This is a genomic window from Loktanella sp. F6476L (assembly GCF_023015725.1).
Lineage (GTDB): Bacteria > Pseudomonadota > Alphaproteobacteria > Rhodobacterales > Rhodobacteraceae > Yoonia.
Map to the genome: position 1 here is coordinate 43,072 of NZ_JALKAR010000002.1, position 56,584 is coordinate 99,655.

Sequence of the window (56,584 nt, forward strand, 5' to 3'; positions counted from 1 at the left end):
CGCCACTGGAGGGGGCCAGCCCCCTCCAGACCTCCCCCGGGATTTGGAATACGTCAAAGAAACAGGGCGTGGCGCTAGTGTGCCTCTGCCCAATTGGCCCCTTTGCCTGCGTCAACGGCAAGTTTGACGTCAAGTTTGACCGCAGGATCGCTGGCATTTTCCATGATGTCGCGCGCCACGCCGATCAGATCGTCCGCCGCATTTTCATCAACCTCGAAGATCAATTCATCGTGGACCTGCAGCAGCATTTTCGCAGGCATGTCCTTGATCGCATCGGGCATGCGCACCATTGCACGGCGGATCACGTCTGCTGCCGTACCTTGGATGGGCGCATTGATCGCGCCCCGTTTGGCAAAACCCGCGCCCGGGCCTTTTGCGTTGATTTCCGGTGTGTGGATTTTGCGGCCAAACAGGGTTTGCACGTATTGATGATCTTTTGCGAATTGGACGGTTTCGTCCATATAGGTCCGAATGCCCGGGAACCGCTCGAAGTAGCGGTCGATGAACCCCTGCGCTTCGCCGCGCGGTATCCGCAGGTTACGCGCAAGCCCGAAACCTGAAATCCCGTAAATCACACCGAAGTTGATCGCTTTTGCCTGACGCCGGATATCCGGTGTCATTTCGTCCATCGGCACGTCGAACATTTCGGACGCTGTCATCGCGTGGATGTCTTGCCCGTCTTTGAAGGCTTGTTTCAACGCATCGATGCCCGCGATATGCGCCAAGATGCGCAATTCGATCTGGGAATAATCGAGCGCCACCAGCACCTTGCCTTCATCCGCGACAAATGCTTCGCGAATGCGCCGCCCTTCTTCAGACCGGATAGGAATGTTCTGAAGGTTCGGATCAGTGGACGCCAGACGACCCGTATTTGCACCGGCGATAGAGTAGGACGTATGCACCCGGCCCGTGTCCGCATTGATATGGTCCTGCAACGCGTCGGTGTAGGTCGATTTCAGTTTCGACAACTGACGCCAATCCAAAATCAGGCGCGGCACATCATGCTCGGTCGCAAGGTCTTCGAGCACTTCCACACCCGTTGAATAAGCTCCCGTCTTGCCTTTCTTGGGCGCTTTGCCCCCCGGCATTTCCAACTTCAGCTCGTCAAACAGGACTTCGCCCAATTGCTTCGGCGAGCCGACATTGAAACTGCGACCAGCCTTTTCTTGGATTTCGTCCTCAAGCCCAGCCATCTTCTGCGCGAAGCCATTGGACATCCGACTAAGCGTATCTTGATCCACCTTCACACCATGCCGTTCCATCTGCGCGAGCACAGGAACCAGTGGACGTTCCAACGTCTCGTACACCGTCGTCACACCAACCGTATGCAGTTTCGGCTTGAACATCTGCCACAGGCGCAGCGTCACATCCGCGTCTTCAGCCGCATAAGGCACCGCATCGGCGACAGGCACGCGGTCAAAGGTGATCGCGGATTTTCCGCTACCAAGCAAAGGCTTAATCGGGATCGGCGTGTGTCCGAGGTATTTCTCTGACAGCAGATCCATACCGTGATTATGCATCCCGCCATGCATCGCGTAGGACATCAGCATCGTGTCGTCGATGGGGGCAACCATGATCCCGAGGTTCGCGAAAATCTTGCTGTCGTATTTCATGTTCTGACCGATTTTCACAATCGATGGGTCGGTCAACATTGGCGTCAAAGCTTTCAGGCATTCCCCGAACCCCATCTGCCCTTCGGCCAGATCATCGTTCCCGAAAAGGTCGTCCGCCTTGCCGCCCTTATGCGTCAACGGGATGTAACACGCCTGCCCCGCTTCGACGCACAGCGATATGCCTACCAACTGCGCGCGCATTTCGTTCAGAGACGTGGTTTCCGTATCAATTGCCACATAGCCGCGCGCGTAAATGCGGTCGATCCAGACCTGCAACGCGGCAAGATCGGACACACATTCGTATTTCGTCGCATCAAACGGCACGGCTTCGGGGGCTGCGGCCTCGACTGGTGCTGCGTCAGCGACGACGGGCGCTTCGACGCCCATTTTGTCAGCGATCCGTTTCAGAACGGTCCGGAATTCCATTTCCTGAAGGAACCCCATCAGCGTATCCGCATCGGGGTCCTTGATCTCGAGCGAATCCAGATCAAACGGCAGGTCCATTTCGCAGTCCAACTGGACAAGACGTTTCGACAGTTCGATCTGCGCCCGATGGTCGATCAACGTCTGGCGGCGTTTGGGTTGTTTGATTTCCTCGGCACGGTCGAGCAGGCTTTCCAGATCCCCATATTCGTTGATCAGCAAGGCGGCGGTCTTAATCCCAATCCCCGGCGCCCCCGGCACGTTATCAACGCTATCGCCGGCAAGCGCCTGAACATCGACCACACGGTTCGGACCAACACCGAATTTCTCGTGCACGCCTTCATCATCGATCCGCTTGTTTTTCATCGGGTCGAGCATTTCAACGCCGCCACCAACAAGCTGCATCAAGTCCTTATCAGACGACACAATCGTCACCCGACCACCGGCATCACGGGCCTGATGGGACAGGGTCGCGATGATATCGTCAGCCTCGAACCCTTCGATTTCTTCGCATGCAATGTTGAACGCACGCGTCGCATCGCGTGTTAGCGGCATCTGCGGGCGTAAATCTTCGGGCATCGCATCGCGGTTCGCTTTGTACTGGTCGTACATCTCGTTCCGGAACGTATGGCTGCCTTTATCGAAAATCACGGCAACATGGGTCGCGGCATCAGGGCCTGAATTGCCTTCGATATACCGTTGCAGCATGTTCACAAAACCGGACACCGCCCCAATCGGCAACCCGTCCGATTTGCGCGTCAGCGGCGGCAGCGCGTGATAGGCGCGGAAGATGAACGCCGATCCGTCAATCAGATGCAAATGACAGCCTTTGCCGAACTGCTGGCTCATGTGAAATCTCCCGATGTGCTTTGGATCGGTTTTGCCATGTTACGGGCCGATGGGCCAGCGTGTTTGCGGCCTAACCGAACCACCAACGTGACAGAGTCACGGCGTAAGGTGTTGGGGTCCAGATTCCCAACTTGACGCCCGCACCGCGCAAAACCTGTCCAATCCAGACATTGCAGGTCCGCAGGATCGAAAAATGCCCCTCGGCTTCTAGAAATACGTCCGTCGCCGTGAAACCCTCAGTCGCCACAGGGACAGGCCCGCCCAGATCATCGCGGGTCAAGCCTTGTAAAATCTGGCCACGCAATAGCGCCATTTGTTCATGGCTCAACGGAATCGCGGGCCCCAGCCCTGACAAATCGCCATAAGCTGCATCAAATCGCATCACTGAACTGTCACCGGTCACGGCCTGCAGCACAGACCCAATCGACAAATCCTGATAGGTCCCCGTCGCAGTGTAAAATGCGCGACTTCCCCACCCGACAACGATCCAATCAGCACCCTCCACAGGCACGCCAAAATCGGTCAGGAAACCAAATGCCTGACGCGTATCTGGATCAGCGGGAATCAACAGATCGTAATGGATCGGACCAGCGGCCAGCACGACAGATGTCTGCGCACCTTGCGCAACCTTGGCCGTTGGTCCGGGTATCAATGCCCCGACAACTGCCGCGAACAGATACAGTCCGATCGCAGTCAGCAGCCCAGCAAAAAGCCGGGCTAACCGCTTCACTTTACAGTATCTTTGAAATCTTCGTGGATGATTTTCGCATCGCAATACCCGCATTCGACAAAGCCGGTATCATGCGGAATGGACAACCACACACGTGGGTGACCCAACGCGCCATCGCCACCATCACATGACACGCGCCATTCAGATACAATACGGGTCTCGGGGGCGGGTGTGGTCATGTCAAAGGCCTGCTTGATTGCTGGTGGGTTGCGACTATCTGATCGTGTTGATAGCCCAGCACTACGCCTATGGCCAGAGCCCACAAACACATTGGAAGACGGACATGACCCAGAACGCCATCGAAATTGCAGGGCTGACGAAGACCTATGCCGCCACGGGCAAAACCGAAGCCAAAGATGCGCTTAAGGGCATTGATCTGAACATTCCACGCGGGTCTGTTTTCGGGCTGTTGGGTCCAAACGGTGCAGGCAAATCAACGCTGATCAATATTCTTGCGGGGCTGGTGACCAAAACCACCGGAACCGTGAAAATCTGGGGCTTTGACCAAGACACGAACCCGCGCCAATCGCGCGCATCTATCGGGATCATGCCGCAGGAACCGCATCTTGATGCGTTCTTCACGCCGCGCGGGTCCCTTGATGTGCAAGCGGGGCTTTACGGTGTGCCAAAATCGAAACGTAAAACCGATGAAATCCTTGATTTCATTGGCCTGACGGACAAAGCCGACGCCTATGCGCGGTCCCTGTCTGGCGGAATGCGGCGCAGGTTGTTGATGGGAAAGGCCCTTGTGCATACCCCCCATATTCTTGTGCTGGATGAACCAACCGCGGGCGTCGATATTGAACTACGCAACATGCTTTGGGCCAACGTGCGCAAGCTGAACGAACAAGGCACGACTATCATTCTGACCACGCATTATCTCGAAGAAGCGCAGGAAATGTGTGATGAAATCGCGATTATTAATCACGGCGACATGATTGTGCGCGACACGACGGAAAACCTGCTCGGACGGCTCGATAGCAAAACGCTCGTCGTGCGTCCGGCAACCGACGCGTCCCTGCCTGCCTTACCGGACACAATTACCGGGCAAACGCGGCCCGACGGAACGTTGGCGTTCAGCTACCATACGGCCCAAACCAGTGCCGACCAAATCCTCGACATTCTGCGCACTGCAGGTATCCAGATTGCCGATATCAGCACAGAACAATCCGACCTCGAAGACGTGTTCCTTGCGCTGACATCAAGCCGCTAGGCTCCGTCCTCAGGTCCAAAAGCAGCCTATCACCGCACAAAAACGCAAAAGGGGCACGTTACCGTGCCCCCTGCTCAAATCAGAAATGTGCGGTCGCACTCATTTTGGCAACATCCGCCCCAAGGGCTTACCGCCGATGATGTGCATATGGAAATGCGGCACCTCTTGTACGCCGTCATCACGGGAATTCGCAATCGCACGGAAACCGGCATCGACACCGGTGATCTGACAAACTTCGGACACAGCCGCCATAAATCCGACCTGTTCTTCCGCCGACGCATCGCGGGCAAAATGATCAAGGCTCATATACGGCCCTTTAGGGATCACGAGCACATGCACCGGAGCCTGCGGATATAGATCGTTGAACGCCAGCGCATGATCGTTCTCGTAGACGGTGTTGTTCGGGATTTCGCCACGCAAAATCTTCGCAAAGATGTTCTGGTCGTCATAGTTAAAGTCCATCGGACACCTCTAATCTACAAATAAGTAAGGGGTTTCAGCCAAGGCCTGCGCCGTTTCGGCATCCACATTCAAGAACCGCGAAAGCACGTCGGTCTGTTCTGCAAGATCGGCCGTTTCGCGCAAGCGGTCGAAATGTGCAAAGTCTGCATCGCGCAGTCTTTCACTTTCGAAGTTCACATCGTTGCGGATCGTCGGGATCAGGCGCGCAATCGTATCGGCAGGGCTATGTTCTGTCGCCAATCGCACCCGTTTGGCGTGGCCTTCCAGATAGGCGTCGGTAAATTCGCAATTGATCTCTAACAGACGCACCTTGGCTTTATCGCTGACGAAATCCTCGATCAGGTCAAAGTTTCCGGGATCGAGACAGATGACCATCCGGTTCTTCCCGTGATGATCAAACAACATCCGGATCAAGGCACGCCTGTGACGCGCCCGTTTTTCGACCGAATTCTCTAGCCCGCCTAGATCAGGCATGTCGCTGCCGTCTTCGTTGAACAGAAACTCCATCGCAGGAATATCGGTCTTTTCCTTGATCGCAGCGACCAAGCGTTTGGCGACATGCCATTTTTTACAAGCGATGATCATCAGCTCATGATCACGCCCCAACGTCGCCTCGCGTTCCCAGAACCGCATACCAAAACGGCGCCCAACGCGGCCACGCCCTGTTAGAAATCCAAAAAGGTTGCGCCCTTCGTCAGAAATGTCGAAATCCGTTCGGCCCGAAACAAACAATTCGCCTAACCGTTCTTTCAGCTCATATGCCTCTGGGCTGATCTTACGCGCGAAAAGCGCGTCCTGCCCCAACAAAAGATCGTAGTGGTCGTTATAAAACGTCACCGGCATCCCGTAATCGGTAAACATCAAGAACGTCAGTGTGCGCGACTTGATCTGCGTCCCGGGCACCAGATGACGCACAAGCGTTTGGAAAAACGTCTCGTCCGGAATCCAAGTCGTCTTGAAAAACCGCATCACATCGCGTCGTTTGGCCACAAAATCGAGCAACGCTTCGATTGTCCGCCTCCGCAGACACCACCACTGGCTGCCGATCATCATCTGAATATCCGAAGGAACATCGCGGGTGATGTTAAAACGACGTTGCAGATTAAAACTTGTGTAGAACAGCCATTTCTGGGTCCGTTCGTTGAACCAATGGCGATAGATCAGGCGTTCTTCGCGGAAACCCGTCTTGATCCAATCGCTTTCAAAGTAGTCAAAACTTTCGACGTAATCGACATCGTCGTGATCCAGAAAATCATGCAGATGGTCCGCCGATTTCACTGGCATGCAATCGCCCGAGACCATGTAAAAATGGGATGCATGCGGGAATGCATCAACGGCGGCTTCCACCGCGTTCAATGTCGCCTGCACCAGGGACCATTCCCCCCAGCCACATTTGATGCGTTTTTTAGCAAAGGTCACCGACGGATTTGATGCCAATGCGTCCCGCATCTTGTCATATGCCGCCTGTGGCGCACGCGCATCAAAATGGATCGCAAGGCAATCACCCGCCGCAGTCAACTGCGTCGCTTGCCGAATTATGGCATCCGGGTCTTTGTGACATAACAATATGAACGCAATTTTTGCCATTTGGTGATCTTATATCGCCACAGTAAAGTGTTTGTTGCCAAGACATACATGCAATGGACATTGAAATTACAGACCTTCTTTGCTTTTTAGCATGCACAGATTAAGCAGTTGACGAAGTCGCGGCATTTTCGCCGCATTGTGGAGTGATACTTTATGGGATTTCCTGGCGTCTGGATGACCGAAAGCGAAAGCGTTGTGTATCGGGTTGTGCCCAAATGCGCCTGTTCGACTATTGGCCAGATCATGTATTACTCCGACCAAGGCAAATTCTTTGACGGCGATATCCATGATGCCAAAGACGGCATGCACAAATGGGCGCTAGATCACAGCCATCAGCCGATTACCGACAACGTGCAAGCGCACAAAAGCTACGCCTTCACGTGCGTGCGCAATCCTTACACTCGCATCCTGTCGTCCTTCTTTGATAAAATCTGCGGTATCCAGCGGAACGGCAAATACTACCGCGGCAACCTTGTCCCCCTTCTGGTGCAGAAATACGGGATCGAAGTCGGCAGCCCCGACGACGGTTTCCAGTTCGACCAAATCCAATCGTTCCGCCGTTTTCTTTTGTTTGCGCGCGACACCATCCGTTGGCGTCGCCCGATGGAACCTGACATTCATTGGTCAGCAATGTCCGGTCACGTGTCTACCTTCATCGTGAATGGCGGCCGCTACGACAAAATCATCTGGACCGAAAAATTCAACGACGGCATGCAAGAAGTACTGGATCACATCGACACCCCGACCCCTGTCGACATCAACGCGATCCCACGCTTCAACGAAAGCGAAGGACACGGGCCGAAACGCGCCCACCCAGTCGAAGACTACTTCGACGACCTCTCGATGCATCTGGTCTATGAAATCTACAAAAAAGATTTCGAACTCTTCAAATACGATTTCCACGATCCGTCGAACAAAATGCCGATCGGCGAAATCGACCTGCACGAAGTACACGCCAAACTCGGCGATTAAACCCCGCGACGTTCCGTCGATCTCCACCGGCTGAATTTCGCACGGCGTCCGCGCTTCTTTGACGTTCTCTATATCCCCGCCGGAGGCTCCAAAGCCTTCCGCGCGCGCTGGACTGTGTGTTCACGTGGCCTAAGTTGGCAAAGACAAAGGGGTAATTCATGAACACAGTTCTTATTCTCGGTAGCGGGCCAAACGTTATAACAGCCCGCGACTGGCCCAAGCAGCATTTCGACCTGATCCTCACGATCAATAATGCATGGGCGATCCGCCCCGATTGGGATCTACTGATCCACCCAGACGACTTTCCGCCCGAACGACGCCCCGTGGACATGCACGACGGCCAGCGCATCGTAACGTCCGCCGATTACGTTCCGGTCCAAAACACCTTTGGTGGATTTGTGTATGCAGGTGGGACGATGGCCTTTACGGCGGCCTACTGGGCGCTTGGTGCCCTGAAGCCATCTGTCATCGCAATGATGGGCTGCGACATGACGTATAATGCCGCCACAACGCATTTCTACGGAACAGGTACCGCTGATCCTTTGCGTGCCGACATCAGCCTCCGCAGTCTCGAAGCGAAATCCGCCCGCTTACAGGTCCTCGCGGCGCAATCGGACTGCGCGATGGTGAACCTGTCATCTGAACCTAGCCGTCTAACGTTTCCACGCACGCCCCCTGAATTAGCCGCCGCAAGCCTGCCGGTGCCACACAGTACAACAGCCGCAGCGGCGGCCCTCGCAGAGGAAGACCGCCTTGGCTATGTCGTGCCATCCGGCAAATATTGGAAAGAAGAAAGCCGCTTTGATACCGCAGCCATCGACGCACTTGATCAGATGTGGCTCAAAGCAGCCCGGCTTGTTTCAGCATAGCACCGATATTCGCCTTCGGGCGTGGCCCCACGTGTCCAATCACTTCGCTGGCGGCCATCACGCCCATCGCGCCGCACACATCCAACGGACGTCCAGACGCCATGCCAAACAAGAAACCAGCAGCGAATTGATCGCCCGCGCCCGTCGCATCAACCGGCGTAACAGGTGTGACAGGTATCTCGAAACACTTCGCCCCTTCGCGCACGACAACCGGATCACCGGACCGCGTACAGACAACGATGTCACACACCGCCGCTGCTTGATCGAGAGCCGCATCAAGGTCTTCAGTCTCATAAAGCGTCAGCCATTCCGCGTCGTTGCCAATCGCAAAATCCATGCTCTCGGTGATCAATCGTTTGAAATCATCCCGGTGACGGTCCGCACAGAACGGATCAGACAATGTAATCCCTGTACGCCCGCCCGCAGCTTTCATCTGTGCTGCCGCTTCGGCGAAAGCTGTTTTGCCTTCGTCTTTGTCGAACAGGTATCCCTCAAGAAAAAGGATTTTACCGCCATCGAACACGGCTGCATCCACGTCTGCGCTACCGATATCTGCGCCCGCGCCCAGATAGGTATTCATCGACCGTTCCCCATCTGGAGAGACAAAGATCATCGACCGCGACGTTGGCGCATCTGCACCCGCGACCGGATCGTTCGGAAACGCTGTCCCTGCATCAGCCATACCTTTGGCGTAGAACTGGCCAAGCGCGTCATCTTTCACTTTACCGATAAATGCGGTCGACAGGCCTAACGCCCCGATACCCGCAATCGTGTTTGCGACCGATCCGCCCGGCGTTTGCGTGCGTTCTGACATCGCGGCATACAGCACCTCTGCACGATCTTTTTCGATCAGCTGCATGATGCCCTTCTCGATGCCCATGTGATCCAGAAAGGTATCTTCAGCCGGAGCAATGACGTCAACAATCGCATTGCCGATCCCGATCACATCGTAAGAACTCATAGGTTTTTATCCTCAAACATACATAGATCGCGGATCAGACATGCCGCGCATTTTGGTTTTCTCGCGACGCATGTATAGCGCCCGTGCAAAATTAGCCAGTGGTGCGCATGCAGTTGGAAATCGGCCGGAATATGGTCCTCGATAGCACGTTCCACCGCGTCAACATCTTTGCCCGGAGCAATACCAGACCGGTTGCCGACGCGGAAAATATGGGTGTCCACTGCCTGTGCAGGTTGTCCCCACCACATGTTCAAAACCACATTCGCCGTCTTTCGCCCAACACCGGGAAGCGATTGAAGCGCCGCACGTGAATTTGGCACCTCTCCGTCAAATTCATCGACCAACATCTGGCTCATCTTGATGACGTTCTTGGCCTTGTTCCGGTAAAGTCCAATCGTCTTGATGTGTTCTGTGACGCCTTCTAGTCCCAGATCGAGCATCTTTTGCGGCGTATCCGCGATTGCGAACAGTTTGCGCGTCGCTTTGTTCACGCCCGCGTCCGTCGCCTGCGCTGACAGTGCGACCGCGACCACAAGCGTATAAACATTCACATGTTCCAGCTCACCCTTCGGTTCTGCCTCGGCCTCGTGAAATCGCGTGAAAATCTCGCGGATGGTTTTGTAATCAAGTTGCTTTGCCATGCAAACCGTATGCCGCCCCGCCGCACAAACCGCAACAATCGGGTCGCAATGGGGCGGTGAAAACCGCTACGTTCCGCACATGACACAGAACTCTTATCATTACGGCGTCATGGCCCGCGCAATCGACGTGATTGATACGGCTGATGCGCCGCTTTCATTAGACGCGCTCGCGGGCCAAATGGACATGTCGCCTGCCCATTTCCAACGCCTGTTTTCGCAATGGGTCGGCGTGTCCCCCAAACGCTACCAGCAATATCTGGCGCTTGGGCATGCAAAGACGCTGCTGCGGGATCGTTTCACAACCTTGGCCACCGCTGACGCTGTCGGCCTGTCCGGCTCTGGCCGCCTGCACGATATGTTCCTGACGTGGGAGGCCATGAGCCCCGGCGATTTCGCCAAAGGCGGCGCAGGTCTGACGATCTACTCAGGCTGGTTCGACAGCCCCTTTGGCCCCACCTTGGTCATGGGGACGGACAAAGGCATCTGCGGCGCGGCCTTCGCCGAAACCATGGGCGACGCGACAGCCGTGCAAGACTTGCAGTCGCGCTGGCCCAACGCAACCTTCATCGAAAATCCGGCACACCTGACCCCATGGGTAAAAACCGCCTTCGCGCTGAGCGATAACGCCACCCCGCTCCACCTGATCGGGGCACCGTTCCAAATCAAAGTCTGGGAAGCGTTGCTGCAAGTTCCCACCGGCACAGTCACCACCTATTCCGAAATCGCGACGGCCATCGGATCACCAAAGGCCGTTCGCGCCGTAGGCACCGCCGTCGGACGCAATCCGGTGTCTTGGTTGATTCCCTGCCATCGCGCTTTGCGGAAATCAGGTGAATTGGGCGGCTACCATTGGGGCTTAAACCGCAAACGTGCGATGTTGGCGTGGGAAACCGCCCGACGCGATGCTGCAACAGCGCCTTAGAAAACAGGCGGACATCCGCTATCATACGCTTCGTTATTGGATAACGCGCAGGGTTCCGGCATAGATTGTGCAGCAATAGCACTACGGTGCGCTTTTAACTGGACTGAACACATGACCTTTACAAAACTCCCAATGATTTTCGCGGCCACTTCCCTGATCGCTGTCACAGCATGTTCCGGCACAGGCGGGCCAAACGACAACATCCAAACCCGTAACGGTGCAGCGATCGGCGCGATCGGTGGTGCAATCTTGGGTGCGGCCACTGCTGATAACCGCAGCGAACGCGGCCAGCGCGCCGTTGTCGGCGCACTGCTCGGCGGCACAGCAGGCGGCGGTATCGGTTCTGTTCTGGACCGTCAGGAAGAAGAACTGCGCCAGTCGCTTGGCAACAACGTCGGTATCGTGAACAACGGTAACAACCTGACAGTGACCCTGCCGAACAACATCCTGTTCGCAACAGACAGCGCGTCGGTATCCGGCACAGCGCAGAATGACCTGTTCGCAGTGGCGCGGTCCTTGAACAACAACCCGTCTTCCACAATCAACGTCATCGGTCACACAGACAACGTCGGCGACGCGTCCTACAACTTTGATCTGTCCCAGCGTCGCGCACAGGCGGTGTCATCGGTCCTGATCAATGCGGGCGTTTCCCCAACACGTCTGCGGTCCGTGGGTCGCGGTGAGGATGCACCAGTTGCATCAAACCTGAATGCCAACGGTCGCGCGCAGAACCGCCGCGTTGAAATCGTGATCACACCAAACTAAGCACATCTGCTAACCATCTCAGAAAAAGGGCCATCCACACGGGTGGCCCTTTTTTGTTTGTGATCATACTCCGCTGGTCATATAATTTGACCAATATCGGGGGACATAATGCCGTTTGAGCCTATTCAGCAGGAAAAACTATCCAAGGGCGTTGTGCGCCAAGTCGAAGGTCTGATCCTGCGCGGTATCTTACGCCCGGGCGAACGATTGCCGTCAGAGCGTGAGTTATCCGAACGCATGAACGTGTCCCGGCCGTCCTTGCGCGAAGCCTTTGCAGAGCTGCAGGAACAAGGGCTGCTGGTGTCCAAAGCGGGCGCAGGGGTCTTTGTCGCCGACGTGCTCGGGTCCGCCTTTGCCCCTGCCCTTGTGACGCTCTTCGCGACACATGACGAGGCGGTGTTCGACTACATTAGCTTCCGGCGCGATATGGAAGGCCTTGCCGCCGAACGCGCTGCCCACCTTGGATCGGACACTGATCTGGCCGTGATCGACAGTATCTTCAAAAAGATGGAAGTGGCGCACCAAAAGCGAAATCCATCGGATGAAGCGCAGCTAGACGCTGATTTCCACCTCGCGATCATCGAGGCGAGCCATAACATCGTCATGCTCCACATGATGCGGTCGATGTATGAATTGCTGCGCGAAGGCGTGTTCTACAACCGCTCCGTCATGTTCAAACAGCGCATGACACGCGATCACCTGCTGGGACAACATCGGGCGATCAACGTGGCCCTACAAGCGCGGGATCGGGACGGTGCAAGAACAGCCGTCGCAGCACACCTCGATTACGTCGAAGGGGCGCTGAAGGACCAACAAAAGGCGGATCGAAACGAAGCGTTCGCGAAAAAACGATTTGAGCATGAGGCGGGGCGGTAGGGCAAAGACTGCAACCGGGACAAACCACCCTTTCGCTGCGGCTGCGCCAATGACCGGTTTCGGAAATTGACGCTGTAACAATCGACGATAAACATAAATTCTACGGAGCTTCTTTCGCCCCCGTCATAAACGCCACAGCATCTGACATCGTATAGTCCTTAGGATCAATCACACACAGTCGTTTGCCAAGTCGGTGGACGTGGATTCGGTCTGCGACCTCGAAGACATGGGGCATGTTGTGGCTGATCAGAATGATCGGAATCCCGCGTGACCGTACATCAAGGATCAGCTCCAGAACCTTGCGCGATTCCTTGACCCCCAGGGCCGCTGTCGGTTCATCAAGGATAATGACTTTCGACCCAAACGCAGCCGCGCGGGCTACCGCGACACCTTGGCGCTGACCACCCGAAAGCGTTTCCACCGCTTGGTTGATGTTCTGGATGGTCATCAGCCCAAGCTCGGATAGCTTATCGCGGGCAAATTCTTCCATCTTTTTCTTATCCAGTTGGTGCAGAACCTTGCCCATGAATCCTGACTTGCGAATTTCGCGGCCCATGAACATGTTGTCGGCAATCGACAAGGCGGGCGACATGGCAAGGGTCTGGTAGACCGTTTCAATGCCTGCATGACGTGCGTCTATGGGGGATTTGAAGTTGACCTTCTGACCCTCCAGATAGACCTCACCGGCATCGGGGACCACGGCCCCAGACAGGGCCTTGATCAGCGATGACTTGCCTGCGCCGTTGTCGCCGATTACGGCCATGATCTCGCCGGGATACAGCTCGAAGTCGCAGTGATCGAGGGCCGTGACCTTGCCGTAGCGTTTCACAAGGTTTTTGCCGGACAGGATGGGTTGTTGCTGTGTCATGACGATACCTTTCTGATCCACTGGTCAAGCGCCACAGCGCCAATGATCAACATGCCGATCAACAGGAAGGTCCATTGCGGATCAGCCCCTGCCATACGCAGGCCCATTTCGAACACGCCCACGATGAGGGCACCGAAGAATGCGCCGAAAATCGATCCGCGGCCGCCGAACAGAGAGATACCGCCAATCACCACCGCCGTGATCGACTGGATGTTCCCGATCACCCCGGTTGATGCCGATGGCGACACCGAACTGAACCGCCCGATCATAACCCATGCGGCCACCGCGCAGATCAGACCAGCCATGATATAAACCGACATCAGGGTCTTGTGGACGTTCACACCGGCCAGTTGCGCGGCCTCTGGGTCATCGCCCACGGCATAGACATGTCGCCCCCATGCCGTCGCTCGCAACGCATAGGCAAGGGCGATAAAGATCAGGATCATCAAGATCACACCAAAGGTGAAATTCGCCCCGCCGATCTGGATCTTGTTGCCCAAGAACAAAAGCGCAGGCGCATCGGCGCGCAGATCACTGCTGCGCAGGGTTTCGTTGCGGGAAAACAGATAGGTGGATGCCAGAACAATCTGCCACATGCCCAAGGTCACGATGAACGGAGGGATTTTGACGCGGCTCACAAGGAACCCGCTGATCGCGCCGATAGCGCCCCCAAAGGCGAGCCCGATCATCAGGCTCAGCTCTGCCGGAAGCCCATAGCGGAATGTAAATTGCCCCATGATCACCGTACACAGTACCGCAATCGCACCGACAGACAGATCAATCCCCGCCGTCAGAATAACAAGGGTCTGCGCGGCAGCAAGAACCCCGACAATTTGCACCTGTTGCAGGATCAAGGTCAGCGTGCCGGCGGAAAAGAACCGCTGGCCAAGGATCATTCCGAACAGCGCAATCGCTGTGACCAGAATGATCAGGGGAACAAGGGCCGGATTGACATGAAGCGCGTGCTGGACCTTGCCGATCAATCCTCTTTGTTCGTCGTCGAACTGTGCGAATTGCGTTTCGGTTTTGTCCTTAACCACGTCTTCGTAGCTTTGACTATCGGTCATCTGCGTCCCCCCAATGTCGTATTTTACGAACGGCCGTTGATGGGCCAAGTTGGAAACGGGCAGCCGCTTGCCGCCCGTCTCGTTGGTTCTTTCAGGATGTTATCACACCTGGACCGCAGGGCTTAGCCCCAGCAGCGATCCGTGCCTTCAGCGACGTCGATAGAGTCGACACCATCCGCAGGCTGATCGGTGACAAGGGACACGCCCGTATCTAGGAAATTCTTACCCGCAGTGTTTTCTGGCAGTGTGCCATCAGCCGCGTACTGGACAATCGCTTCGATACCCAAAGACGCCATCAACAGAGGATACTGCTGGCTTGTCGCACCGATCACGCCGTCAGCCACGTTCTGAATGCCCGGGCAACCGCCGTCCACAGACACGATCAACACGTCTTTTTCACGACCGATGGCAGCCAGAGCTTCATATGCACCCGCAGCGGCAGGCTCGTTGATGGTGTAGACCACGTTGATCTCAGGATCGACGGCAAGGCAGTTTTCCATCGCTGTACGACCGCCTTCTTCGTTACCGGCGGTCACTTCGTTACAGATGATACGCTCGTCTATTTCGTCGCCCCACTTGTTCACATCAACTGTGTCGATGCCAAAACCTGTCAGGAAACCTTGGTCGCGCAGAACACCAACGGTTGGCTGGCTGATCGCAAGGTCAAGCATGGCGATTTTCGCGTTTGCCGCGTCATCACCCAGTGTTGCTGCAGCCCACCGCCCGATCAACTCACCGGCAAGGAAGTTGTCGGTTGCAAACGTAGCGTCAGCTGCATCAATCGGGTCCAGCGGTGTGTCGAGCGCGATGACGAGAAGGCCAGCTTCGCGAGCCTGTTCAATCGATGGCACGATAGCCGCGGTGTCGGATGCAGTGATCAGGATACCGGATGCACCATTAGCGATGCAGGTTTCAATCGCAGCAACCTGTGCTTCGTTGTCACCATCTACCTGACCCGCGTAGGAGTTCAGCGTGATGCCAGCCGCTTCAGCAGCTGCGGTCGCCCCTTCGCGCATCTTGACGAAGAACGGGTTGGTGTCGGTTTTGGTGATCAGGCATGCAGAAGTGGCGTGGCCGTCAGCCATCGCGGAACCAGCGGATGTAATGGCGGCAAGAGCGGTGCCGATAAGCAACTTTTTCATGATGTCCTCCCAGACGGTTGATTGGTCAGGGCCTCTACCCCAACGAATTTGCGACCGGCACTCACCCATCGCTTAACCCTAGGAGACGCGATTCTCAGGCACCTGTCAATTAGTTAGTTAACTTTTCTTATTAATCTATTTACCTGCATTGTATGGCTGTTATGGTGGTGAAATGGAAGACGGGCTTATCAGATCAATCAGCACGGGCTTAAGCCAGAAGGGTGTTCGGGATCATAACGAACGGCTTTTGCTGTCGCTTCTGCAACGAAATGGGCCGATGCCAGGAAGCGACCTTTCACGATTGGCCGAGCTTTCCCCGCCCACTGTTTCAAGCATCCTTCGACGCCTTAAAGGAGAGGGGATTTTGGAAACGGGAGATCCGGTTAGGGGCAAGGTTGGGAAGCCTTCTATTCCAATGAAATTGGCGTCAGATGGCGCATTTTCGTTCGGTCTCAAGATTGGGCGAAGGTCCACAGATCTGGTGCTCCTCGATTTGAATGGCAACCTGCGCGAAGAGCGGCAATTGACCTACCCTGTCCCGGTTCCTGATGACATCTTCGATTTTCTGGAAGTTAGCGTTCGCGACATCATAGATGATATGGAAACAGCGCACGCCGAGCGGATTTGTGGCCTTGGGATCGCGGCCCCGTTTGAGTTATGGAACTGGCCAGACCGGTCATTGGACATGTCTGCGGCCTTGTCGCCGTGGGAAGGCATCGACCTGAAAGAGGAAGCCCAATCACGTGTCAGCTTGCCCGTATTACTTTTAAACGACGCCACTGCCGCGTGTCAGGCCGAGCACACCTACGGTCGCGGCAAAGAGTTTCGGGACTATGCATATTTCTTCATTGGAGCGTTCATCGGTGGCGGAGTTGTGCTGAACAATTCGGTCTTTGAGGGACGTCAGGGAAATGCAGGCGCGTTGGGATCACTTCGAAGTATTGGCCCCAACGGAGAAAGCATGCAGTTGGTCGATATGGCCTCGATCCACCAGTTGGAATTGCGCCTTCGTGAGGTGGATTTGGACCCCCAGCAACTCTGGTCGGACCCAGACAGCTGGCATACCCTTTCACGCTATGTTGACCCTTGGTTGGGTCAAACAGCACAAGAACTTGCCAAGGCCGCGCTGTCGACCTGCTCGGTCATAGATTTTGAAGCGATCCTAATTGACGGAGCATTTCCGACCAGTGTGCGCGATGATCTCGTGAACCGAGTTCGCCGCTACGTCGTAACACAAGATACACGTGGACTGATCCAACCTAGGATCGAAAGCGGCAGCATTGGCGGCAAGGCCCGCGCGATTGGTGCCGCAACCCGGCCGATTGGAGCGCAATTTATGATGCAAGCGAGCGTAGGGATGACGGTTTGATCGGCGCGTTTCAACAAAGCAGCCGTTCATACTCTTTGCAGCATCGGTGAGATTGGGCTCTTCGCGGCCATTAGATCGAACGCAGCATATCGCGACCACGGCAGAACCGCCCCAGCGAGGACGGCCCATAAGAGACATTCACCACCCAACGCCGATGCTGCGGTCGCAGCCCGCATTGCCGCCATTCGCTACGACTGCGAAATCTTGGCACACTCGAACTCACGGTCTGCGGGGAAAGCGCCATTTCGTCAAGGCGACGGCAAAGTCCGCTTTTGGAGATCTACTTAAGACGAGACATTGTTGCCGTTGATTGTTGATGAGTTTGACATCGACGGTATTCTGGATTGAGCATCCGTGAAAAGGTCACCGCACTTGTCTAAAGTCCGCATCGCATCAGCACAATCGCCTGAGTTCCACAACGATGTTCCAAGTGCATTGAAGTTTCTCAATGTAATGTCTGAACGCGCCAACGCACAAAATGTCCATTTGCTGGCTTTTCCAGAAGGGTTCTTACAGGGCTATATTGTTGATGAGCGGCAGGCCCGCGAGGTGGCAATTGACATCAGTTCCCAACGATTTTTCACATTACTAGAGAAATTCCCAGCATCAGGGCCCATATTGGTGCTTGGTATGATCGAGATAGCTGACGGAAAATTATACAATACCGCGATAGTTGTTAAAGATCAGGGGCTTGTTGGGCGTTATCGAAAGCGTCACCTATTGCCGAGCGAGGCTGCCTTTACTGCTGGACAGGAGCTACCGATATTTGAAGCCGTAGGCCTTAAATTTTGCATAAACATCTGTTTCGACACGAACTTTCCTGTGCTCGAAAGACAAACGACTTTGGCAAACGTCAAGCTAATGGTTTGCTGTGCGAACAACATGTTGCCACACGACACAGCGAAAAAGTACAAATCGTTACACAATTCGGTGCGCGGGCAACGCTGCAAAGAGACTGGACTGTGGCTCATGTCGTCTGACGTTACTGGCCAGCGCGAAGATCACTTAGCTCTAGGACCTACGGCAATCTTGAACCCTAAAGGTGATGTCGAAGAACAATTGCCGTTAGGGCAAATCGACCTGTTGGTTTTCGATCTGCCCTGCGCCAAGTAGTCTGCGAACGAACCGAGCATTGGAAATGTAGGTTGTGCAAAGCGGTCGTACATACGAGGCGCCGCACCCGTCGATTTGGGCTCACTGCGGACATTAGCTGCGCGATGCACCGAGGTCTGCTTCGCGGGACATTGTTGCCGTTCAACGCCATTGTTCGAATAGCCGCTTTGTTGAGGTGAAGGCAAAGTTGCGATCAACGCCTCAGCTCGCCATACTAGCAAAATGGATGATTGGCCGCCTTGGAAAACCAGACCGAAGAATTCACACTCTGGGCGAATTTTAGCGCTCGCGCATTGCATCTTCAGCATGCACTATCACGCTGAACATCACGTTTCTGAGGGACCTATTAGGACCTTCGACAACAAGTGTGCAGGTGATCTGGAAAGATCTGCCCGTATTCTCGCTCAATCCGAGTTTACCCGCTTCATAGATGACATTGGCAGGCGAAGCGTCTTCATGTGTTCACCAACCGATTTTGAAAAGATTGCCCAAAGTGAAGATGCGCGTCGCGTGGCTGTTGAGGAGGTCTGTGAGGCTGTCCAGTGGTTGGCGGAAGGCCACTTCAGGTCGAGCGAAGAAATCGACCATCTAGCAGAGTTAATCAAACAAAGTTAGCCGACATTCATCCAAAGCGCAGCATTCGTGACTTTGGGCTCAATGCAGACATCCCTGACCTCTATGAACCCAACAAAAAACCCGACCGCTCTTCAGCAATCGGGTTTTTCAAATTCAACTAAATCGCAGCTTAGTGCAGTTTCGCACCGACCTGGGCAATTGCGTCGTCGATCAAGGCCGCTGTGCTTTTCGCATCAGCTTGCTTTGCGATGATGTCTTGCGCAGCACCAACGGCAACTGTCACAGCTTGGTTGCGGATGTCTTTCACAGCCGCAGCTTGCGCCGCTTCGATTTGCTCTTCGGCGCTTGCCAGACGACGGGCAACGGATGCCACGATGTCGTCTTTCGCAGTTGCCGCAGCTTTCGCAGCTTCGTCCTTTGCAGATGCGACGATACGGTCGGCCTGCTCTTGAACTTCTTTCTGCTTACGCTCGTAAGATGCCAACAACGCCTTAGCTTCGTCGCGCAATGCGCGGGCTTCGTCCAGTTCGGACTTGATGCCAGTCGCACGGGCGTCCAGCATTTCGCCGACTTTGCCTGGAACCTTGAAGTAAACCAAGATGCCAACAAACACGAGGAACGCGATCAGAACAACAAAGTCTGTGTTCTTCAGCGATACAAACGGGCCGCTTGCAGCAAATGCAGGGGACGCCATCACAGCCAAAAGAGCAGTCATAAGTAGCTTCATAGCTTACCCTTTCATCCGTGCAGTGACCGCAGCAGTGACGGTTTTGGCATCAGCCTTACCACCCAATGCAGCAACGATTTCGCCAGCTGTATCTTTGGCAACTGCGGTGACGCTTTTGACAGCACCAGCGCGAATTTCCGCAATCGCAGCTTCGCTTTCAGCAGTCTTGGCTGAAATCTGCGTATCGGCTTTTGCCAATTCCGCGTCCAGTTCGGACTGAATTTCTGCCTTCGCTTCGGCTACAATCTTTGCAGCTTCAGAACGGGCGTCTGCCAGCGCTTGGTTATATGCAGCTTCGGCATCTTGGGCTTTCAGCTTCAATTCTTCAGCGGCAGCAATATCATTCGTGATTGTACCTGACCGCTCTGCGAGCACGGATGCGATCCGCGGCAATGCAATGCGTGACAGTACAAAGAAGATCACAACAAGTGTGACCAACAGCCAGAAAATCTGGTTCGGGATCCAATCAGCACAAAGCTGTGGCATCCCAATGGCGCTGCCCGACGGGCCAACACATGCGCCAACTGCGTGTTCAACTGTTTCTGTTGCCATTTTGGCCCCCGAAGTCCTGTTAAGTTACCGGCTGGCGCGACGTATCACGCCAGCCAGCCGTAAGGATAGATCGGTTGTCTTAGACAGCAAACATCAGCAGCAAGGACACGAGGAATGCAAAGATACCAAGTGCTTCTGCGAATGCGAGACCGATGAACAATGTAGCAGTCTGCGATGCAGCTGCGGATGGGTTACGCAGAGCGCCTGCGAGGTAGTTGCCAGCAACATTACCAACACCGATAGCGGCAGCGCCGGAACCGATTGCAGCCAGGCCAGCGCCGATGTGTGCGAGTTCGCCTTCCATGATATTTCTCCTTACGATGGAATTTTGAATTTGTGTCGTTAGTGGTCGGACAAGTGTGGTGGTCTTAGTGATGCGGGCTAAGCGCGTCTTTCAGGTACACACAGGTCAGAATGGTGAATACGTAGGCTTGGATACCGGCCACGAGGACTTCCAGTCCGTAGATGGCGGCGATGCCTGCGATGGATACAGGGCTGATGATGCCGATAGCGGCAAAGCCTGCGAAAACTTTGATAACTGCGTGGCCAGCCATCACGTTACCCGCAAGACGGATAGAGTGGCTTACCGGACGCACGAAGTAAGAGATGACTTCGATGATCGCGATGATCGGACGCAACACTGCTGGTGCGTCTTTCATCCAGAACATGCCCAAGAAGGATGCGCCGTTCAAAACAAAACCCAGTACAGTCACGGCGATAAAGACACCAAAACCAAGGATCGCGGTCACAGCGATGTGGGATGTTGTCGAGAAGGACATCGGCAGCAGGGCCAAGTAGTTTGCGAACAAGATGAACACAAACAATGTCATGATATATGGGAAGTACTTGATGCCATCTTTGCCGGTGACATCTTCAACCATTTTGTAGACGAAGGAATACATCAGCTCTGCAATCGACTGTACCCGTGTCGGGACAATCGCGCGGCCTTTGGACCCCATCACGAAAACCGCGATGATCGCGAGAACGGCGATGGCCATCCAAAGCGTTGCGTTTGTGATTGTGAACAGGCCTACTTCGCCGTCGCCAAACAGCGGCTTGACGATAAACTGATCGAGGGGGTGAAAGACAAGACCTTCTTCGGAATGTGCATCAGTCGCCACGTTGATCATCCTCTTCATTCGCAGCATTCAGCTGCTTGTTCTGCATCTCTTTGGCTGACCGCATCATGGTGTTCACACCTGCCGCGAAGCCCAAGAATATAAATATCACCAGAAAGATCGGGGTTGTCCCGAACAGGCTATCCAGCCCGTATCCGATGCCGAAACCGATCCCAAGACCGGCTACTAATTCGATCACCATCCGCCATGCCATCTGGGCTTGGGAATAATGTTCCTCTGAATGGTCCTTGATTTCTGGACCTGCTTTCAGCGCATCGATTTTGGCCTCTAGGGCTTTCAGTCGTTCCGCGTGATCAGGTTCATTGGACAAGGAATTGCCCCCTCAGATGTTGCGCATGGTCTAGGCGCAGGGCCAAACAGAGTCAACAGGATGTGATCTGCAATATAATACATTAATAACAATACACTAGAACGCACTCCGCATGACGCACCATGCCGAAACCGCCCCATTTCAGGCCAATCAGACATTCAACCATTTGGTTGATCTTCTCTGGATCGCCCCGAATTATCAGGATAAGCGTATCAGCATGACACAGCCGCTCGACATTATCTTTGCAGCCCTCGCCGATCCGACGCGGCGTGCGATCCTGTCGATGTTGCTTGAAGATGATATGGCCGTGACCGACGTTGCAGAGCCGTTCGAGATGTCGCTCGCCGCAATTTCCAAACACTTGGGCGTGCTGACTGCAGCAGGTCTGATTAGCCAAGAAAAACGCGGTCGCGTGAAATGGTGCAAGCTGGAACCGGACAACCTGCGCGAAGCGTCCACATGGATGCAGGGGTTCGGGCAGATGGGCGGGCTTGATCTGGACGCGTTTGAGCGGTTCTTGGAAACAGAGCTGCGGCGGGGCTAACCCCGTGAACCAAAACCGCCGTCGATCAGATGAACGGGGTGGCGAACGCGGTTCATCGGCATTGGCAAGCTATGTTTCATCTTGCTTGAATCAGACGATGAAGGAATAGCACCCTCTGGCAGCAAACTGGACAGTTGCGCATCGCGACGGGACAGCGCCGACGGCGTAAGATACGGGGGCTTTGCGAGAAACGGATATTCATCCGGCGACATAATCTTCACAAATTGCCCTACGGGGACGCGGTTTTGAAACCGGTACGACGCGTCTGGTCCCCCTGCTCCGCCCCTTTGAAAAACAAAAACACCGCCATCATCCGCAATATCTGTCACGCTGATATGGACGTTCAACTCGAATGAATTGGGCCAAGGAAATTTGACTAGGGTCGCAGGTTGCCCGAGTTCACCAATGAGGAGATAGGACGCCCGCCCCCACTTTAACCCAACGACTGCAAAAAAGGCGGCACTGGGCGATGTGATCAGTTTGCCCCACATTAGCCCTCGGGGCAGCAGGTACTGATCAAAAACGCTCCGGCGAAAATCCCACATCTCAAACGCCGTGGCGTAGGTATCCGCAACAAAGGTATCGTTGAGTATCATAAAACGGTCGGGCGACGTGCCGATCAGATCATGGACATTCTCACCTTCGGGATAAACGATCATGCGGTGCAGGACGCCATCATCACCGCGACTAAACAACACAGTCACACCGCGCCAAAAATGCCCAAGCCCCAACTGCAAAACCACCAGCTATTCCCGCAACAACAACAGCAGCGCCACAATCGTCAGACCGATCCCTAAAAGAACCATCGCAGGTGGCAGCGGGTTGCCCAACGCCACATCCCAGACCATCACCCAACTTGGGGTCAGGTAGGTGTACGCCATAACCTTTGCGCTTGGCAGGCGGAGCGATGCGAATTGCAGCAACGTGAACGTCGTCGCAGATGCAAAGACTGAGACGTATAATATAGTCACCCAAACCAAGGGCCGCAGATCCGCCCAGTAGGTCCTGATGATCTCTGGCAATCCTAGCACCGTCAGGATCAAAGCCCCCGCGACCAAGGTCCCAAAAGTGAATGAAAGCGCTGTTTCCCCGCGGTTCAGCTTACGAACCAGCGGCGTGTAGGCCGCATGCGATACACAGCCCCAGAAATAGATCATCTCGCCGCGCCCAACATCAAAACCAAGGATTGCGGATACATCGGCCCGGAAAATTACCCAGATCGCACCTAATGCGCCGATCCCAAGCGCAAGCGCCATACGGGACGTCGTGACTTGACGCAACATGACGTAGCCAAAGATCGCGGACAAGATCGGGGTCAGGGTGAAGACCGCAGCGGCGCTGACGGACGGCGCCGTTTTCAGGCCTTCAAACATCAAGACAAAGTAAAAGGTAAAGACCACGGCAAGGATCAGGTATCGCCACGGCGCACGAAAGTCGCCGCTTTTGATTGCACCAGTGCCGAATGCAATGCCGCCAACGATACCGGCCGCTATCCAAAAGCGAACAGCGTTCAGCGCCATCGGTGAAATTTCATTTGCGACCAAAACACCCAGCGCAAACGATCCCGCGACCAACACCGAAAACAGCAACATCGCAAGGTGACCGGCCCACGCCGGGCCACTTAGGGCTAGAGGTCGCAATTTTTCATGTACCCTTTGACGAAGGACAAAAAGGTTTGGACCTTTGTCGTGCGGTGTAGGTCGACATGTGTGACCAGCCACATTTTGATATTCCATTCCGGAATCGGGGCGATAACGGGGATCAATGTCGGGTATCGGCTGACCGCTGAGTTTACGACAAATCCGATGCCCGCCCCCGCCAGAATACTGTCTTGCAGCGCGCGTTCGTCGGTTGCGCGGTAGACAAAGTTTTCCTTCGGTACAATTTCAGCGAGCCAACGGGCGAATGGCGCGCGATGATCCACATTATCATACCCCACAAACCTGTGGTTATGGAAATCGTCGACCCCATCCGGCATCCCGAAACGCGCGATATACGCTTCAGAAGCGACGAGCTGGACGGTCGTTTCCATCAGTGGCTGCACAACGTTATCGGGTTGATCAGGCGCCATGGCACCTGCCCTAATTGCCACATGGGCTTCGCCGTATTCGAGCCGGAACAAACGTTCACCAGTCAAAAAGCGGATACGGATATCAGGGTGTTCCGTTTGAAATTGGGCAAGCATAGGTGCCAGCATTTGCGAAAAACTAAGCAGTGATGTCACCACAAGTTCGCCACTGACGCTTTCCCCCAGCCCCTTGATCCGGCTAACAAGTTGGGAAAACTGATCATCCGTCGCTTTGGCGACTTGCAACAAATCCGTGCCTGCCTCTGTCGGCGCATAGCCACGCGCGTGGCGCTGGAACAACTTCACACCCAGCCGTTGTTCCAAGGCGTCGATATGCCGGATCACGGTCGCATGATGTACACCCAAAACGTCTGCCGCACCGCTGACGGTACCGTTACGGGCTACTTGATACGCAGTCCTGATTTCGTCCCAATTGTCCATGATACGACCTGTGCAAATACAAACAGTTCTGGCCATTATTGGCGATTTACGTTCACATGCGCAAGGGACAGCCAAAGGCGGATCAGCAGTTTCACGCCATGACTTGACTCAGACGCCTCTGCCGTCTAATTCGCGACCCAACTCCGGAAGCAACAGACTTCCGGTCCCTTTTGTAAAAGGGATCGCCCCCCACCAGCGTGTTACGCCCGTGGGGGCGCTACTGCATTCAGCGTCTCGTTCCTATATGGAAAGGTGACGCAACCAACGACGAAGGGCTTAGTGCCGATGTTTGAGAACCTATCAGAACGCCTTGGCGGCGTCTTCGACAAGCTCACCAAACAAGGGGCTTTGTCCGAAGACGACGTGAAAACAGCGCTGCGCGAAGTCCGCGTGGCCCTGCTGGAAGCAGACGTTTCCCTACCCGTCGCCCGTGATTTCGTCAAAGCCGTTGAAGCCAAAGCAACTGGTCAAGCCGTCACCAAATCCATCACGCCCGGCCAGCAAGTTGTTAAGATCGTCCATGACGAACTGGAACATGTGCTGACAGGCGACAGTGATCCCGGTGCGCTGAAAATCGATAACCCGCCTGCCCCGATCCTGATGGTTGGTCTTCAAGGCTCCGGTAAAACGACAACCACTGCGAAGCTGGCGAAGCGTTTGAAAGAACGCGAAGGCAAGCGCGTGCTGATGGCGTCGCTTGATACGAACCGCCCTGCGGCGATGGAACAGCTGGCGATCCTGGGCAACCAGATCGGTGTTGATACTCTGCCTATCGTCAAAGGCGAAGATCCGGTTGCGATTGCGAAACGTGCGAAAACCCAAGCGTCACTTGGCGGCTACGACGTCTATATGCTTGATACCGCTGGCCGTTTGCACATCGACGAAGAACTGATCGCGCAGGCCGCTGCCGTGCGTGACGTCGCCCAGCCCCGCGAAACGCTGCTCGTCGTTGACGGCCTAACCGGTCAAGACGCAGTGAACGTCGCCCAAGAATTCGACGACAAAATCGGCGTCAGCGGCGTGGTCCTAACACGGATGGACGGCGACGGACGCGGTGGTGCAGCGCTTTCGATGCGTGCGATCACAGGCAAACCGATCCGTTTTGTGGGCCTTGGCGAAAAGCTCGACGCGATCGAAACGTTCGAACCAAACCGTGTCGCTGGCCGTATTCTTGGCATGGGCGATATCGTCGCTCTTGTCGAAAAAGCCCAAGAAACCATCGAGGCCGAACAAGCCGAACGCATGATGAAGCGCTTCCAAAAAGGCGCGTTCAACATGAACGACCTGAAGATGCAGCTTGAGCAGATGATGAAAATGGGCGGCATGGAAGGCATGATGGGGATGATGCCCGGCATGGGCAAAATGAAATCCCAGATGGATAAGGCGGGCATGGATGACAGCATCCTGAAACGCCAAATCGCACTGATTAACTCCATGACGAAGAAAGAACGCGCAAACCCTGCTTTGCTAGCCGCATCCCGCAAGAAACGGATCGCAAAGGGTGCGGGTCTTGAAGTGTCCGAACTGAACAAACTCATTAAACAGCATCGTCAGATGGCTGATATGATGAAGAAAATGGGCAAAATGGGTAAAGGCGGCATGCTGAAACAAGCCATGAAAGGCATGTTCGGCAAAGGCGGCCCTGACATGCCCGGCGGCATGCCCGACATGAACGATCCAGCCGCGATGGAAGCCGCAGCAAAAGCCCTGCAAGGCCAGATGCCCAAAGGCATGCCAGGTCTTGGCGGCGGCATGGGCCTGCCCCCCGGTTTGTCTGGCTTCGGGAAAAAGAAATAAGCCATGAGCAATATGACCCTGCAAACAGAACGGCTGATCCTGCGCCGCCCCGAACCGGGTGACTATGGTGCGTTTCGTGCATTCATGACGTCTGATCGGTCAAAGGGTCTTGATGGCCCGAAAAGCATCGGTGACACGTGGCGTGCATTCGCAGCCGAGTTGGGGCATTGGGAAATCTTTGGGTATGGCATGTGGGCCGTGACAATCCGTGGCGACAACGATGCTGTCGCCCTTGTCGGCCCGTGGACACCGGAAGATTGGCCTGAAACCGAAATCGGCTGGATCGTGCTGGACCCAGCTGTCGAAGGCACCGGCGTCGCATACGAAGCGGCCAAAGCGGCCATCACGCATGCCTTTGACGCCCTGAACTGGCGCACAGCCGTGTCCTATATCGCCCCTGAAAATGTCCGTTCTATCGCCTTGGCGCAAAAGCTGGGTGCGACGCTCGACATTTCAGCCAAGACGCCTGCGTCTTATGGCGATTGCATCGTTTACCGTCACCCCGATCCCGAGGGGGCGCATCGATGACATATCCGACATCGCAGTGCACGGGTTGTGCACGCAATGTGCACGCAAGTCACATGTTACTTTTGGGGGCCGCATGACCGATACGACAACCAAAGCCGCCGACATCCTCAAGGGCCACCGCGAGAGCATCGACCGCCTCGACGCGATCCTCGTCTACACGCTTGGCGAACGCTTTAAACACACACAGGCCGTCGGCGTTCTCAAAGCAGAACACGCCCTGCCCCCGTCCGATCCAGACCGCGAACAAAAACAGATCGCGCGGCTTACCGACCTTGCAGACCGGGCCGATCTCGACCCGGAATTCGCCAAGAAATTCCTGAATTTCATTATTCAGGAAGTCATCCAACACCACAAACAACACCAATCCTAATAGACTGAAATTAAAGGACTAACACCATGGCTATGAAAATTCGTCTCGCCCGCGGCGGTTCCAAAAAACGCCCTCACTATTCCATCGTTGCAGCGGACAGCCGCATGCCACGCGACGGTCGCTTCATCGAAAAGCTCGGCACATATAACCCAATGTTGCCAAAAGATTCCGAAGAGCGCGTGAAAATGAACATGGAGCGCGTGAAGTACTGGTTGGGTGAAGGCGCACAGGTCACTGACCGTGTATCCCGTATGCTGGAAGCGGCAGGCGAACTGCCGAAGAAAGACCGGTCTAACCCTAAAAAGGGTACACCAGGTAAAGCGGCACAAGCACGCGCAGAAGAAAAAGCGCAAAAAGCAGCAGACGCTGCTGAAGCGGCAGCTGCACCAGCTGAAGAAGCTGCAGCTGCACCAGCTGAAGAAGCTGCAGCAGAAGAGTAAATCTCTGACGCTGGTCGGGCGGCGCATATATTGCCGCCCGACCGCTCTTTTTCCAAAGATCGCGTTGCCGGTCTTTCGCAAAGGAGTTTGATCTGATGACCACAGACACACGTGTAATCGTAGGTTCGCTTGGTGGCTCCTTTGGCGTCAAAGGTGAAGTCCGGCTGAAATCCTTTTGCGCAGACCCAGCCGCCATCGCCGACTACACACCGCTTTATGCCGAAGACGGCCGTGCCTTTGCGCAGGTGGTTCTGACGGGCCAACTGAAAAACGGATTTTCCGCTCAAGTCTCTGGTATCACGACAAAAGAAGAAGCAGACGCGCTGCGCAACACGCCGCTTTATGCGGAACGCGATGCAATGCCGCCAGTGGATGACGACGAATATTACTACGCAGACCTGATCGGCTTGACGGTGGTCGATACGGGCGGCGCGACGCTCGGCAAGGTCAAAAATGTGGTTGATCATGGCGCGGGCGATCTGCTGGAAATCACACCACCGACAACTCCCGAAACCGTATTTCTGCCCTTCACACAGGCCGCCGTGCCCACGGTCGATCTGAAATCGGGCAAAATCGTCGCAGATCCGCCAGCAGGCCTGTTCGCTGACGATTAGGCCGCCTTTCTTTTGGTCATAAATATCTCGGGGGTATGGGGGCTGGCCCCCATGTCGAGACGCAACAGGCTGCGCAAAACATCTGCAATGACTTTACCCCGCCCCCCGATCACCGCCATACTTGTGCCAAACCTCATGTCAGGCAAACCCGATGGCAGATCAGCAGCAAATCTTACTTCACCCCGGTTTTCATCGCACTGGCACCAGTTCGATGCAGCATTTTCTGTGGCTGAACCGGGACGCGTTGGCCCCCTATCTGACAATCCGGCTCACGCGTCACTTCAAGTCTGTCGCGCGCCTGTGCACCCGTTATTCCACCACACAAAACCCGCTCGATCTGACTGATATTATCAGTGAACTTGACGCGGGCTTCGCCGCTACGCCGGTTCCAACTGACCGCAACCTATTGATCAGTAGCGAAATGTTCTGTGGTGAAATTCCCGGACATGGGACCGTTATGGATTACAGCGCGGCGCCCACATTGATCACTTATCTTGTCGGTTACCTCGAAGAACGTTTTCCTGAGGCAAAAATCACGGTTCTCTTGTCGACACGCGATGTGGAAGAATGGTTGTTCAGTGTTTATCGCCATGTCTTGCGCCGCAGTCGGTTGACCATGACGCGAGAAGAATTTGCGACCACCTACCGTGACGCCGCTGATTTTGAAGCCGTCGCACAGGACATCGCAGAGGCAATCGCCCCACTCGACGTTCTATACCTGCCGCTGGATCACGCTTTACAGAACCCGCTGGGTCCGGGGGCTGCGCTTGTTGATCAAATGCCGCTGCCGGATACGGTCCGCGATGCGTTACTGCCTGTCGGGATTGGTGCAAAGGGCGCTGAACCGCATCTGTGGGGGCAGTTCTTGGCAATGAACCGCGCGGATTACCCAGACGATCAGGTCACAGCGCAAAAAGAACAGATGGCAGAGGCCGCAAAACTTGGCCATTGGCGGAAAGCCTAGCGTTCTGTCGCGCTTGCGCCTAAAAGCCCGCCCATGACAGATGCACCCAAACCGCCCGTCTCGAAATCTTTGGCTACAAAGTCGCACGGCGGTAATCAGGCCCGTGCGATTGGGCGGAAATCCATTCGCCCGACGCTAAAGCCGCGCGATTTGATGACCGACACGCCCGAATTGGCCGGTGCGTGGCGCGCGCAAATCCTGACTCTGTTTCCGCAGGCTTTTCCCGGGGTACTCGGCGAGAGCCTGACCGGGCGTGCTTTGCAGGACGGCAAATGGCAGCTCGAAACTTACGATCTCCGCGAATACGGCATTGGCAAGCATCGGAATGTCGATGATACGCCCGCAGGTGGTGGCGCGGGGATGGTGTTACGCGCCGATGTGCTGGAGGCGGCGATTAACGATGCGCGTGCCTCTGCTAAGGGTGTGATGCCGTTGATTTACCTCAGCCCACGTGGACGCCGTATGGATCAAGCGCTGATGCGCGAGTTGTCACAGGCCGACGGTGTCACACTGCTATGTGGCCGTTTTGAAGGTGTCGATGAACGGGTGCTTGACCACTACAATATCATAGAAGTCAGCCTTGGCGACTTTGTCATGACCGGCGGCGAATTGGCCGCACAGGCGATGATCGACGCGACCGTGCGCCTACTGCCCGGTGTGTTGGGCAATATGGCCTCGACCGAAGAAGAAAGCCATTCGAACGGGCTACTGGAACACCCGCAATACACGAAGCCAGCGGAATGGCAGGGCCACGCGATCCCTGATGTGCTGCTATCTGGCAATCACGCGAAAATCGCGGCATGGCGCAAAGCACAGTCGGAAAAGATCACACAGGACCGGCGTCCGGATCTTTGGGATGCGCATATAAAGAAGGGCTAAAGCAGCCCTTCCGCTTCTAGCACTTTGCGTGCAGCGCGGAAGCATTCTAGCCCCTGTGGTACGCCGCAATAGATTGCGATCACGTGTATGATGGCGCGAATTTCTTCTTTCGTCACACCGTTGTTGATCGCGCCGCGGCAGTGCAGTTCCCATTCCTGCATCTTTCCCAAAGCGCCGATCATCGACAGGTTCATCATTGAACGGGTCTTTGCATCAATGGCATCGTCGCCCCATCCAAAGCCCCAGCACCAAGCTGTCATCGCTTCTTGAAACGGCATGGTAAAATCATCAGCAGCCGCAAGGTTCTTTTCGACATAGGCGCCGCCTAGGGTCGCTTTGCGCTGCTCTAAGCCCTTCAAAAACAAGTCTTCGTCAAACGTGCTCATGATCTAATCGCCCCTTCTTGCCAATCGGTTACGCCATTGAACGATTGTTGCGCCCTGATGGCAACAACATTGGGTAAATACGGCGCAACGCGTTGAAAAATATTGATAAACGTGATAGCTAAAGTTCATAAACCTCAAACTATAGGAATGCCCTTGAAGATCATTGGAACGCGCACAAATTCTCCATCCGAATTCACACTCGCCCTTTGGGCCGCGCGCCGACGATCTGGTATTTCATCCTTCTTACTTCACATTTTCGTCTGCTTCGCTTTGGCCGCTGCCACGTTCTTCTTCGGGAACAACGGAGGGCTCGTTTTCGTCGGTGGGGCGTGCATCACGCTCGGTGTGATCGGGTTGCTTGTGCGGCGGATGATCGGAGCCATGACAGAGCTGTTTCAGGTGGTCGCGTTGCGATTGAACCTTTGACTGGAATTTGTTGCATTTGCATGTCAATTGGCACGATCTTTTCTTGATCCCTTACCGCGTGACGCCTATACGACCCCATCACCGGGCGCCCTAGGCGATTCTGGTGTGTGGTTTATGGAACCATTCGGGTATTGAGCGTTACTGCGTTGTAACGGACCTCACCGGATAGGCCGGACGACCGACCAAGAATGACGACGTGATCTTTTGCGGGCGCATTAGCGGACCCGATAACGACAAAAAGCTCTCGCGACTGACGAAAACGCAACCGGACAACCGGTGCCAATCATAGGAGCGCATCATGGACGTGATCGCACAAATCGAAGCGGAGCAAATCGCTGCGCTGGGGAAAGAAATCCCTGACTTTAAAGCGGGTGACACCATCCGCGTTGGTTACAAAGTGACCGAAGGGTCCCGTACCCGTGTTCAGAACTACGAAGGCGTTTGCATCGCCCGTAAGAACGGCAAAGGCATTGCCGGTTCTTTCACAGTTCGCAAGATTTCGTTTGGTGAAGGCGTGGAACGTGTGTTCCCACTGTTCTCAACAAACATCGACAGCATCACCGTTGTACGTCGTGGCCGCGTTCGTCGCGCCAAGCTGTACTATCTCCGCACACGTCGTGGTAAGTCCGCGCGTATCGCAGAAGTCACCAACTACAAAGCGCCAAAGGCGTAAGGGGTCCTGTCATGAAAAAAGATATCCATCCCGATTACCACTTCATCACTGTCAAAATGACAGATGGTACAGAAGTGCAGATGAAATCCACTTGGGGCAAAGAAGGCGACGTTATGGCGCTGGACGTTGACCCATCTGTGCACCCTGCATGGACTGGTGGCGGCACGCGTCTTATGGATGCCGGCGGTCGTGTTTCCAAGTTTAAGAACAAATACGCTGGTCTTGGCTTCTAAGAAGCGAACGATCATCGCGATTTTCGAAACGCCGTCCCTTTTGGGGCGGCGTTTTGCGTTTCGCTTGGATGTCGAACCATGGTCAGCGACGAAGTCAGTTGTTAGAATTGGCAAAGACGCAAGCAAGGCCACACAGATATGACATCGCACCGCCCTACCCTGCACCTCGTTTGTGGTAAGATCGCCGCTGGGAAATCGACGTTGACCGCGGCATTGGCGGATACCGATCAAACGGTTCTTATGTCCGAAGATGTATGGTTGAAGACGTTATTTGCGGACGAAATGAATACGCTCAAGGACTACGTTCGCTTTTCCGCACGGTTGCGTCAGGTTTTGCAGGACCATGTCATAAACATCCTGAATGCTGGACCCTCTGTGGTTCTCGACTTTCCGGCCAATACCGTCGAGACGCGTGTTTGGATGAAAGAAATCGCGCGAAATGCGGATGCGGATCACGTGCTGCATTGGCTCGATGTCCCTGACGCGATATGTATCGCGCGGATGCACACCCGAAACGCCAGAGGCAATCACCCATTCTCGGTGACCGAAGCGCAATTTGCGCAAGTGTCAGCGCATTTCGAGGCACCGCGCCAGGACGAAGGCTTCAACGTTCAAATCCACAGGGATCACAACTAATGGCGCATCCGCTCGATTCATTGATTGATCAAATCGTTCAGCAGGCCACACGCGACGGTAAGATGGATGATTTGCCGGGTGCAGGAAAACCGCTGCCCCATGTAGATAATCCGCAAGATGCGGTGCTTGCCCGCCTGATGAAAGAAGCGGATGCGACCGCGCCTATCGTAGTACTGCGGAGACAAATTCTGGCCGCGCAAGACAAGCTTAAGACTGTAACGGATGAGGCCGAGAAACGGCAGCAGATGCTTAATATCTCAGAGCTACAGACGAAACTCGCCCTCGAGATGGAAGCGTTTCGCAAATACGGGTGATATCCCGCGTTTTCTAAAAAATTGGCACCTCCAGTCGAACTGGAGGTGCCTTCAAACTTATGCAGCGGATGAATTCCGACCGCCACCGCCGCCCGGCTTACGCCGACGCCGCTGACCACCACCGGGCTTGCCGCCACCGGGTTTGCCCGCGCCACCAGCTGCTTTCGGCGCGCCGCCACGTCCACGGCCACCGCCGCCTCCGCCACCACCGCGACGACCACCGCCGCCGCCGTTTGGCCGTTTTTTCTGACCGGGCTGGATTTCCCAAGGCGTGCCGGACGCGACAGGGATCGCTTCTTTCATTGCCTTTTCGATGTCCTTCAAATCGACAATCTCGTCAGGAGCGCAGAACGCAACGGCGCTACCTTCAGCACCCGCACGCGCCGTCCGGCCGATCCGGTGCACATAGTTTTCAGCCACATTCGGCAGGTCGTAGTTATACACGTGCCGCACACCCGGAATATCGATCCCGCGGGCAGCAACATCGGTCGCCACAAGCACGCGCACACGACCGGCTTTGAAATCTTCAATCGCGCGCTGGCGTTGACCTTGGGATTTGTTCCCGTGGATCGACGCGGCTGCAAAGCCTTTATTCTCAAGGAACTTATACAGCTTTTCACAGCCGTGCTTCGTCCGACCAAAGACCAGAGCCAATTCATCACGGTGTTCATCCAACAGCTCTACCAGCAAATCAGATTTCGCCGCTTGTGCCACATAGTGCAGCGATTGGTTGATCCGTTTCACGGCCTGCCCCGGAGGGTTCACTTGCACGCGCACCGGATCAGTCAGGTAGCTATCAGCCAGTTCTGACATCAGTTTCGGCATTGTCGCCGAGAACATCATCGTTTGGCGATCTTTGGCCAGCAACGGCGCAATCCGGCGCAGCGCGTGGATAAAGCCCATGTCGAGCATTTGGTCCGCCTCATCAAGCACCAGATAGATTGTTTCATCCAGACGCACGGCACGACGATCCAACAGGTCAATCAGGCGACCGGGAGTGGCGACGAGCAGATCAACACCACCAGCCAGACGTTTTGTCTGCGCCACGATCCCTGCACCACCAACGACCAAAGCGACCTTCAGATGGCTGCCTTTGGTGTAGTTTGTCAGGTTGTCGGAAATCTGTTTGGCCAATTCGCGTGTCGGGGCCAAGATCAGACCGCGCACGGTTTTTGCATTCGGCTTTACGCCTGCTTTCATCAGCGCGTCGATCATCGGCAGACCAAAGGCCGCCGTTTTACCGGTCCCTGTTTGAGCAAGCCCCATCACGTCGCGACCGTTCATCGCGTGTGGAATAGCCTGTGTCTGAATAGGCGTCGGGTCGGTGATGCCTTGTTCGGCAAGCTTCGCCACAAGACGGGGCGCAAGGCCCAGCATATCAAAATCCATAAATCTCTTTCTGTGCGAACACAGGTCCGCATCAATCGTTTTGGGCCTGACGCCAGATGCATCAAACCCCTTGCAGGTTGCGCCCATATGCTGACGGGTCTGGCCACGTGCCAAAACTGCCGATCAGGCGCTGGACCCCCTGCGTGATGTGGGAACCGGGAATGTAGACGACGCCTTGCCTAGACCGCTTGGTCGGGCTCTGCTCACGCGGGCAGGATGCATCGGTTAAGCTGCACATGGTGCCAATTCCGCCCAAAGTCAACCCGCTACGCCGCCACACAGTGTTGCACCACGTCACACATTGGCGAAAACACATCAGCCATTTCACGCCGATACTTTCACAAGGCGCAAACACACCATAAGGTTGCTACAAAATAAGGGCACGAGGGTAAATCAGTGGCGCATATTATCGTTGTCGGAAACGAAAAAGGTGGGGCAGGCAAATCCACCGTATCAATGCATGTTGCAACGGCGCTTTCGCGGATGGGGCATAAGGTTGGTTGTCTGGATCTGGACCTGCGTCAAAAGACGATGGGACGCTATATTTCCAATCGTTCGGCATTCATGGCGAAGAGCGATTTGAACCTGCCGACCCCTGACTATCAGGATTTGCCTGAAATCGATCAGGCGTCCGTGCCTGATGGTGAAAACATCCACGATCATCGTCTGTCGATGGCTGTTGCTGGACTTGAACCGGAAAACGATTTCATCCTGATCGACTGCCCAGGATCGCACACACGGCTTAGCCAAGTGGCCCATTCGTTGGCCGATACTTTGATCACCCCACTCAATGACAGCTTCATTGACTTTGATCTGCTGGCCCACGTGGACAGCGATGGTGAAGAAATCACTGGTCCTTCTGTCTATTCCGAAATGGTCTGGAATGCGCGCCAACTGCGTGCACGTGCGGGGCTTTCTCCGATCGACTGGATCGTCGTGCGCAACCGGATGGGTGCGCAGCAGATGGTTAACAAGGAAAAAATGGAACGGGTGATTGCCAAACTGTCAAAGCGGATCGGATTTCGCACTGCACCCGGTTTTAATGAGCGCGTGATCTTCCGCGAACTATTTCCACGGGGTCTGACCCTGCTTGATCTGCGTGATCTTGGCGTGAAGGGTTTGAACATTTCAAACGTCGCTGCACGCAACGAATTGCGCGGTTTGATTTCAGCCTTGAATTTGCCGGGTGTAACCGTCGATTTCTGATCAAAGTGTAAGGGCTGATTAGCACTTTTTCGTCAAGATGACGTTGAGAGCGAATTAATGGTTCTCTTTCGGTGACGACACTGCCTAATAATGGGGCAATTGAACCGGCGAAGGACACGTCATGCTGCGTACTATCTATGAACACCAACGGTATCTTGCGCTTTGTATCGCAGCTATTCTTACGGTGATTGCTTGGTTGTGCTGGATCATTGACGATTGGCCCTTCACCCTTGTCCTCATCACCGGGGGACTAACCGCGCTTGGCATCTATGATATGCTTCAAACCAAGCACGCGATTACCAAAAACTATCCGCTGATCGGCCATATGCGGTTTTTGTTCGAAAAGATTCGTCCTGAAATCCAGCAATATCTAATTGAAGGCGATCTTGAAGAAGTACCCTTTTCCCGCGAACAGCGTGCGCTTGTCTATCAACGCGCAAAGGGCGCCGAGGATAAGCGCCCATTCGGGACCATGCGTGGCGTCTATGATGCCGGTTACGGCTGGTTGACCCATTCCATCGTACCGACGCATTTCGAAAACACGGACTTCCGTGTCGACATCGGCGGTAAAGATTGCAAACAGCCCTATGCCGCGTCGCTTTTCAACATCTCTGCGATGAGCTTTGGATCGCTATCTGCCAACGCCATCAGCGCCCTGAACAAGGGTGCAAAGATGGGTGGGTTCGCCCATGATACGGGCGAAGGTGGCATCAGCCGTTACCACAAAGAAGGCGGCGGTGACCTTATCTATGAAATCGGGTCCGGTTATTTTGGCTGCCGCGACGATGATGGCAATTTTAATCCGGAAAAGTTCAAGGAACGCGCCGGACAAGATCAAGTCAAAATGATTGAAATCAAGCTATCGCAGGGCGCAAAACCCGGCCATGGCGGGATGCTTCCGGCCGCAAAGATCACGCCCGAAATTGCAGAAGCTCGCGACATCCCGATGGGACAGGATTGCGTGTCCCCTGCATCGCATTCATCGTTCTCGACACCGATGGAACTTGTTCAGTTCATTAAACAACTTCGCGATCTGTCAGATGGAAAACCCGTCGGGTTTAAGCTTTGCATCGGGCACCGTCGTGAATTTATGTGCATTGTCAAAGCCATGCTAGAAACGGGAATCACGCCAGATTTCATCGTTGTTGATGGTACTGAAGGCGGGACGGGTGCCGCCCCTATCGAATTCACGAACCATGTTGGCATGCCGATGGTCGAAGGTTTGACCTTCGTGCACAACACATTGCGTGGTGCCGGTTTGCGCAACGAAATCAAGATAGGTGTTGCAGGCAAGATCACATCAGCGTTCCATATCGCAAAGGCTTTGGCGCTTGGTGCGGATTGGTGCAATTCGGCACGCGGCTACATGTTTGCGATTGGTTGTATTCAGGCCCAAGCCTGCCACACAAATCACTGCCCCGTCGGTGTCACGACGCAGGACCCTATCCGCCAAAAGGCATTGGACGTGGAAAATAAAAGCCAACGTGTCGCGCGATACCATCGCGAAACGCTGAAAGCATTGGGTGAAATGGCCGGTGCTGCCGGGCTCGAAGAACCACGTGCATTCTTACCCTATCACTTTATGCAACGCGAAGCGGATAGCAAAATGAAGGAAGGCTCCGATGCTTTCCCTTATTTGCCACGAAAATTTTTGCTGGAAGAAGGCGAAGACCACATCGAATATCGCCAACGGTGGCGCCGCGCCGATGCACACAGCTTCGCACCGCCGGAAAAGCCCGCGAACTAACAAAAGATTAGTTTCAGGTTTCCCTTTTCCCGCATGGCGAGGGTGGTCTTCCTTTGATCTTCTATGCAATTTGCGCGTGACAAATACGGAGCACCGCAATGTCCAAAGACCTGACACTAGACCCTTCTGACTGGGACGCATTTCGAGCGTCCGCGCATGAAATGTTGGACGCATCCATCAACCAGATGATGGCTGCGCGCGAAGGTCGGGTTTGGACGCCATTACCAGAGGATCAAAAGCAAGGTTTCACAGGCCCGTTGCCCCGCGAAGGTCGCGATGTCACCAACCAAATGGAGGCACTTTTGCCCCATGGTGTTGGGAACACGCACCCGCGGTTCTTTGGTTGGGTCCATGGGGCTGGCACACCGTCGAACATATTGGCTGATATCACCGCCGCCGCGATGAACGCCAACCTTGGTGGTCGTGATCACGGGGCAATCTACGTTGAAAAACAGGTTGTTGATTGGTGCCGCGAAATCTTTGGTTTCCCGGCGGATAGCAGTGGATTGATTGTTTCTGGCACATCAATTGCGACGTTGATCGCGTTGAAAGCCGCACGAGATCGGATCACTGACTTTGAAAGCCGCAAAACGGGTCGTCCCGAAAAATTGGTCGGCTACACGTCAACACAAACTCATACCTGCGTCGCGCGCACCTTTGACATCCTTGGGATTGGCAGCGATGCGCTCCGCAAAATTCCGGTCAACGCGCAATTTGAAATTGACTGCGACGCCCTGCGAACTGCAATCGACGAAGACCGAAAAGCCGGTTTCACACCGTTTGTGATCGTCGGGACGGCGGGCGCTGTTAACGTCGGTGCCATTGATGATTTGGAGCAATTGGCCAGCATCAGCAACGATCAAGATTTGTGGTTCCACGTCGATGGTGCCTTCGGCGCGCCCGGTATGCTGAGCGATCTGCTGCGCCCCAAACTGAAGGGGCTGTCCAAAGCTGACTCTATTGCGTTTGATTTCCACAAATGGCTGCACGTCAACTACGACGCCGGTATGATCTTGATGCGTTCTGAAGACACACACAGACGCACGTTTTCAGAACGCCCAGATTATCTGAAGGGCGCGGATCGTGGGCTTGCAGCTGGAAACCCATGGCCGACCGAATATGGACCTGAATTGTCGCGCGGCTTCCGTGCGTTGAAAGTTTGGTCGCAGCTGGCAACACATGGCACGGAAAAATTGGGGGCACTGATCACCCGAAACTGCGAACAAGCACAATATCTTGCCAAGTTGGTTGATGAAACTGACGGCTTTGAACGTTTGGCGCCAGTCCCAATGCAAATCTGCTGTTTCCGGTTTTGTCCGGATGATGCACCGCATGACAAAATCGACCTGCTCAACGATGAAATTGTTATGCGCCTGCAGGAAGACGGCATCGCAGCACCATCCACGACGTTGATCGATGGCAAAAACGCGATCCGTGTGAACATCACAAATCACCGCACAACATTCGAAGATCTCGATCTTCTGGTTCGCGAAATCAATCGTATCGGGCGCTTGATCGTTTCTGAATCGGCAGAAACCTAACTAAAATCGGCGCGGCGCGCGAGCATCCGCCTGTAAGATAGCGGCATCACTCGCGGACAACTTGCGGCGTGCGTAGCCGCCGTATGCCATTGGATTACCTCGAATTTCAGGAACGCGAGTCAAAAGTCTGGACTGCTCTTCCTTCCGTAGCGATCCAAGAGCCGCACTTGCTGGATGGAAACTTTCAGTGGGTACACCGTTCGCAAATACGATCTCGTGCTGCCCCAACATCATGTGAATATAGGTGACATGGGTTAGACCGTGCGCCCGCACGATGGTGCTGTCGTTAACTAGATTTTTCGCAGAGACTAAAACTTCATCCGCGTTAAACAATGTGCGCGCGCGCGCGCCCCGCAATACCATGCGATGATCCGGTGACACCAAAAGCCCGGCGTCAGGGACATCCTTGTCCAATGCACCTTCACGCAGTCGGATTGGCCGGAGATGGGGTTGAGCTTTCATGCGCGCGCCAGAGATCAAGCGACGCCCGATCCACAAAATTTCGGCTTTGCCGTTATCTTGCGTCTGGACGTAGTCACCTTCCATCAAAGCGGAAACATCACGGGCGCCGTCTGGCGTCATAATTGCGGTTCCCGGCGTGAAGCATATGACGCCACCGGCATCTTGCGATGGCGCGTGCCTGACCGACGCTTGGATTTCCTCTTTGACGACCCACAAAACCGTATCTTGTGGGGGTACTGTGTTTTGGAACATGAGTAAGGGCTTCTTGCCCGCCCCCATACCAATAACGGTTACGAGCCAAAGATCGCGTCCGTCGGTGACCGAAAAGTAACTGCCAAAAATTGTGATGTCTTCATCGTCGACTTGCGTCGGAGACTGAAGCGCATTGCCAAACATCTGCTGGACTTTCAGACTGGCACGGCGCCGCAAATCGGCTTGCCCAAGCGGGTTATCCAACAACAAGACGTCGCTCGGTCCATCGACCCGTGTTGTATTGCCTGTCCACACCCAACCGACACCTGGTTTGACTGCGCCAACGTTTGGGGACATTTCCCCATCGATCGCAGTTTGTGCCCACGGGACGACGAACGTGCCACGAAAGCCCGTTTTCATGCCAATTACCTCTGCCTCACAAGTCGCTACATCATTTTCGTGCAGCGTTCTTTCAGTCAGCCTAGGCCATTTGCGACGAACCGATCAAGTCACGTCAAGTATATCGCGTAAGTTCTTGGTCAGAAGTTGAAATTAAGCTTCAGTGACCCCGTTAGCTGGCCCTCTGGTTGCCCTTCAAATTCGGGAGTCAGGTAACTGAGGCCGTAAAATACTGAGGTGTCGCTTTCACTTTGCCAATGCATGCCAGCACGCAACCGGCCCCGTCGGTCCATCGCGACAACGCCCCGTTCCGCTGGAAAATACGCACTATCGGCAACGGCAGCTAGGTCAGCACCAAGAACAAATGCAAACCCAGAATCTGCAGTCTCCGTCCCATGATAAAGATGTCCTGTCGTCACATCCCTAATCAAAATGTCGGACGTTATGTTTCGTCCCAACACGACATCGGCCCCGAAACGCGCGACGTCTTCTGGGCCGATCTGAAATTCGGCAAATGGTCTTGCTGTTATAAAGTCTGTCAGTTGAACGTTGTCCGCCGCTTCAGCCGTTAAACCAAGGTGAAATGCGTTTTCCAGTTGGCTGTCCGTAAACCGCACCTGTGCAAGACCGAGTTGGTCATGTGCCCGTTCTTGAAAACGGGATAGGCCCGTTTGTGGCCCGATTGCTGTAATATCAACGCCAACCGTACCACGAAATGTATCCTGCCCGAAATGGCTGTGCACACCCAGCGATAACGCCCCAGCATACGGGCGATCACCCGGGGCATCCCCAATACCGTCAGACGCCATAATCGCCGAGCGCAGCCGATATTCCCTGATGCTACCGAATTCTAACGGTGTCCTGTCCCAATTGCTGGGGCCGCGCACAAAACTGTGGACGTAGCTGCCAGTTTGATAACGGTCACGGCCATCACCGAAAAAATCGTTTGTAAACAAACGTCCTTCACCCAGCGCATCACGCGATTGCGCGTGTGAAACTGTCCCAAAAGGTACAAGCAAAAGCAGCAATAGAAAAAGGCAGCGCATAAATATGGCCTTCAAAGCAAGAGCGCCCCCACTCCCGTCCAACAGCAGTAGCGGCCGATTTCGATTCCCGCCAGATGGCAAAATCAACAACCTTAGAGTCGCATCAAGAATACAACACTAGGTTAACTCGCCTTTGAAAACGCAAAACGCCGGGCACATCTTCATGGCCCGGCGTTTCACAATTCATTTTGGCTTAAGCCGCCGATGACACCCGCGGCACCAGTGCCTTTACAAGCACCCGCATATCGAGCTGACCAATCGCATCACCATCTTTCATCACGCGGTAAACCAGACGGGTATCGCCTTCCGACTGTGCGATCAGGCTTTCGAGGTTGTCGTTTGCTTCAACGTCCCCGGCGTATTCAGTCCCATCGACCAAAGGTGACATTACAGACCGCACACGCAAAACGCGCGCGCGATTGATGTCGCTGACAAAGTCTTCAATGTACGGATCCGCTGGGTTCAGCAGAATACCCTGCGGTTCGCCCTGCTGAATAACCGCACCGTCCTTCAGGATAACCAGATGATCCGCGAGCTTCAGCGCTTCATCAAGATCGTGGGTAATAAAAACAATCGTCTTTTTCAGCTCGACTTGAAGCTCAAGAAGAAGGTTTTGCATGTCGGTTCGGATCAGCGGGTCAAGCGCGGAAAACGCTTCGTCCATCAGCATAATGTCAGAGTTAGACGTCAAAGCACGTGCAATACCAACACGTTGTTGCATCCCACCGGACAATTCGGAAGGGTAGCGGTTTTCGTAACCATCGAGACCAACGCGAGCCAACCACTTGGTTGCTTCGGCTTCACGTTCTGCCTTCGGGACGTCTTGGACTTCCAACGCCATCGCCGCGTTCTGCAGAACAGTCCGATGTGGCAAAAGCGCGAATTTCTGAAACACCATCGACATTTTTTCTTGCCGCATGCGCCGCAGATCGACTTGGTTCAGCTGCATCACGTCTTCGCCGTCGACCAAAATTTCGCCGCTTGTCGGTTCGATCAAGCGGTTCAAATGGCGGATCAGCGTCGATTTACCAGAGCCCGACAAGCCCATCACAACCGTGATCTCGCCTGCCTGCATATCGACGTTAATGTCTTGCAAACCAAGAACGTGTTTGTGGGCCTCGAGCAGTTCAGGTTTCCCCATCCCTGCCCGGACATGTTCCATCATTGCTTTGTCCCGCGGGCCAAAAATCTTGTAGAGGCCGCGTAGGCTGACTTTGGGTGTATTACTCATATCATCAGCCCTTAATGCGACGTTGCTTTGCTGGCCTTATCCACACGGGACAAAGCAGCTTTAGATGTACGGTCAAGGATCACAGCCAAAAGCACGATGCCAATACCACCAACAATACCCACGCCGAGTTCGAGCTGGCGAATACCGATCAACACGTTACGTCCCAGACCCGGTGCGGACACCAGCGATGCGATCACAACCATTGCGAGGCTCATCATGATGGTCTGGTTCACCCCTGCCATAATGTTCGGCAATGCCAACGGCAGTTCAACTTTGACCAAGCGTTGCTTGGAATCCATGCCAAACGCGTTCGCCGCTTCAATCACGTCCTTGTCGACCAAGCGGATGCCGAGATCGGTCAGTCGGATGACCGGCACGATGGCGTAAAGAATGATGGCGATACCGTATAGCTTTGATTCCGTTACTGAAAACAGGAAGATTAGCGGAATCAGGTACACAAAGGTCGGCAAGGTCTGTAGCAAATCCAGAACCGGCACTGTTGCCTTTTGCAACCTGTCAGATTTCGACATCGCGATCCCGATAGGAACCCCCAAAAGAACCGATATCGATGTACAGACAAAGATAATCGACAGGGTCTGCATTGCGACGTCGTAGTGATCGACAAGCCCCAATGCGAACAGCGAAATGGCCACAAATATGGTCACGCCAATCGAACGCGACGCGTAATATGCAAGGATCAACAATGCAGTAATCAACAACCACCAAGGTGTTGCTTCAAACAACCACAACGCACCATCAAGCATCCATGAAAGCGGCTGTGTGATCGGATCCAGAACCGCTTTCAAAGCAGGCTTCGCCGCGAGAAACCCAGTCTCGATCGCAGCAGTAACGTCCCGGCTTTGTCCAATAGAGGAACAGGCCTCGTTCAGGTTATCCAAAGATGGAAACGGAAAAATCTCGGCATTCGGATCAACTGCATCAGCATTATTTTGCTTGAGTAGATCTGCCATCGACATAGGTGCGTCGGACGTATTCCTGTCGCACCAATCGCGTAGGCCAAGCGCGTTAAAAAGCCCGTCGTAAAATGCCATGTGTCCCCGTCCGTCTCTTATTTTGACAAATGCCCCCACCTGTTTTCACAAATGGGGGCACTATCACGAAATGAAGGTCTTACTTGAGCAACGCGCCAAGCTTTTCCTTAGCTTCGTCGTTGATCCAGCTACCCCATACGTCAGGGTAAGAGGACAAGAAGTAGACGGCGGCTTCTTCGTAGGATGCGTTGTTGTCATCCTGCCAAGCCAACACTTCACCCATTTGGGCGTTTGTGAATGTGACGTTCTTCAGCAATTCAGCAATCGCTGGTTCGCGGTCCATGAATGCGCCAGAAACAGCAGTCACAACTTTTGCAACTGGGTACGGGGACAGAACTGGGTCTGCGCATTCCACTGTACCGTTACATGTGTGTGCGTCTTGGCTGAATTCAGCGCCAACATCGACTTGTGCCATTGGGTATTTGCCCAGCACAGATGTAGGGGCCCAGTAGTAGCCAAACCAAGGTGCTTCGTCAGCAAACGCAGATGCGATTGATGTCGCAAGCGTTTCGCCGGAACCGTGCTGGAAACGCTCAACGCCAGATGCTTCCAGACCGGATGCATTGATGTTGTTGTTGTTGATGATGTCACATGCCCAGCCAGTTGGGCAGTCGTGGAACTGACCGCCAACCAATTCTGGGTTCGCCATGATACCTTCAAGCGTTGTCAGCTCTGGGTGTGCATCGGCAAGATACTGTGGAATCCACCAGCCTTCTACGCCGCCATCGGACAGAACATGTGTCAGCTCAACCAATTTGCCTTTAGCCAAAAGCGGCTCATAGGCAGGTGTGGAGTTGGCCCAAACTTCTGTCAGGATGTCTGGCTCGCCAGTTTCAGCCAAAGATGTCAGTGCAGGAACTGTAGATGACGGAACAACAGTCACGTCACAGCCGTAGCCTTCAGTCATCAGGAATGTTGCGACAGATGTCACAACAGCAGATGAAGCCCAGTCCATTTCAGTGATGGATACGCCGCCACATTCTGCTGCTGCAGAAGACGCGCTAAATGCGCCGCCAGCGATAAGTGCTGCTGCACTAACCAGTTTCAATTTCATTTCTTTTTCTCCCGTTGTGATGGCTTCATGGGTAAGTGTACCCCGTGCAACATCGGCCATCGCGATTTCATCTTGGGCGGTCCGCGTTGCGGTCAGAGCGCCATTTTTAGCGCGACGCGGCCCGGGACAGGCTCATTTCTGGCATCCCGCGCAGTCGCGGCGTTAAGCTGCGATAGTTTCCGTTGCATTGCAATTGCTGATCCAAGGTTAGGCCCCAAGTATATCTGGTTGACTGTGATTCCTTTCAGTGCACCCCGGCATTCGACACCTGAATCCCGAAAAGCGACACTATTTGTCCAAGACACGGGCGGTAATGCATACATTAATCACAGCTCTGGCCGCATTTTTGCCCAATACCATGCAATTTAAAGGTGAATTCACCCTGAATTTGCGCACCTATAAATCCAGACTGTCACTTTTTTCGCCCCAAGTGTGCGTGTTGATTGCCTTCATTTGTTAACCTTTTCCGTTACCCATGCTGAAAGGGCGCAACCCAGACGCACTTTTCACGACCGAAATTCCAACAAACGACACATTCAAATGATCAGTTATCCGGCAAAACAAGACCACCAAGACTACAAAACAAGACCACCAAGACTATACGAAGAGGGAGCCGATAATGCCGTCAGGTAAGATGTTCAAAGCGGGGCTAGCCGCCACCATATCGACAATACCTTTCTCAGTGCAGGCGGAGCCGGTGGAACTGCGCCACGAAAGCGGTCTTGTGACGATCAGCGGCGAAATCCTATCGTTTGACGGGACGACTTTGATGGTCGCGACATCAGCAGGTGATGTCAGCGTTCCCGCCGCCGAAGTTACTTGTGCGGGCAACGATTGCCCCGAGGGCGTCAAACTTAGCGCAATTGAAGAGGCTGTTTCGATCGCCGTGATGTCGCCGGAAAATCTTTCGCTGGCGCAATCCTACCTGACTACGACAACCGCGACATCCAGCCGATCAGCACGTGCGGGCGACACCGTGGTAATAAACGAAACGCAGGACCAAATTGCCAAAGTCAGCTTTGTACCATCTGCCCAGTCCGACCAAGGTGATATCATCATCACCAACGTCATCAGCGACGCCGCAGCCGCGAACCGAACCGGAACTATCGCAGAGTGGACTCTTGGTTCCACGCCCACGCAGATGCTTGCGATCAAAGCGCTTAGTGTGGTGACATCGCCCGAGATTGGTGTCGATCACATCTCTATGCCCGAACTGTCGCAGGTGCTCGCTGGTGAAATCACCAATTGGTCGCAGTTGGGCGGCAACGACCTGAATATCATTCCAATCCAAGCCGCAGCAGGCACACGATTGCACGCAGACGTCCAAGCCGTGGTGCTGGACCCTGCCCGCAAGCCCGCATCGCCAATGGTTTTTTCGATGGCGGATGCAAATGCGATCATGACAGGGCTGACGACATTGCCTGGCGGAATGAGTATCGTTCCGACAGAAATGGTCGGGGCATCCAATACGTTGGACATTATAGATAGCTGCGGCGTCACCCACGCGGCCACGGATTTTGAAATACGCGCCGGCGATTATCCCCTTACGGTGCCCACGCTGGCCGTTCACAACACGCCTCTCGAAACCCAAGTCATGCACGCAGCATTCGACAAAGCGGCGTCAGTCGGGATTCCCGACATGTTCGAAGAGGCCGATTTTTCGCCCCACACGCTTATGCAACTGCCCACCGACGACAAAGACTGGCGGGTTGCCAACATAATGAGCCAGCAGCTCGACGCGGATCAAAAGCAATCAGCCATCAAGTTGATACAGCTTTTGGCAAACGCGCAGCAATTGTCGGCCGCATTTACAGACGGCGAGTTAACCCAGACAGAAGGTGCATGGACGCGTGCCCATTTCGTCAGATTGCGCGATGCGATCCAAAGTGGCGTATTGGACGATAAGGAAATCCACTTTGTCGGCTTTCATGCGCAGAACATTGGCGCTGACGCTGTCCTGTCCACGCAAACCGCAGCCGAGAATATTCTTGCAGCGTTTCAAGCTTTTGCTCCGGATGCCGCAAATCGCCCAAATGTCACGCTTGCCGCTTCAGGTTACGGACATTTGGGCGCAACAGGGTGCTTGCCGAATGGGGCCACCACTGCGCGTGATACCCGCATCGAAATCTGGACACGTCCCGCGGGATAAAGCCCCTTCCACGCATAACAGTGGCGGATACCCTATAACTGCGCCACACTAGGCGCAGTTCAACAATGGTGCGTATCATGAAGCCAAAGCTCAAACATCGTTGGAGCCTGCAACAGAATTTCTTGATGGGTCTGACCTTTGGGCATTGGATGCAGGTCTTGGCCGAAAACAGGTTCCGGATATCACCAGCCTATTTGCACCGCGCCGCCGCAATTACGCTTGTTAGTCCGCTGAATTCGTTGAACGCATTTATCGAACGCAAACGGTATGGCGCAGCGATCGATGCCGTTGAAATCACGCAGCCGCCGGTTTTCATCCTTGGGCACTGGCGCAGCGGGACGACACATCTGCACGATCTGATGGCGCAGGATGACGTCCTGTTTCACGCCCCCAACACGTTTCAGGTCACGAACCCGCTGACTTTTCTGACCACGGAAAGCACAGTGTCCAAACTGTTCGCGTGGATGATCCCCGCAAAGCGGCCGATGGATAACATGCCGATGTCGTTTCAATCCCCGCAAGAAGACGAATTTGCGCCGCTGATCATGTCGCAACGGTCAGCTTACCTTGCCGTTTCGTTTCCACAAACGGGCCAGCACTACGAAGACGAACTGACATTTCGTGATGTGGCGCCGGACAAGGTCGCTGCTTGGAAATCAGCGTTCGTGACGTTCTGCAAGAAACTGACGCTGAATGATCCGCGTGCTTTACTGCTGAAATCACCTCCGCACACGGCGCGGATCAAAACCATCCTGCAAATGTTTCCAGACGCGCGTTTCGTCCACATACACCGCGACCCTTATCGCGTTTTTCAATCGCAACGGCATTTCTTCGATACGGCCACGTGGTTCATGTATATGCAACGTCCCAATCTTGATGAGATTGACGAAGGTATCCTGCAGCGCCACGAAATCATGTACGATGCCTATTTCGAAGACCTCGCGTTGCTCCTCAAAAATCGCATTTGCGAAGTCACCTTTGACGCGCTCGAAACCGACCCGATTGCGCAGCTTTCGAAAATCTATGACCATCTCGGCCTTGCAGGGTTCGACGCCTACAGACCCAAGGTGCAGGCCCATTTAAACAGTATCGCGGGTTACAAAAAGAACAGTTTCACTCCGCTTGATGACGCGACCAAAGCCGTTGTAGCAGACCGATGGTCCCGTAGTTTTGATGTTTGGGGTTATCCGAAGTGACACGCGCACCGGGACCGCAGAGTAGCGTGATCTGGGGGTCGCTAGCCGATCTGAAAACCGATGCGCTTGGTCTGCTCGGGGATGCTGCGCGTGATCATGGCGATGTTGTGCGGCTTCGTTTCGGGCCAGTCACCGCGCATCTGATCAATCATCCTGATCATATTGCCCATGTTCTGTCCCGCCACCCTGACCGCTACGATAAAAACACGCGCAGCGCGGAACGGATTAGGGCGACCTGCGGCGACAGCCTGTTGTCGGCGAACAAGGGCGCTTGGGCGCGCCACAGGCGTCTTATTCAGCCCGTGTTCCAACCAAAGATGTTCAGCGACATAAGCCGCGTCGTTGCGTCTGAGCTCGCGCCCCTGTTAGATCGCTGGATTGTTGCGGATAAGATCGACATAGCCGCCGAGATGATGCATCTCGTCATCGCCATTTCTGCCCGTATTCTGTTTTCATCCAGTATCGATGCTGCGCGGATCGAGGCGGCGCTAGAGGTCATTCTGCAAGACACGTGGCGCAGGTTAGAAGCCCCGCTTGATCCGGCGATGCTATCACGCCACCTGCACCGCCCCGCGTTCAAACAGGCCGTACAAACCATCGACGATGTGATTCTTGATTTGATCCATGCCCGACGTGCGTCCGACAATCGCCCTGACGATTTGCTGTCCCAACTCATCACCGCGCACGAAGCAGAGGGCGACGCCGGACTAACTGATCAAGAACTTCGCGACGCGGCAGTGACTTTATTACTGGGCGGACATGAAACGACGGCAAACGCATTGGCTTGGGCATTCTATGCGGTTGCACAAAACCCTGATGCCGCACTGCACACCAACGACCCCGCGTATATATTCGCGGAAGCAATCCGGCTTTACCCGTCTATTTGGATCGTCGAACGTCGTGCAATCCAGACCGATACCATCGGCGGCTTCACGATCCCGCGGGGATCCAGCGTACTGATTTCGCCCTATCTGATCCACAGACATCCGGACTTTTGGACCGATGCCGATCAATTTGACCCAACCCGTCACGCAAGTGAAACGGACAGGCATCGCCACGCTTATATTCCGTTTGGGCTTGGACAGCATCGCTGTATCGGGCTGCATATGGCCCGTGCTATTGCCGCCGAAGTCATTGGCCAAACCTATGCGCGCCTCAAGTTCGAGGCCGTTGGCCCAGCACCAAATCTCGAACCAAAGATCACCCTGCGTCCGAATGGCCCTTTATGGCTGCGCGTTCTTGCGGGTTAAGGGCATCTTCGACCAAAATCCGCCACGCGTCACCGTCCAGATCATCATATTGTTCGCTGCGCAACGTCCATAGAAACGTCAACAACCCTGCGATGGCCAAGACCAAAGACACCGGAACAAGCACAATCAAAACATTCATATCGATCACCTTAGACGAAGTGCATTCAACAGCACAGTAATAGAAGACGCGGACATTGCGACGGCCGCTGCCAGCGGTGTCGCCAACCCGATGACCGCGATCGGGATCGCAATCGCGTTGTAACCCGCCGCAATCCCAAAGTTTTCGATCACGCGAGCACGCGCGGATTTGGCAGTCGCGACAGCATCCGGAATTTCGGAAAGACTACGGCCCAACAAAACGATGTCTGAAGCGGCACGCGACGCGTCCAAAGCTGACGCAGGTGACATCGACGCATGTGCCGCAGCCAGTGCCGCCGTATCGTTCAGCCCGTCGCCCACCATCAGGACGCGGCGACCTGAACCGGTCATATCGCGGATAGCTTCCAGTTTTTCTTCGGGACGCATGTCGGCACGTACATCAAGAATGTTCAAAGTCGCGGCCAGTTTTTTGGCAGCCTCAGGCGTATCACCAGTAAAGACGGCCACTTGATAACCAGCGGACTTCAAGGCGGCGACGGCATCTTCGGCACCCGCACGCAAGGTTTCGCTAAACGATAGTTCAACCGGAGAGTTGTGACCAATACACAGACCCGGCGACCGTTTTGCGCCGACCCATTCGGCCCGTCCAATACGAACGATCCGGCCTTGCCAGATGCCTTCGACACCCAATCCAGCAGCTTCGCGGACATCTTGGACATCAGCCGCGACGACATCTTGTGGCATCGCTTGCATGATTGCGCGGGACACGGGGTGGCTGGACGACGCGCATAGCGCTGACAGCACTGCCAGTTCTTCCGGTGACAACTTGTCTGTATCAATCCGTGCGACGCCTTCGGTCAGCGTGCCGGTCTTGTCAAACACGACCGTGTCCACTTCTGCCAGACGTTCCAAAGCCGTGCCATTCTTGACCAAGAGACCACGCCGGAACAGGCGACCCGACGCTGCTGTCATCACCGCAGGCACAGCGAGACCAAGCGCGCAGGGGCATGTGATGATAAGCACTGAAATCGCAATATTCAGCGAAAGAACCATGTCGCCGGATGCAAAAATCCAACCGCCAAAGGTCACGAAGGCCAGCAAATGCACGGCGGGCGCGTAAATTTGCGCAGCCCGATCGGCCAAAGCGGTGTAGCGGTTACGCGCACCTTCTGCCGTTTCGACAAGAGCCGCCATCCGGCGCAGCGTGGTGTCTTCGCCGATTGCCGTGACCTCGATTGTCAGAGGACCGCTTAGGTTCACATCACCCGCTGCAACCACGTCACCCGGCCCCACGATCAATGGCATGCTTTCACCGGTCAGGAATGACCGATCCGCCTCTGACCGTCCTTTTTGTACGACACCATCGACAGGCACCCGCATACCTGTGTGAACCACGATCACGTCGCCAAGGTTCAGGTCAGCGACATTCACTGTCACCGGTTTGCCGTCTTCCAACCTGCTGGTCCGAGGGACTTCTAATGCACTGAGTTCCTGCGCTGCAGACCGTGCAGCCATCCGTGTCCGATGATCCAAATACCGACCTACGAGCAAAAAGAACGTCAAAGACAACGCCGCATCAAAATAGACATGATGCCCGCCTTGCGCCGTTTCATAAACGGACATGCCAGCGGCCAAGATGATCGCCAATGAAATCGGGACATCCATGTTCAATCGACCAACACGCAACGCAGTCCATGCATGGCTGAAAAACACCTGTGCAGAAAACGCGAGCGCAGGCACGGCAATCGCTGCAGAAATCCAGTGGAACATGATTTGAGTGGCTTGCGCCGCCCCCGACCACACCGCGACCGAGAACAACATCACATTCATCATCGCAAAGCCCGCGACGCCCAAGCGCAACAGCAACGCACGCCCTTTGGCATCGCGATCGGCACCTTCAAGCAGCCCGCTATCCAGTTCCATCGCTGCATATCCAGCCGCTTCAAGGGCTGCGATTGCGTCATCGACCTCTAGCGCTGGCGCATCAATCACGACGCGCTTGCGGCTCAGGTTCACGCGGGCTGCATTCACCTCTGGCAGAGCCAAAAGCGTCCGTTCCACGCCGCCGATACAGGCCGCACAATGAATATCAGGTAAGGACAAGATCATATCAGACCTGACAACCGCACGGCCTGCGACGGCTTCCGCCAAAGGCGCTGCGTCACATGCTGGACATGCTGACATCGTCATTTGGCTGTTTCCACAATGATACGTTGCTGGAACATCGTGCCATCTTCGGCCTGTGCGACCAGACGCAGGTTCCAGTTCCCACGTTCCAGCGACACGGGTGCGACGTAGTCCCGTCCGTCAAAGGCCAGAACAGGTGTCTGATCTTGGGACACATTGGTCGCGCGGCCCAATACTGCAGACTGAATGTCGACCTTCACTGGTTCGCCATCATGCTTGATGCTGAGACGCAATTGACCCGCCTCCACACGTGCGCCGACGTCCCAGCCCAGCGCCTCTTGCGCGGCGCGATTGGCGTCAAAAGCTTGGCTCGCGACATAGGAATTCTTGGTTTCGAGCCCCGGGAATGTCGCGACCGCCTTATAGGCCAACGTCAGGTTCACGCCGATAATCACAGCAAATGCAGAACACACGATCAACAACACCTTGCGGCCTGTCAGTTCTTTTTGAACAGCTTCAGTCATCACTGATCCTTTCCGTTAAAGACGCTATCCCTATGGGCGCGTTCACCGTTTTCAACATCTTCGACCCAGAACCGCAGATCCGTGGTCTGTTCGGTCGCTGCCGGGTCTTGTGGCCGTGCAATGACATAGACGCGGACTTGGGTCGTGCTGTCGGGCGCGACCGTCAGAATATTCGTATCAGACCCTTCTTGTGCAATCCGCAGGATTGTATCGGCGGACAGTGAAATCCGGAAGTCGCGGGGTTCACCGTGTTTATTGCGCAGACGGATCGTATAGGTGTTCCGGACAGATCCATCCGACATCACAATGTACTGTGGATTGCGGACAGGTTCGACCGTCAGGTCAATATCCGCACGAATGAACAGCGCGAACACAAGGCCGAAACCGATCAAAGACCAAAGTGCTGTATACAGGATCGTGCGGGTCCGCAGGATATGTTTCCACACAGGTTTTGGCGGCTTGCCTGCCCGTTCTTCTGGTTCATCCGAAAGCGCCAGATAGTCGATCAAACCGCGTGGCTTGCCGATCTTATCCATGACGTCGTCGCAGGCATCAATGCAAAGCGCACAGGTGATGCATTCCATCTGCTGCCCTTCACGAATGTCGATGCCCATGGGGCAGACGTTCACGCAGGCCATACAATCAATACAATCGCCAGTGTCTTCGAGACGCTTCTTCGCGCGAGGTTCGCCCCGCCAGTCGCGGTAGGCAACAGTCAGCGTATCGTCGTCCATCATCGCACCTTGGATGCGCGGCCATGGACACATGTAGATGCAGACCTGTTCGCGCATGAAACCGCCAAACAGGAATGTGGTCCCAGTCAGGATGGCGATGGTCGTATAGGCAACCGGATGGGCCGTACCCGCGAACAAATCCTGAGCCAGCGTCGGCGCATCCGTGAAGTAAAACACCCACGCCCCGCCAGTGGCGCCGGCAATCAACAGCCATACGAACCACTTCGTCAGACGCAGACGCCACTTTTTGATATCCCAGCTTGCTTTCCACAACCGAACACGGGCGTTGCGATCACCTTCAATCCAGCGTTCGACAAGGATAAACAGGTCGGTCCAAACAGTTTGCGGACAGGTATAACCGCACCACACACGGCCCAGCGCCGAGGTGAACAGGAACAGGCCAAGACCGGCCATGATCAAAAGGCCTGCTACGAAGTAGAATTCGTGGGGCCAAATCTCGATCCAAAAGAAATAGAAACGGCGATGCGCCATATCGACCAGCACCGCCTGATCAGGCAACGCGGGACCGCGATCCCAACGGATCCACGGCGTGAGGTAATAAATGCCCAGCGTCACGGCCATGATCCACCACTTCATCGTGCGGAAAAAACCGGTGACGCGCCGCGGGAAAATCGGTTCCTGCGGCGCAAATAATTTAGGGGGTTCGGGAGTGTTCATCTGTTCGTCCTGACCTGTTCGCACAGCCTATAGAACAGATCAGGGATCGGTCGACTTTGACCTGAGTCAAACTATTCGCGATCAGCGATAAATCCGCCTGCATAAATCAGGTTGGCATTGTTACCGTGGAACGCACCCACAGTCTTATCGCCACCGACCAAGCCACGTAACGGACCGCTCAGTCCGCGATAGGCCACGGTGCCACCCAAAGTGCGTCCGTCCATCGTGCCATTCACGGTCAAATTGCCAGCGCTTCCCGTCAGTGTGTCGTTCTCGAAATCAGCGTTTAGCGAAATGGCGCCCGAAACGTTAGAAGCAAAGCCGTAGATTTCATCGCCATTGATATCGATGCCGCTGATCTGCGACAGCTCGTAACGTCCAGTAAACGTGCCGCTTCCCGTATTTGGCCGGAAATTGACTTCGGTGCCAGGGATCAACCCTGAGATTGCTTTCAGACCTTCGCCGTCTTTGCCGCCTGCGGCATAGGCAAAACCATCACCCGACGCGTCGATCTCACGACCCGAACGAGTAATGTCGATACCGCTTGAATAAAAGCCAGATGCAGACGGAGTTCGGAAGCCGGAGTCAGTCGATAGGTTTTGGATAAAGTTGCAGGCAGATAGGCTGGCGATAGCGCCGCCTGCAATAACGATGTTGAGAATGCGCATAGTCTTATAACCTCTTGGAAACACTGTCGCTTCCTAGGGGTGCATTGGGACGTGAAAAAGGCAAAATTTTGGAGTTTGTCCATCTACCTTAAATAGAAATCGCCCCCGGCTGTGCGAACAGGACCGGAGGCGATCAGCCCCGCGCGCGTGAACTACTCCACGCGCGGGACTATCCCTGTTGGAAGCGGGATTATTCGCCGCCGCCCAATTGATGGACGTAGGCAGCGACTGCGTTGACATCAGCAGGTGTCAGGCGCGGACCCCATGCGGGCATCACGCCAAAGCGGGAATAGGTGATGGTTTCAACCAACGTGTCCTCATCCCCGCCATAGAGCCAGATCGCATCCGCAAGGTTCGGGGCACCGATACCGTAGTCACCTTCGGCATTGGCGCCATGACACGCGCTGCATTGTTCGTCGAACAAAACCGCGCCCGCTTCTGCCTTAGCCGCGTCATGCTCAGCTGCTGACAGCGACATCACGTAGTGAACAACCTGAGAAATCTCTTCTTTCTCAAGAATTTCACCAAAGGCTGGCATCTGGGACCAATGGGCATCCAGATCGGTTTCATTTCTGATCCCGTGGTTCACGGTGTAAGCGATGTCTTCGATCGTGCCGCCCCACAGCCAGTCATCATCCAGCAGGTTCGGATAGCCTTTGGCACCCGCCGCACCAGACCCGTGACACTGGGAACAATTGGTGCGGAATACGGCACCACCCGCAGACACCGCAAAGCGGTTCAGTTCTGCGTCGTCGCCCAGCGACGCCAGTTCGACTTCGGCCAAGGCAGAGGTCAGTTCAGCGTTCTGGTCCTTATAGCGGTCAATCTCGGCGGCAACTTCACCGCGTGTCGAATACCCGAGCAGACCCGTTGTAGCACCATTGATCAGCGGCCAAGCCGGATAGGCGATGACGTAGCCAATGCCCCAAATGATGCACAGGTAGAACGACCATAGCCACCACCGCGGCAAGGGGTTGTTCAGTTCTTTGATGCCGTCCCATTCGTGACCTGTTGTATCGACACCGGTTGCTTCGTCGATATCTTTGTCTTTGTTTGGATCACTCATGATTTTGCCTCCGGATCGGTAGCTTGGGCGGTTTCATTGCGAAACGGGATGTCTGCGACTTCTTTGTGGACGTCACGACTGCCGGGGCGGAACGCCCAAAAAATCGTACCGATGAAGAACAACGTCAGCGCCAGCAAAACCCAGCTATCCGCCAATTCGCGCAGGAAAGAATATGTATCCATGATCTTGCTCCTTTAGCGGCTTGCGTCGGGGGTGAAGGTTGAGAAGTCGACCAAAGTGCCCAGCATCTGCAGATAGGCAACAAGTGCGTCCATCTCTGTCAGCTCAGGCTGTCCGTCAAAGTTGGACACAACCGCATTCGGGTATCGTTCCAACATCGCATCCCAGTCGCCGTCATAGTCCACTTGGACCTTAAAGTCGGCGTTCGCGTTTTCGATCATCTCGTCGGTGTACGGAACACCCACAAAGCGATGAGTTTCCATCAGATCTTGGAGGTATTCGCCGTCGATCACTGTATCCATCAAGAACGCATATTTCGGCATGATGGATTCTGGGACAACGGATTGCGGATCAATCAGGTGATCCACATGCCACGCATCGGAATACCGACCGCCAACACGGGCGACATCAGGACCAGTCCGCTTTGACCCCCATTGGAACGGGTGATCATACATCGACTCTGCAGCCAATGAATAATGCCCGTACCGTTCGACCTCGTCACGCATCGGACGGATCATCTGGCTGTGGCAGTTGTAACAACCTTCGCGGATGTAGATATCGCGTCCGGTGAGTTCGAGAGGGGAATACGGACGTACCCCCTCCACTTCCTCAATCGTGTTTTCGAGGTAGAAAAGCGGGGCAATCTCCACAATCCCGCCGATGGTGACCACAAGGAAGGAACCAACCAACAGCAATGTCGGGCTACGTTCCAGCATCTGGTGTTTATCAAGAAATGCCATGTCTAAGGCTCCTTATTCTGCTGGGACGCCGACCGGGGCGGTGACGTTTTCGCCACCCCGGATCGTCATGAACATGTTCCACGCCATGATCAGGGCACCGGTCAGGTACAGAACCCCACCCAGGCCACGGACCACATACATCGGGAACTTCGCAGTCACGGTGTCAGCGAAAGAGTTCACGAGGAAACCTTGCGCATCGACTTCACGCCACATCAGGCCTTCCATAATGCCGCTGACCCACATGGATGACGCGTACAAAACGATACCGATCGTGGCCAACCAGAAGTGCCAGTTGATCGCAGCCATCGAATGCATCGATGCCTTGCCCCACAGTTTTGGTGTCAGGAAGTACAGCGCACCAAAGGTGATCATCCCGTTCCAACCAAGCGCACCGGAATGCACGTGACCAATCGTCCAGTCAGTATAGTGAGAAAGCGAATTCACAGCGCGGATCGACATCATCGGTCCTTCGAAAGTGGACATGCCGTAGAACGCGAGCGACACAACCATCATCCGAATAATCGGATCGGTCCGCAGCTTGTCCCAAGCCCCTTGCAGGGTCATCAGACCGTTGATCATACCACCCCAGCTTGGCATCCACAGGATGATCGAGAACACCATACCCAATGTAGATGCCCAGTCAGGCAACGCGGTGTAGTGCAGGTGGTGTGGACCAGCCCAGATATAAAGGAAGATCAATGCCCAGAAGTGGATGATCGACAGTTTATAAGAAAAGACCGGACGACCTGCCTGCTTTGGCACGAAGTAGTACATCATGCCGAGGAAGCCCGCCGT

At 54.8% G+C, this 56,584-nt stretch carries 61 protein-coding genes (1 of these 61 cut by a window edge); 27 read left to right on the forward strand and 34 right to left on the reverse strand.

Going from position 1 to position 56,584, the window contains the following annotated elements; genetic code table 11:
- Positions 1-74: 74 nt before the first annotated feature.
- The 3 genes from polA to MWU61_RS05435 form a co-directional block, all read right to left on the reverse strand.
- Positions 75-2,885 (reverse strand): DNA polymerase I, encoded by a 2,811-nt coding sequence (gene polA / locus MWU61_RS05425; RefSeq protein ID WP_247127274.1) that lies wholly within the window; start codon positions 2,883-2,885, stop codon positions 75-77.
- 70 nt (positions 2,886-2,955) lie between these two features.
- Positions 2,956-3,615 (reverse strand): TIGR02117 family protein, encoded by a 660-nt coding sequence (locus MWU61_RS05430; protein ID WP_247127275.1) that lies wholly within the window; start codon positions 3,613-3,615, stop codon positions 2,956-2,958.
- Entirely contained in the window at positions 3,612-3,794 is a 183-nt protein-coding gene (locus MWU61_RS05435; RefSeq protein ID WP_247127276.1) for a zinc-finger domain-containing protein, read from the reverse strand. Before MWU61_RS05435 ends, MWU61_RS05430 begins: the two co-directional genes overlap by 4 nt.
- 104 nt (positions 3,795-3,898) lie before the next feature.
- Here MWU61_RS05435 and MWU61_RS05440 point away from each other — a divergent pair, with 104 nt between their 5' ends.
- A complete protein-coding gene (locus MWU61_RS05440) occupies positions 3,899-4,828 on the forward strand; it encodes an ABC transporter ATP-binding protein (RefSeq protein ID WP_247127277.1) in 930 nt (309 codons plus the stop codon).
- Between the two features lie 99 nt (positions 4,829-4,927).
- Here the strand turns inward: MWU61_RS05440 and MWU61_RS05445 are convergent, their stop codons facing one another.
- Both MWU61_RS05445 and MWU61_RS05450 read right to left on the reverse strand, forming a co-directional pair.
- Positions 4,928-5,290 carry an HIT domain-containing protein gene (locus MWU61_RS05445; protein WP_247127278.1) on the reverse strand — a complete coding sequence of 121 codons (363 nt, stop codon included), beginning with the start codon at positions 5,288-5,290 and terminating at the stop codon, positions 4,928-4,930.
- Positions 5,291-5,299: 9 nt separating this feature from the next.
- The gene (locus MWU61_RS05450; protein WP_247127279.1) at positions 5,300-6,877 is read right to left on the reverse strand and encodes a DUF5928 domain-containing protein; all 1,578 of its coding nucleotides are present in this window, start codon (positions 6,875-6,877) and stop codon (positions 5,300-5,302) included.
- A gap of 153 nt (positions 6,878-7,030) precedes the next feature.
- On the opposite strand from MWU61_RS05450, the gene MWU61_RS05455 reads away from it, so the two are divergent.
- Both MWU61_RS05455 and MWU61_RS05460 read left to right on the forward strand, forming a co-directional pair.
- Positions 7,031-7,849 (forward strand): sulfotransferase family protein, encoded by an 819-nt coding sequence (locus MWU61_RS05455; protein WP_247127280.1) that lies wholly within the window; start codon positions 7,031-7,033, stop codon positions 7,847-7,849.
- A gap of 158 nt (positions 7,850-8,007) precedes the next feature.
- Entirely contained in the window at positions 8,008-8,718 is a 711-nt protein-coding gene (locus tag MWU61_RS05460; RefSeq protein ID WP_247127281.1) for a hypothetical protein, read from the forward strand.
- Here the strand turns inward: MWU61_RS05460 and MWU61_RS05465 are convergent.
- Together MWU61_RS05465 and nth are read right to left on the reverse strand one after the other, a co-directional pair.
- Complete coding sequence (locus tag MWU61_RS05465) at positions 8,690-9,679, reverse strand: adenosine kinase (protein WP_247127282.1); 990 nt, start codon at positions 9,677-9,679, stop codon at positions 8,690-8,692. The two genes, MWU61_RS05460 and MWU61_RS05465, sit on opposite strands and share 29 nt — an antisense overlap.
- A complete protein-coding gene (nth, locus tag MWU61_RS05470; RefSeq protein ID WP_247127283.1) occupies positions 9,676-10,320 on the reverse strand; it encodes an endonuclease III in 645 nt (214 codons plus the stop codon). Before nth ends, MWU61_RS05465 begins: the two co-directional genes overlap by 4 nt.
- A 79-nt stretch (positions 10,321-10,399) precedes the next feature.
- Between nth and MWU61_RS05475 the strand changes: the two genes are divergently transcribed.
- The 3 genes from MWU61_RS05475 (at position 10,400) to MWU61_RS05485 (ending at position 12,883) form a co-directional block, all read left to right on the forward strand.
- Complete coding sequence (locus tag MWU61_RS05475; RefSeq protein WP_247127731.1) at positions 10,400-11,242, forward strand: bifunctional helix-turn-helix domain-containing protein/methylated-DNA--[protein]-cysteine S-methyltransferase; 843 nt, start codon at positions 10,400-10,402, stop codon at positions 11,240-11,242.
- 111 nt (positions 11,243-11,353) lie between these two features.
- The gene (locus MWU61_RS05480) at positions 11,354-12,007 is read left to right on the forward strand and encodes an OmpA family protein (RefSeq protein WP_247127284.1); all 654 of its coding nucleotides are present in this window, start codon (positions 11,354-11,356) and stop codon (positions 12,005-12,007) included.
- A 108-nt stretch (positions 12,008-12,115) separates the two neighbouring features.
- On the forward strand, positions 12,116-12,883 hold the full coding sequence (locus MWU61_RS05485) for an FCD domain-containing protein (protein WP_247127285.1): 768 nt from the start codon (positions 12,116-12,118) through the stop codon (positions 12,881-12,883).
- Positions 12,884-12,983: 100 nt separating this feature from the next.
- Here the strand turns inward: MWU61_RS05485 and MWU61_RS05490 are convergent, their stop codons facing one another.
- From MWU61_RS05490 to MWU61_RS05500, 3 genes are all read right to left on the reverse strand, one after another.
- Positions 12,984-13,751: an ATP-binding cassette domain-containing protein gene (locus tag MWU61_RS05490; RefSeq protein ID WP_247127286.1), complete on the reverse strand. Its 768-nt coding sequence runs from the start codon at positions 13,749-13,751 to the stop codon at positions 12,984-12,986.
- The gene (locus MWU61_RS05495) at positions 13,748-14,818 is read right to left on the reverse strand and encodes an ABC transporter permease (protein WP_247127287.1); all 1,071 of its coding nucleotides are present in this window, start codon (positions 14,816-14,818) and stop codon (positions 13,748-13,750) included. Before MWU61_RS05495 ends, MWU61_RS05490 begins: the two co-directional genes overlap by 4 nt.
- A 122-nt stretch (positions 14,819-14,940) precedes the next feature.
- Complete coding sequence (locus MWU61_RS05500; RefSeq protein WP_247127288.1) at positions 14,941-15,960, reverse strand: substrate-binding domain-containing protein; 1,020 nt, start codon at positions 15,958-15,960, stop codon at positions 14,941-14,943.
- A 172-nt stretch (positions 15,961-16,132) separates the two neighbouring features.
- Between MWU61_RS05500 and MWU61_RS05505 the strand changes: the two genes are divergently transcribed.
- Together MWU61_RS05505 and MWU61_RS05510 are read left to right on the forward strand one after the other, a co-directional pair.
- On the forward strand, positions 16,133-17,329 hold the full coding sequence (locus tag MWU61_RS05505) for an ROK family transcriptional regulator (RefSeq protein ID WP_247127289.1): 1,197 nt from the start codon (positions 16,133-16,135) through the stop codon (positions 17,327-17,329).
- A gap of 372 nt (positions 17,330-17,701) precedes the next feature.
- Positions 17,702-18,442, forward strand: coding sequence for a nitrilase-related carbon-nitrogen hydrolase (locus MWU61_RS05510; RefSeq protein ID WP_247127290.1), 741 nt, complete (start codon positions 17,702-17,704; stop codon positions 18,440-18,442).
- Positions 18,443-19,187: 745 nt separating this feature from the next.
- Here the strand turns inward: MWU61_RS05510 and MWU61_RS05515 are convergent.
- The 5 genes from MWU61_RS05515 to MWU61_RS05535 form a co-directional block, all read right to left on the reverse strand.
- Entirely contained in the window at positions 19,188-19,745 is a 558-nt protein-coding gene (locus tag MWU61_RS05515) for a F0F1 ATP synthase subunit B (protein WP_247127291.1), read from the reverse strand.
- Positions 19,746-19,748: 3 nt separating this feature from the next.
- Positions 19,749-20,297 (reverse strand): F0F1 ATP synthase subunit B', encoded by a 549-nt coding sequence (locus MWU61_RS05520; RefSeq protein ID WP_247127292.1) that lies wholly within the window; start codon positions 20,295-20,297, stop codon positions 19,749-19,751.
- Positions 20,298-20,376: 79 nt separating this feature from the next.
- A complete protein-coding gene (locus MWU61_RS05525; RefSeq protein WP_247127293.1) occupies positions 20,377-20,601 on the reverse strand; it encodes a F0F1 ATP synthase subunit C in 225 nt (74 codons plus the stop codon).
- 64 nt (positions 20,602-20,665) lie between these two features.
- Positions 20,666-21,427, reverse strand: a complete 762-nt coding sequence (locus MWU61_RS05530) for a F0F1 ATP synthase subunit A (protein WP_247127732.1) — start codon at positions 21,425-21,427, stop codon at positions 20,666-20,668.
- On the reverse strand, positions 21,408-21,746 hold the full coding sequence (locus MWU61_RS05535; RefSeq protein ID WP_247127294.1) for an AtpZ/AtpI family protein: 339 nt from the start codon (positions 21,744-21,746) through the stop codon (positions 21,408-21,410). The genes MWU61_RS05530 and MWU61_RS05535 overlap by 20 nt, the downstream gene beginning before the upstream one ends.
- Positions 21,747-21,963: 217 nt before the next feature.
- Between MWU61_RS05535 and MWU61_RS05540 the strand changes: the two genes are divergently transcribed.
- A complete protein-coding gene (locus MWU61_RS05540) occupies positions 21,964-22,290 on the forward strand; it encodes a metalloregulator ArsR/SmtB family transcription factor (protein WP_247127733.1) in 327 nt (108 codons plus the stop codon).
- Here MWU61_RS05540 and MWU61_RS05545 read toward each other — a convergent pair.
- The 3 genes from MWU61_RS05545 to MWU61_RS05555 are packed head-to-tail and all read right to left on the reverse strand — an operon-like array spanning position 22,287 to position 24,799.
- Positions 22,287-23,033, reverse strand: coding sequence for a hypothetical protein (locus tag MWU61_RS05545; protein WP_247127295.1), 747 nt, complete (start codon positions 23,031-23,033; stop codon positions 22,287-22,289). The two genes, MWU61_RS05540 and MWU61_RS05545, sit on opposite strands and share 4 nt — an antisense overlap.
- A 3-nt stretch (positions 23,034-23,036) precedes the next feature.
- Positions 23,037-23,930 carry a DMT family transporter gene (locus MWU61_RS05550; protein ID WP_281501973.1) on the reverse strand — a complete coding sequence of 298 codons (894 nt, stop codon included), beginning with the start codon at positions 23,928-23,930 and terminating at the stop codon, positions 23,037-23,039.
- Positions 23,918-24,799 carry a LysR family transcriptional regulator gene (locus MWU61_RS05555; protein ID WP_247127296.1) on the reverse strand — a complete coding sequence of 294 codons (882 nt, stop codon included), beginning with the start codon at positions 24,797-24,799 and terminating at the stop codon, positions 23,918-23,920. Before MWU61_RS05555 ends, MWU61_RS05550 begins: the two co-directional genes overlap by 13 nt.
- Positions 24,800-25,084: 285 nt before the next feature.
- On the opposite strand from MWU61_RS05555, the gene ffh reads away from it, so the two are divergent.
- From ffh to trmD, 7 genes are all read left to right on the forward strand, one after another.
- Positions 25,085-26,596, forward strand: coding sequence for a signal recognition particle protein (ffh, locus tag MWU61_RS05560; protein WP_247127297.1), 1,512 nt, complete (start codon positions 25,085-25,087; stop codon positions 26,594-26,596).
- Between the two features lie 3 nt (positions 26,597-26,599).
- Positions 26,600-27,124, forward strand: a complete 525-nt coding sequence (locus MWU61_RS05565) for a GNAT family N-acetyltransferase (protein WP_247127298.1) — start codon at positions 26,600-26,602, stop codon at positions 27,122-27,124.
- Positions 27,125-27,197: 73 nt separating this feature from the next.
- Positions 27,198-27,494 carry a chorismate mutase gene (locus MWU61_RS05570; RefSeq protein WP_247127299.1) on the forward strand — a complete coding sequence of 99 codons (297 nt, stop codon included), beginning with the start codon at positions 27,198-27,200 and terminating at the stop codon, positions 27,492-27,494.
- 26 nt (positions 27,495-27,520) lie between these two features.
- Positions 27,521-27,934, forward strand: a complete 414-nt coding sequence (rpsP, locus tag MWU61_RS05575) for a 30S ribosomal protein S16 (RefSeq protein ID WP_247127300.1) — start codon at positions 27,521-27,523, stop codon at positions 27,932-27,934.
- A gap of 95 nt (positions 27,935-28,029) precedes the next feature.
- Complete coding sequence (gene rimM / locus MWU61_RS05580; protein WP_247127301.1) at positions 28,030-28,548, forward strand: ribosome maturation factor RimM; 519 nt, start codon at positions 28,030-28,032, stop codon at positions 28,546-28,548.
- Positions 28,549-28,699: 151 nt separating this feature from the next.
- Positions 28,700-29,512 carry a hypothetical protein gene (locus tag MWU61_RS05585; RefSeq protein WP_247127302.1) on the forward strand — a complete coding sequence of 271 codons (813 nt, stop codon included), beginning with the start codon at positions 28,700-28,702 and terminating at the stop codon, positions 29,510-29,512.
- Positions 29,513-29,545: 33 nt separating this feature from the next.
- Positions 29,546-30,391: a tRNA (guanosine(37)-N1)-methyltransferase TrmD gene (gene trmD, locus MWU61_RS05590; protein ID WP_247127303.1), complete on the forward strand. Its 846-nt coding sequence runs from the start codon at positions 29,546-29,548 to the stop codon at positions 30,389-30,391.
- Here trmD and MWU61_RS05595 read toward each other — a convergent pair.
- Complete coding sequence (locus MWU61_RS05595) at positions 30,388-30,777, reverse strand: carboxymuconolactone decarboxylase family protein (protein WP_247127304.1); 390 nt, start codon at positions 30,775-30,777, stop codon at positions 30,388-30,390. The genes trmD and MWU61_RS05595 overlap by 4 nt on opposite strands.
- A 153-nt stretch (positions 30,778-30,930) precedes the next feature.
- Here MWU61_RS05595 and MWU61_RS05600 point away from each other — a divergent pair, with 153 nt between their 5' ends.
- From MWU61_RS05600 to MWU61_RS05620, 5 genes are all read left to right on the forward strand, one after another.
- Positions 30,931-31,203 (forward strand): hypothetical protein, encoded by a 273-nt coding sequence (locus MWU61_RS05600; protein ID WP_247127305.1) that lies wholly within the window; start codon positions 30,931-30,933, stop codon positions 31,201-31,203.
- A gap of 298 nt (positions 31,204-31,501) precedes the next feature.
- Complete coding sequence (rplS, locus tag MWU61_RS05605) at positions 31,502-31,876, forward strand: 50S ribosomal protein L19 (RefSeq protein WP_247127306.1); 375 nt, start codon at positions 31,502-31,504, stop codon at positions 31,874-31,876.
- 11 nt (positions 31,877-31,887) lie between these two features.
- Positions 31,888-32,109, forward strand: a complete 222-nt coding sequence (gene rpmE, locus MWU61_RS05610; protein ID WP_247127307.1) for a 50S ribosomal protein L31 — start codon at positions 31,888-31,890, stop codon at positions 32,107-32,109.
- A gap of 138 nt (positions 32,110-32,247) precedes the next feature.
- A complete protein-coding gene (locus tag MWU61_RS05615) occupies positions 32,248-32,745 on the forward strand; it encodes an ATP-binding protein (protein WP_247127308.1) in 498 nt (165 codons plus the stop codon).
- Complete coding sequence (locus tag MWU61_RS05620) at positions 32,745-33,059, forward strand: DnaJ family domain-containing protein (protein WP_247127309.1); 315 nt, start codon at positions 32,745-32,747, stop codon at positions 33,057-33,059. Before MWU61_RS05615 ends, MWU61_RS05620 begins: the two co-directional genes overlap by 1 nt.
- Before the next feature lie 57 nt (positions 33,060-33,116).
- Here the strand turns inward: MWU61_RS05620 and MWU61_RS05625 are convergent, their stop codons facing one another.
- Entirely contained in the window at positions 33,117-34,448 is a 1,332-nt protein-coding gene (locus MWU61_RS05625; RefSeq protein ID WP_247127310.1) for a DEAD/DEAH box helicase, read from the reverse strand.
- 396 nt (positions 34,449-34,844) lie between these two features.
- On the opposite strand from MWU61_RS05625, the gene MWU61_RS05630 reads away from it, so the two are divergent.
- The 3 genes from MWU61_RS05630 to MWU61_RS05640 all read left to right on the forward strand — a co-directional run bounded on the left by MWU61_RS05630 (position 34,845) and on the right by MWU61_RS05640 (position 38,942).
- Positions 34,845-35,654, forward strand: a complete 810-nt coding sequence (locus tag MWU61_RS05630; protein WP_247127311.1) for a division plane positioning ATPase MipZ — start codon at positions 34,845-34,847, stop codon at positions 35,652-35,654.
- Positions 35,655-35,775: 121 nt separating this feature from the next.
- Positions 35,776-37,401 (forward strand): FMN-binding glutamate synthase family protein, encoded by a 1,626-nt coding sequence (locus MWU61_RS05635; RefSeq protein ID WP_247127312.1) that lies wholly within the window; start codon positions 35,776-35,778, stop codon positions 37,399-37,401.
- A 98-nt stretch (positions 37,402-37,499) separates the two neighbouring features.
- Entirely contained in the window at positions 37,500-38,942 is a 1,443-nt protein-coding gene (locus MWU61_RS05640) for a pyridoxal-dependent decarboxylase (RefSeq protein WP_247127313.1), read from the forward strand.
- Here the strand turns inward: MWU61_RS05640 and MWU61_RS05645 are convergent, their stop codons facing one another.
- The 5 genes from MWU61_RS05645 to MWU61_RS05665 all read right to left on the reverse strand — a co-directional run bounded on the left by MWU61_RS05645 (position 38,943) and on the right by MWU61_RS05665 (position 44,378).
- Positions 38,943-40,016, reverse strand: a complete 1,074-nt coding sequence (locus MWU61_RS05645; RefSeq protein ID WP_247127314.1) for a Hint domain-containing protein — start codon at positions 40,014-40,016, stop codon at positions 38,943-38,945. It abuts the gene before it with no gap.
- 119 nt (positions 40,017-40,135) lie between these two features.
- Positions 40,136-41,041 carry a lipid A-modifier LpxR family protein gene (locus MWU61_RS05650; protein ID WP_247127315.1) on the reverse strand — a complete coding sequence of 302 codons (906 nt, stop codon included), beginning with the start codon at positions 41,039-41,041 and terminating at the stop codon, positions 40,136-40,138.
- Between the two features lie 193 nt (positions 41,042-41,234).
- Positions 41,235-42,272 carry a betaine/proline/choline family ABC transporter ATP-binding protein gene (locus MWU61_RS05655; protein WP_247127316.1) on the reverse strand — a complete coding sequence of 346 codons (1,038 nt, stop codon included), beginning with the start codon at positions 42,270-42,272 and terminating at the stop codon, positions 41,235-41,237.
- An 11-nt stretch (positions 42,273-42,283) separates the two neighbouring features.
- Positions 42,284-43,324, reverse strand: coding sequence for an ABC transporter permease subunit (locus MWU61_RS05660; RefSeq protein ID WP_247127317.1), 1,041 nt, complete (start codon positions 43,322-43,324; stop codon positions 42,284-42,286).
- A 79-nt stretch (positions 43,325-43,403) separates the two neighbouring features.
- Complete coding sequence (locus MWU61_RS05665; protein ID WP_247127735.1) at positions 43,404-44,378, reverse strand: glycine betaine ABC transporter substrate-binding protein; 975 nt, start codon at positions 44,376-44,378, stop codon at positions 43,404-43,406.
- Between the two features lie 619 nt (positions 44,379-44,997).
- Here MWU61_RS05665 and MWU61_RS05670 point away from each other — a divergent pair.
- The 3 genes from MWU61_RS05670 (at position 44,998) to MWU61_RS05680 (ending at position 48,973) form a co-directional block, all read left to right on the forward strand.
- The gene (locus MWU61_RS05670) at positions 44,998-46,527 is read left to right on the forward strand and encodes a hypothetical protein (RefSeq protein ID WP_247127318.1); all 1,530 of its coding nucleotides are present in this window, start codon (positions 44,998-45,000) and stop codon (positions 46,525-46,527) included.
- Between the two features lie 77 nt (positions 46,528-46,604).
- Positions 46,605-47,723 carry a sulfotransferase gene (locus tag MWU61_RS05675; RefSeq protein ID WP_247127319.1) on the forward strand — a complete coding sequence of 373 codons (1,119 nt, stop codon included), beginning with the start codon at positions 46,605-46,607 and terminating at the stop codon, positions 47,721-47,723.
- Positions 47,720-48,973 carry a cytochrome P450 gene (locus tag MWU61_RS05680; protein WP_247127320.1) on the forward strand — a complete coding sequence of 418 codons (1,254 nt, stop codon included), beginning with the start codon at positions 47,720-47,722 and terminating at the stop codon, positions 48,971-48,973. Before MWU61_RS05675 ends, MWU61_RS05680 begins: the two co-directional genes overlap by 4 nt.
- On the opposite strand, the gene ccoS is transcribed toward MWU61_RS05680, so the two are convergent.
- The 9 genes from ccoS to ccoN form a co-directional block, all read right to left on the reverse strand.
- The gene (gene ccoS, locus MWU61_RS05685) at positions 48,924-49,112 is read right to left on the reverse strand and encodes a cbb3-type cytochrome oxidase assembly protein CcoS (protein ID WP_247127321.1); all 189 of its coding nucleotides are present in this window, start codon (positions 49,110-49,112) and stop codon (positions 48,924-48,926) included. The genes MWU61_RS05680 and ccoS overlap by 50 nt on opposite strands.
- A gap of 5 nt (positions 49,113-49,117) precedes the next feature.
- Positions 49,118-51,262, reverse strand: a complete 2,145-nt coding sequence (locus MWU61_RS05690) for a heavy metal translocating P-type ATPase (protein WP_247127322.1) — start codon at positions 51,260-51,262, stop codon at positions 49,118-49,120.
- On the reverse strand, positions 51,259-51,723 hold the full coding sequence (locus MWU61_RS05695) for a FixH family protein (protein ID WP_247127323.1): 465 nt from the start codon (positions 51,721-51,723) through the stop codon (positions 51,259-51,261). Before MWU61_RS05695 ends, MWU61_RS05690 begins: the two co-directional genes overlap by 4 nt.
- The gene (gene ccoG, locus MWU61_RS05700; RefSeq protein ID WP_247127324.1) at positions 51,723-53,135 is read right to left on the reverse strand and encodes a cytochrome c oxidase accessory protein CcoG; all 1,413 of its coding nucleotides are present in this window, start codon (positions 53,133-53,135) and stop codon (positions 51,723-51,725) included. Before ccoG ends, MWU61_RS05695 begins: the two co-directional genes overlap by 1 nt.
- Before the next feature lie 71 nt (positions 53,136-53,206).
- On the reverse strand, positions 53,207-53,803 hold the full coding sequence (locus MWU61_RS05705) for a hypothetical protein (RefSeq protein WP_247127325.1): 597 nt from the start codon (positions 53,801-53,803) through the stop codon (positions 53,207-53,209).
- Between the two features lie 190 nt (positions 53,804-53,993).
- Complete coding sequence (gene ccoP, locus MWU61_RS05710; RefSeq protein WP_247127326.1) at positions 53,994-54,869, reverse strand: cytochrome-c oxidase, cbb3-type subunit III; 876 nt, start codon at positions 54,867-54,869, stop codon at positions 53,994-53,996.
- On the reverse strand, positions 54,866-55,051 hold the full coding sequence (locus MWU61_RS05715; protein ID WP_247127327.1) for a cbb3-type cytochrome c oxidase subunit 3: 186 nt from the start codon (positions 55,049-55,051) through the stop codon (positions 54,866-54,868). The genes ccoP and MWU61_RS05715 overlap by 4 nt, the downstream gene beginning before the upstream one ends.
- A 12-nt stretch (positions 55,052-55,063) precedes the next feature.
- Positions 55,064-55,789 carry a cytochrome-c oxidase, cbb3-type subunit II gene (gene ccoO / locus MWU61_RS05720; RefSeq protein ID WP_247127328.1) on the reverse strand — a complete coding sequence of 242 codons (726 nt, stop codon included), beginning with the start codon at positions 55,787-55,789 and terminating at the stop codon, positions 55,064-55,066.
- A 12-nt stretch (positions 55,790-55,801) separates the two neighbouring features.
- On the reverse strand, positions 55,802-56,584 hold the final stretch of the coding sequence (ccoN, locus tag MWU61_RS05725) for a cytochrome-c oxidase, cbb3-type subunit I (RefSeq protein WP_247127329.1). Its footprint extends 816 nt past the window's final position; the window shows 783 of its 1,599 coding nt (coding positions 817-1,599); its start codon lies beyond the right edge, outside the window — the gene reads right to left on this strand; the stop codon is at positions 55,802-55,804.

Coding starts and splice junctions, on each gene's coding strand:
- MWU61_RS05660 (WP_247127317.1), bottom strand. CDS start 43,324: ATGGCATTTTACGACGGGCTTTTTAACGCGCTTGGCCTACGCGATTGG.
- MWU61_RS05695 (WP_247127323.1), bottom strand. CDS start 51,723: ATGACTGAAGCTGTTCAAAAAGAACTGACAGGCCGCAAGGTGTTGTTG.
- MWU61_RS05690 (WP_247127322.1), bottom strand. CDS start 51,262: ATGACGATGTCAGCATGTCCAGCATGTGACGCAGCGCCTTTGGCGGAA.
- MWU61_RS05655 (WP_247127316.1), bottom strand. CDS start 42,272: ATGAGTAATACACCCAAAGTCAGCCTACGCGGCCTCTACAAGATTTTT.
- trmD (WP_247127303.1), top strand. CDS start 29,546: ATGACAGATGCACCCAAACCGCCCGTCTCGAAATCTTTGGCTACAAAG.
- MWU61_RS05460 (WP_247127281.1), top strand. CDS start 8,008: ATGAACACAGTTCTTATTCTCGGTAGCGGGCCAAACGTTATAACAGCC.
- polA (WP_247127274.1), bottom strand. CDS start 2,885: ATGAGCCAGCAGTTCGGCAAAGGCTGTCATTTGCATCTGATTGACGGA.
- MWU61_RS05670 (WP_247127318.1), top strand. CDS start 44,998: ATGCCGTCAGGTAAGATGTTCAAAGCGGGGCTAGCCGCCACCATATCG.
- MWU61_RS05570 (WP_247127299.1), top strand. CDS start 27,198: ATGACCGATACGACAACCAAAGCCGCCGACATCCTCAAGGGCCACCGC.
- MWU61_RS05485 (WP_247127285.1), top strand. CDS start 12,116: ATGCCGTTTGAGCCTATTCAGCAGGAAAAACTATCCAAGGGCGTTGTG.
- MWU61_RS05675 (WP_247127319.1), top strand. CDS start 46,605: ATGAAGCCAAAGCTCAAACATCGTTGGAGCCTGCAACAGAATTTCTTG.
- MWU61_RS05625 (WP_247127310.1), bottom strand. CDS start 34,448: ATGGATTTTGATATGCTGGGCCTTGCGCCCCGTCTTGTGGCGAAGCTT.
- MWU61_RS05595 (WP_247127304.1), bottom strand. CDS start 30,777: ATGAGCACGTTTGACGAAGACTTGTTTTTGAAGGGCTTAGAGCAGCGC.
- MWU61_RS05480 (WP_247127284.1), top strand. CDS start 11,354: ATGACCTTTACAAAACTCCCAATGATTTTCGCGGCCACTTCCCTGATC.
- MWU61_RS05490 (WP_247127286.1), bottom strand. CDS start 13,751: ATGACACAGCAACAACCCATCCTGTCCGGCAAAAACCTTGTGAAACGC.
- MWU61_RS05465 (WP_247127282.1), bottom strand. CDS start 9,679: ATGAGTTCTTACGATGTGATCGGGATCGGCAATGCGATTGTTGACGTC.
- MWU61_RS05435 (WP_247127276.1), bottom strand. CDS start 3,794: ATGACCACACCCGCCCCCGAGACCCGTATTGTATCTGAATGGCGCGTG.
- MWU61_RS05450 (WP_247127279.1), bottom strand. CDS start 6,877: ATGGCAAAAATTGCGTTCATATTGTTATGTCACAAAGACCCGGATGCC.
- MWU61_RS05495 (WP_247127287.1), bottom strand. CDS start 14,818: ATGACCGATAGTCAAAGCTACGAAGACGTGGTTAAGGACAAAACCGAA.
- MWU61_RS05555 (WP_247127296.1), bottom strand. CDS start 24,799: ATGGACAATTGGGACGAAATCAGGACTGCGTATCAAGTAGCCCGTAAC.
- MWU61_RS05635 (WP_247127312.1), top strand. CDS start 35,776: ATGCTGCGTACTATCTATGAACACCAACGGTATCTTGCGCTTTGTATC.
- MWU61_RS05475 (WP_247127731.1), top strand. CDS start 10,400: ATGACACAGAACTCTTATCATTACGGCGTCATGGCCCGCGCAATCGAC.
- MWU61_RS05640 (WP_247127313.1), top strand. CDS start 37,500: ATGTCCAAAGACCTGACACTAGACCCTTCTGACTGGGACGCATTTCGA.
- rimM (WP_247127301.1), top strand. CDS start 28,030: ATGACCACAGACACACGTGTAATCGTAGGTTCGCTTGGTGGCTCCTTT.
- MWU61_RS05645 (WP_247127314.1), bottom strand. CDS start 40,016: ATGAAAACGGGCTTTCGTGGCACGTTCGTCGTCCCGTGGGCACAAACT.
- ccoP (WP_247127326.1), bottom strand. CDS start 54,869: ATGAGTGATCCAAACAAAGACAAAGATATCGACGAAGCAACCGGTGTC.
- rpsP (WP_247127300.1), top strand. CDS start 27,521: ATGGCTATGAAAATTCGTCTCGCCCGCGGCGGTTCCAAAAAACGCCCT.
- MWU61_RS05565 (WP_247127298.1), top strand. CDS start 26,600: ATGAGCAATATGACCCTGCAAACAGAACGGCTGATCCTGCGCCGCCCC.
- ccoG (WP_247127324.1), bottom strand. CDS start 53,135: ATGAACACTCCCGAACCCCCTAAATTATTTGCGCCGCAGGAACCGATT.
- MWU61_RS05705 (WP_247127325.1), bottom strand. CDS start 53,803: ATGCGCATTCTCAACATCGTTATTGCAGGCGGCGCTATCGCCAGCCTA.
- MWU61_RS05455 (WP_247127280.1), top strand. CDS start 7,031: ATGGGATTTCCTGGCGTCTGGATGACCGAAAGCGAAAGCGTTGTGTAT.
- MWU61_RS05540 (WP_247127733.1), top strand. CDS start 21,964: ATGACACAGCCGCTCGACATTATCTTTGCAGCCCTCGCCGATCCGACG.
- MWU61_RS05615 (WP_247127308.1), top strand. CDS start 32,248: ATGACATCGCACCGCCCTACCCTGCACCTCGTTTGTGGTAAGATCGCC.
- ccoO (WP_247127328.1), bottom strand. CDS start 55,789: ATGGCATTTCTTGATAAACACCAGATGCTGGAACGTAGCCCGACATTG.
- MWU61_RS05440 (WP_247127277.1), top strand. CDS start 3,899: ATGACCCAGAACGCCATCGAAATTGCAGGGCTGACGAAGACCTATGCC.
- MWU61_RS05505 (WP_247127289.1), top strand. CDS start 16,133: ATGGAAGACGGGCTTATCAGATCAATCAGCACGGGCTTAAGCCAGAAG.
- MWU61_RS05715 (WP_247127327.1), bottom strand. CDS start 55,051: ATGGATACATATTCTTTCCTGCGCGAATTGGCGGATAGCTGGGTTTTG.
- MWU61_RS05650 (WP_247127315.1), bottom strand. CDS start 41,041: ATGCGCTGCCTTTTTCTATTGCTGCTTTTGCTTGTACCTTTTGGGACA.
- ccoS (WP_247127321.1), bottom strand. CDS start 49,112: ATGAATGTTTTGATTGTGCTTGTTCCGGTGTCTTTGGTCTTGGCCATC.
- MWU61_RS05585 (WP_247127302.1), top strand. CDS start 28,700: ATGGCAGATCAGCAGCAAATCTTACTTCACCCCGGTTTTCATCGCACT.
- rplS (WP_247127306.1), top strand. CDS start 31,502: ATGGACGTGATCGCACAAATCGAAGCGGAGCAAATCGCTGCGCTGGGG.
- MWU61_RS05620 (WP_247127309.1), top strand. CDS start 32,745: ATGGCGCATCCGCTCGATTCATTGATTGATCAAATCGTTCAGCAGGCC.
- MWU61_RS05515 (WP_247127291.1), bottom strand. CDS start 19,745: ATGAAGCTACTTATGACTGCTCTTTTGGCTGTGATGGCGTCCCCTGCA.
- ffh (WP_247127297.1), top strand. CDS start 25,085: ATGTTTGAGAACCTATCAGAACGCCTTGGCGGCGTCTTCGACAAGCTC.
- nth (WP_247127283.1), bottom strand. CDS start 10,320: ATGGCAAAGCAACTTGATTACAAAACCATCCGCGAGATTTTCACGCGA.
- rpmE (WP_247127307.1), top strand. CDS start 31,888: ATGAAAAAAGATATCCATCCCGATTACCACTTCATCACTGTCAAAATG.
- MWU61_RS05530 (WP_247127732.1), bottom strand. CDS start 21,427: ATGATCAACGTGGCGACTGATGCACATTCCGAAGAAGGTCTTGTCTTT.
- MWU61_RS05445 (WP_247127278.1), bottom strand. CDS start 5,290: ATGGACTTTAACTATGACGACCAGAACATCTTTGCGAAGATTTTGCGT.
- MWU61_RS05500 (WP_247127288.1), bottom strand. CDS start 15,960: ATGAAAAAGTTGCTTATCGGCACCGCTCTTGCCGCCATTACATCCGCT.
- MWU61_RS05520 (WP_247127292.1), bottom strand. CDS start 20,297: ATGGCAACAGAAACAGTTGAACACGCAGTTGGCGCATGTGTTGGCCCG.
- MWU61_RS05665 (WP_247127735.1), bottom strand. CDS start 44,378: ATGAAATTGAAACTGGTTAGTGCAGCAGCACTTATCGCTGGCGGCGCA.
- MWU61_RS05525 (WP_247127293.1), bottom strand. CDS start 20,601: ATGGAAGGCGAACTCGCACACATCGGCGCTGGCCTGGCTGCAATCGGT.